This window comes from Streptomyces parvulus (assembly GCF_014648855.1).
Classification (GTDB): Bacteria; Actinomycetota; Actinomycetes; order Streptomycetales; family Streptomycetaceae; genus Streptomyces; species Streptomyces parvulus.
This window is the reverse complement of record NZ_BMRX01000002.1, coordinates 455,872-510,788: the sequence shown is the minus strand read 5'-3', so window position 1 is coordinate 510,788 and position 54,917 is coordinate 455,872. Positions and strand designations below refer to the sequence as shown.

Sequence of the window (54,917 nt, the reverse complement as noted above, 5' to 3'; positions counted from 1 at the left end):
CTGCACACCATGGGCGCCGAGACCGTGCCAGGCCTGCTGCACGCCTTCCGCGCCGACCACCCGCGCGTCCGCTTCAGCCTCGTGCAGAACTACGGCGAGGCCATGCTGGAGCGCCTGCGCGCCGGGGAACTCGACCTCTGCCTGACCTCCCCGGTCCCGGACGCCCCCGACCTGGTCGCCCGCCGGCTCGACGAGCAGAAACTGCGCCTGGTGGTACCGGCCGACCACCCCCTGGCCGCGCGCAAACGCATCCGCCTGGCCGAGGCGGCCGACGAGAACTTCGTGACCCTGGAGCCCGGTTACGGCCTGCGCCACATCACCGACGCCCTGTGCGCGGAGGCCGGTTTCCGCCCCAGGGTCGCCTTCGAGGGCGAGGAGGCGGAGACGCTGCGCGGCCTGGTCGCCGCCGGGCTGGGCGTCGCCCTGCTGCCGCCGCCCGCCGTCGACCGCCCCGGCGTGGTCGAGCTGACGGTCACCGCCCCGCGCGCCGCCCGGGAGATCGGCGTCGCCTGGCTGGCGGGGCGTGCGGACACCCCGCCCGTCGCCGCGTTCAAGAAGTTCCTGCTCTCCAGGAGGGGGAGCCTGCTGCCGTCCTGACCCGGGGCCCGCCCCGCCCGGTCCCTGCCGGCGTCCCGTCCGGCCCCTACCGGCGTAAGGACTTGCCGAACCCCACCGCGAGCGGCATCCGCAGCCCCAGCGGCGGCGGCGCGGCCAGCGCGTCCTCCACGGGGCGAGAGAAGGACTGCCCGAAGAGGGACCCCATCACGAAGTCCTCCGCCAGCGCGGCGACTTCCTCCCGGTACTGCCGCAACCCGTGCCCGTCGGAATGCACTTCGAACCGGCACACCGCGCGGTTGGCCTTCTTCGCCCGCGAGGCCAGCCGGAAGGACAGTTCGGGGTCGCTGCGCTCGTCGTTGGTGCCGTGCACGATCAGCACCCGCCGGCCGACCAGCTGCTTCACCGGTTCGGGCGGCGCGGCCACGTCCTCGTCCGGCAGCCAAGGGGCGATGGCGAGCACCGAGTTGACGGCGTCGTGTCCGGCCGCGCGCAGCGCCGCCCGGCCGCCCATGCCGACGCCGGCCAGGCAGACGGGCACGTCGCCGTAGCGCCGTACCGCCTCGTCGGCGGCCCAGCCGGCGTCCCGGGCGAGGTGCGCCTCGGTGCCGTTCCAGCCGCGGTAGCGGTAGTGCACGACGTGCGCGGCCAGCCCCTCGCCCCGCCCCGCGCGCGCCACCCGGCGCCCCAACGTCCTTACGGAGGCGGCCGCCAGCAGCGGCGACGGCCGGCGGCTGGACACCTCGTCGCCGCCCGGGAGCAGCAGCACCACCCCGCTGACCGCCGTGCCCTCCGGACCGAGCGTCCGCCCCAGCCGGGCCTGGCGGACCGGCGTCGCTTGCTGTGCCATGACAGAACATTCTCAGAAGAGCGGGTGTACGCCACCTGTCCGTGCAATCACCGTTACATATCGGCGGCGCTGTACACCGGGGCGCCTCGTTCCCCTCCCGCATTCACGTCCTCGTACGTTCGCCCGGCGCTCTACGCGCGTAGGAGTTAGAGTGCGGAAATGACGAGCCAGAACACCGCGAAGAGCGCCGCGGGGAACGCGGCGCAGGCAGGGAAGGCGCCGACCGCGGACCGGATCCGCCGGGCGCCGAAGGTTCTGCTGCACGACCACCTCGACGGCGGGCTGCGCCCCGGCACGGTCGTCGACCTCGCCCGGGAGAACGGATACCGGGACCTTCCCGAGACCGATCCCGACCTGCTCGGCGCCTGGTTCCGGCAGGCCGCCGACTCCGGTTCGCTGGAGCGGTACCTGGAGACCTTCTCGCACACCGTCGGCGTCATGCAGACCCGCGACGCCCTCGTCCGCGTCGCCGCCGAGTGCGCCGAGGACGGCGTCGTCTACGCCGAGGTGCGCTACGCCCCCGAGCAGCACCTGGAGGGCGGCCTCACCCTCGAAGAGGTCGTCGAGGCCGTCAACGAGGGCTTCCGCGAGGGCGAACGGCGCGCCCGGGAGAACGGCCACCGCATCCGCGTCGGCGCCCTGCTCACCGCGATGCGGCACGCCGCCCGCTCGCTGGAGATCGCCGAACTCGCCAACCGCTACCGCGACCTGGGCGTTGTCGGCTTCGACATCGCCGGCGCCGAGGCCGGACACCCGCCCACCCGGCACCTGGACGCCTTCGAGTACCTGAAGCGCGAGAACAACCACTTCACCATCCACGCCGGCGAGGCCTTCGGGCTGCCGTCGATCTGGCAGGCGCTCCAGTGGTGCGGCGCCGACCGGCTCGGGCACGGCGTGCGCATCATCGACGACATCCAGGTGCACGAGGACGGCACCGTCAAGCTCGGCCGGCTCGCCTCCTACGTCCGGGACAAGCGGATCCCCCTGGAGCTGTGCCCCAGCTCCAACCTCCAGACCGGCGCCGCCGACTCCTACGCCGAGCACCCCATCGGGCTGCTGCGCCGGCTGCACTTCCGCGTCACCGTGAACACGGACAACCGGCTGATGTCCCACACCGGCATGAGCCGGGAATTCGAGCACCTGGTCGACGCGTTCGGTTACACGCTCGACGACATGCAGTGGTTCTCCGTCAATGCGATGAAATCAGCGTTCATTCCTTTCGATGAACGACTAGCCATGATCAATGACGTCATCAAGCCCGGATATGCCGAGCTGAAATCCGAATGGCTGTTCCAGCAGACCGCTTCGACCAGCGACTATTCGGAGGATGCGGGCTGAGGGAGGCTGCACGGTAATACGCGAACGCGGACCGGCTTTCACAATCCGTCCGCATTTCGATGTTTGCCGCACGGGGCGGGGCGTGTTTACGGTCGGGGACCGCTCACATCCCCGTCACCCCATTACGAGGACGCATTTCATGAAGCAGTCTGCTGCCAAGACCCTCGGTGTCGCCGCGCTCGGTGCCGCCTTCGCCGCCGCCGGTGCCGGCGCGGCCACCGCGGCCCCCGAGCTCCCGGACACCGCGCAGACGGTGGACTCCGTCGCCCGCACGCTCCCCGCGGAGACCGTCTCCCAGGTGGCGCCCGGCGCGGGCAACGTGCTGGAGCAGGGCCGCCGCATCGCCGGCACCGGCCTGACCGCCGCCCAGCCGGTCGCGGAGCAGGTGCTCGCCGAGCAGCTCTCCGAGGGCCCGACCGAGCCGGTCGCCAAGCTCCTCGGCGGTGTGCCGGTGCAGGGGCTGCCCACCCAGGGCCTGCCGGTCAACGGCCTCCCGCTGGGCGGCTGAGTCCCGCCCTCCCCGCACGCGCCGACGGGGCGCGCCCGGTCTCGCCGGGCGCGCCCCGTCGGCGTACCGGAGGGGGAGGCGCGTACGTCACCAGGCCGTGCGCGCCGCCTTCTCCTCGGAGGGGAGCAGCAGCCACAGGGCCAGGTAGAGCAGGAACTGCGGGCCGGGCAGCAGGCAGGAGACCACGAAGATCACCCGCATCGTGGTGGTGGAGGTGCCGAAGCGCCGGGCCAGCGCGGCGCACACTCCGCCGATCATGCGGCCGTGGGTGGGGCGGGCGAGGCGGGACATCGCGGCTCCTTCGTGAGCGTGTGGGTGGGGCTGCCGTCCGGCTTCCCCTTCATCTGCCCTCCACGCTACGGAGACGAACGGAACAAAGCGTCGCTCTACGGGGCGATCCCGACCCTGGGAATCGTCGGGGTCCGACCCTGAGCGGGCTCCTCCCGGGGTACGTCATGGCCTCCCCGCCGCCCATACCTGCGGCGGAGCCGGGCGCGGCACGCCGGGACGACCGCCAGGTGCGCGAGCGCCACGCCCGCCGTGTTCAGCAGCAGCGAGTCCACGTCGACGACCTGGCCCGGCACCCCGGTCTGCAGCAGCTCGATCCCCAGCGACAGCAGGGTGGCCGCCGACACGGTGCGCAGCAGCGAGGCGAGCGGCGAACCCGCCAGCCGTCCCCCGGCCATCGGCAGCAGCACGCCGAGCGGCGCCAGCAGCGCGAGCGACCCGCCGAGCGAGCGGACCGCCGCGGGCCAGCCCAGCGCCACGTCGGCACGGATCCCGTCGAAGGGGCGCAGGTTGGGCGGCAGGACCCAGGGGACGTCCAGGGGGCGCAGCGTGTACCAGGCGACGAACGCGAGATGTGCGACCAGGAGGACACTTCCTGTCACACGGATGCGGAGCGCGGCGCTGCCGCCGAGGAACCCATGACGCTGCACGTCCCCCTAGACGCGGCCGCCGCCGCGCGCGGTTCCGGCCGCCGGCGGGCGGGGGTGAGGCCTGCGCCACACGGTCCCCGCGCGCCGGGCGTCAGCCCTCCTCGACCTCGGTGGACCGCGGCTCGTTGCTGCCCGGCCGGGTCCGGACGTCGTCCGTGCAGGCGTACCGGCGCGCCGGCGCGTCGCCGGGCCCGGCCAGGACGACCGAGCCGTCCCCCTCGCCCGCCGCGGAGTCGGAGAAGGTGCACACCACCTGGGCGAGGGCGTACGACGTGAGGTCGCCGGGCGCGGTGCTCAGGCGCAGGGTGTCGGCGGGGTCCCCGGAGCGCGGGCCGGTGACCGCGATGCCGCGGCGCACGTCGGTCGTGTACCCGGCCTCCTTCTCGGCGGGCGACGGCGGCGCGGTGAGCTGGTCCAGCAGGCCCTGCGCCACCAGCGCCCGGCGCCCCGAGTCCGAAGCGCCCTCCGGCACCGGCACCGTGCGGTCGACCGCCACCAGCGACGAGCCGCACAGCAGGAACACCTGGGCCGGCACACCGGACGCCCCCTCCACCGGCGCGTTCGGCTCGGCGAGCGAGCAGCGCACCCGCGACGGCGCGGGACCGTAGTCGGTGGGCACCTCCGTGGCGCGGATGCCGCACCCGGCGAGCAGTGCGAGCAGTGCGGTCAGCGCGGCCGGCACCGCGAGCCCGGGCAGTCCCGGCAGGCGGCGTACGGTCATCAGGCCCGTCCCTTCGCGTCCTTGCCCCTGTCCCCGTCGTCCGGGGCGCCCCCGGAGCCGCCGTCCCCGGCGTCACCGGCCTCGTCGTCCGCGGCCGGCGACGGGTCCTGCGGCAGCCGCAGCACGAACACCGCACCCCCCTCGGGCGAGTTCTCGGCGGTGATCCCGCCGCCGTGGATGTGCGCGTTCTCCAGGGCGATCGACAGGCCGAGCCCGCTGCCCTCGGAGCGCGGCCGGGAGGCGCTGGCCTTGTAGAAGCGGTCGAAGACGTGCGGCAGGACGTCCTCGGGGATACCGGGGCCGTGGTCGCGCACCCGGATGACGATCTCGTCGTCCGCCCGCGCCACCGACACCCGCACCGGCGAACCGCCGTGCTTGAGCGCGTTGCCGATCAGGTTGGCCAGGATCACGTCGAGCCGGCGCGGGTCGAGGCGGGCGTGGATGCCGCGCTCGGCGTCCAGGTCGACGGCGTCCAGCCAGGCGCGGGCGTCGATACAGGCGGTGATCTGGTCGGCGACGTCGACGTCGTCCAGGACCAGCCGGGCGGTGCCCGCGTCGAAGCGGGTGACCTCCATCAGGTTCTCCACGAGGTCGTTCAGCCGCCGGGTCTCGCTCACCACCAGCCGCACGGCGGGCTCGACCATGGGGTCGAAGCTGCCGCCCTCGCCCTCGAACTCCAGCTCCTCCTCCAGGACCTCCGTCACGGCCGTGAGCGCCGTCAGCGGCGTCCGCAGCTCGTGGCTCATGTCCGCGACGAAGCGCCGGGAGGCCTGCTCGCGGCCCGCCATGTCCGCGACCCGTTTCTCCAGGTTCTCGGCGGCGCTGTTGAACGTCCGCGACAGGTCGGCCAGTTCGTCGGTGCCGGACACCCGCAGCCGGGTGTCGAGCCGGCCCTCGCCCAGCCGCCGCGCCGCCACCCCCAGCCGGTGCACGGGCTTGAGCACGGTCGTCGCCAGCGCCTGCGCGAGCAGCGCGGAGCCGAGCAGGGCGAGGGCGGTGGCGATCCCAAGCGACCAGGCGAGCGAGTTGAGGTCCTTGGCCTCGGGCTCCAGCGATTTCAGCATGTAGCCGGTCGGCCCGCCGCCGATCACCCTGGTGCCGGCCACCAGGTACGGGGTGTCGCCCTCGGTGACCCGCTGCCAGTACAGGTGGTACGGGTGCTTGTTGGCCGAATTGACCTTCTGCTCCTTGTTCACCGCGGTGCGCAGCGACTCGGGCACGTCGGCCAGCGCGAAGCCGCCGAGGCCGCCGGAACTGCCGTACACGGTGTCCCCGTCGGCGTCCTCGGCCACCAGCAGCACGCCGAACCGCTGGCTGCTGTTGGCCATCTGCCCCGCGGTGTGCTGCAACTCGTCCTGCGTGGGGTGCTCGGAGAGCGCACCGGCCCGGTTCTGCATCTCCTGCTCGAAGTCGCGCAGCACGGCGTCCTGGGTGCGGGTGAGCACCGCCTCCCGGTTCAGCCAGTAGGCGATGCCGGAGGCGGAGACGGCGGCGGTCAGCGCGACCAGGCCGAAGACGAGGACCAGCCGCAGCCGCAGGCTGGTGAAGCGCAGCCCGGACCAGACTCCCTTGCGAGCCGCGGTCCAGCCGCGTGAACCCCCCTGGTGCTCCTCCGTCACTGAGGCGGATCCAGCCGGTAGCCGACACCGCGCACGGTACGGATCAGGGTCGGGGACGACGGCACGTCCTCGACCTTGGCGCGCAGCCGCTGCACGCAGGCGTCCACCAGCCGGGAGTCGCCGAGGTAGTCGTGCTCCCAGACCAGCCGCAGCAGCTGCTGGCGGGAGAGCGCCTGCCCCGGCCGCCGGCTCAGTTCGAGCAGCAGCCGCAGCTCGGTCGGGGTGAGCTGGAGGTCCTCGCCGTTCTTCGTCACGGTCATCGCCGAACGGTCGATGACCAGGCCGCCGAAGCTCGCCGAGTCGCTCGACTCCCGTTCGCCGCGGCGCAGCACGGCCCGGATGCGGGCGTCCAGCACCCTGCCCTGGACCGGTTTGACGACGTAGTCGTCGGCGCCCGACTCGAGGCCGACGACGACGTCGATGTCGTCGTTGCGCGCGGTCAGCAGGATGATCGGCAGCTGGTCGGTGCGCCGGATGCGGCGGCACACCTCGAAGCCGTCGATGCCGGGCAGCATCACGTCCAGCACGATCAGGTCCGGCCGCTGTTCGCGCAGCAGCTTCAGACCGTCCTCACCGCTGGCAGCGGTGGCCACCCGGTGACCCTGGCGGCTCAGGGAGAGCTCCAGGGCCGTGCGGATGGCGTCGTCGTCCTCGATCAGCAACAGGGAAGGCACGGGCTCATTCTGGCCCATGGAGGGGCCGCTGTTCGACCTGTGGGTACGGAAGCGGCCCCGGGGCGCCGCCGGACCCTGTGAAGGAACGGTGATCCAGTGGTGACGGGGCCCTGTGACAGGTCTGTGACAGTCGACGGACACGGCCATGAAGTCGCGGCGGCAGGATTTTCGTCAGCACAGTGAGCCGAACACCGGAAGTCCACGACGGGGGGCGCGAGATGAACACGCTGAAGGGCACCACCAGCGCAGTGGTCACGCGCCTGCACGACGTGCACGGACACCGGGGTTCCGAGAAGTCCGGCGCCGCGACCGGGCGGGGGTGCGCTCGCGGCGCCGGGCGTCAGCACACCGCGTACATGACGGTGGTCGACGCCCGCCAGGGGGAGACGCACGGGGGAACCGCGTACGGGGAGGCAGAGGGGGAGCGCCGCTCCCTGTCGGAGGCGGAGTTCACCGCCTATGTCCAGGAGCGCCGCGCCTCCCTGTACGCCACCGCCTACCACCTGACCGGCGACCGCTTCGAGGCCGAGGACCTGCTGCAGAGCGCGCTGTTCTCGACCTACCGGGCGTGGGACCGGATCACCGACAAGGCCGCGGTCGGCGGCTACCTCCGCCGCACCATGACCAACCTGCACATCAGCGCCTGGCGGCGCCGCAAGCTCAACGAGTACCCGACCGAGGAACTGCCGGAGACGCCCGGCGACATGGACGCGATGCGCGGCACCGAGCTGCGCACGGTCCTGTGGCAGGCGCTCGCCCGGCTGCCCGAACTCCAGCGCACCATGCTGGTCCTGCGCTACTACGAGGGCCGCACGGACCCGGAGATCGCGGACATCCTCGACATCAGCGTCGGCACGGTGAAGTCCAGCATCTGGCGCTCGCTGCGCCGGCTGCGCGAGGACGAGGTCCTCAGCTTCGGCCGTGACCGGGAGGACGCCTTCGGCGAACTGGTCGCCTGAGGACGGGCGGGCCGGGGGGCCCGTCGAAAGAAGTGGGAGCCGGGGTGTATCAGGGGGAGGATGCCGGGCTCTTACTCACGGGCAGGGACCACGGGGGACACGGGGGACCTGCCCAGGGGGGACACGGGGGAACGGAAACACGGGGGTCACGGGGGACCCGCGGGGGACCCACGGGGGTGGGTGGGAGCGGGACTGGAGGGCCGGGGGGTCCGTCCAGTCCCGCTCTTCCGTCTGTACGGACCCCGCGTGCGCCGGAGGCGTCAGGCGGCCGTACGGGCCTTCGCGCACCGGCCGGCCGCGGCGTCCGCCAGCCGCCCCATCGCCTCGTCGCGGTCGCACGCGTGGGCGCCCAGCGTCGTCTGCCGGGCGATGACCGACCGCTCCTGCCGCATCAGCCGCCAGCCCCGGCGCAGCAGGAACGGCACGGACTTGCGGCCCTCCCGCAGGTCCCGCACGAAGCGGCGGCGGAAGGTGGTCACCGGCCCGCGGCTCAGGCACAGCGCGTCGGCCAGCACGCCCAGATCCCGGCAGCGCGACACCAGTTCGGCGGCGAAGATGCCCTCCGCGAGGAACAGCGGCGTCCGCCCGATGTCGACCGCCTCCGCGCCGGTGCGGGCGCTCAGCGAGAGGTCGTAGACGGGCACCCGGGTGCGGCCCGTGCGGCACAGCTCCGCGATGGCGGCGACGGCGGCGTCCGCGTCCCACGACCCGGGGTGGTCCCAGTCGATGTCGCAGCTCTCGGGCACCGTCGGCAGCGTCGGGTCGGTCCCCTCCTTGTAGAAGTCGTCGAGGCGCAGCACCGGGAGACCGGAGCGGGCGGCGAGGAGGGACTTGCCGGAGCCGGAGGGGCCGCAGAGCAGCACGACTCGGGCCGGTATGGGCGGATGGGAGCTCACGGGACACCAGTCTGAGGCATCTCCCGGCCGCCGTACGACCCCGCGGGTGGACTTTGCAGTGCGGGTCACATCTCGGTTGCGCTGTGCGGTGACCTGATCACGGTGTGCGCTGTTATCAGGGCAGTCCGTAGCAATCCACACCAAGAGGTGGCAGCAGCGATGGCCCGACACGCGTCCCCCAGCATCCCGCACGCCCAGCGCGCCCTGGTCGCCCTCGCGACCGCCGGAGCAGCCCTGGCGGCAGGAGCGGCGACGGCTTCCGCGGACAGCGGTGAGACGATCGCCGGCCTGGCCCACACCCGCCCCACCTCGCTGGGCAACATCGACCCGCAGGCCGGCGTCCAGGCCCTGACCGGCACCGTCGGCTACGTCACCGGCCCGGTCGCCGACCTCAAGCCCAACCCGCTGGCCGGCACCGGCGTCGACCCGCTGGACAACGGCGTGGGCACGAAGGTCGCCGACTTCCAGCCGCTGACCTCGACCGCGCTGACCGGGCCGGTCGCTCAGGCCCAGTCGCTGGGCGCCGTGCCGGTGCTGGGGCAGGCGACCCAGCTGCTGCGCTGACGCGCGCACGCGAAGAGCCGCGCTCTCCCCGGACGGAGGGAGGGCGCGGCTCGCTCTCGGTGCGCGCGGTGCCGCGGCGGCTCGGGCGCCGGCTCAGTACGACGAGCCGGACGCGCCCAGCGCGCCCGTCGGGTGCCAGACCGTCTTCGTCTCCAGGAACGCCGTCATGCGCTCGGTGCCCGGGGTCGCCGACCAGTCCGCGCCGTCCACAGGCTGTGGACGCAGGACGCGCTTGAGGTTGTCCGCCGCCGCGGTCTCCAGCTCCTTGGCCAGCTCCTCGCCGGCGCCCGCCAGGTCGATCGCGTTGACGTCCTGGTGGGCGGCGAGCGGGGCGGCGATCTCCGCCGTGCGGCCGGAGAGGATGTTGACCACGCCGCCGGGCAGGTCGGAGGTGGCCAGCACCTCGCCGAGGGAGAGGGCGGGGAGCGGGTGCCTCTCGCTCGCGACCACGACCGCGGTGTTGCCCGTCGCGATGACCGGGGCGACGACCGAGACCAGGCCCAGGAAGGACGAGTCCTGCGGGGCGAGGACGGCGACGACGCCGGTCGGCTCCGGGGAGGACAGGTTGAAGTACGGGCCCGCGACCGGGTTGCCGCCGCCCGTCACCTGGGCGATCTTGTCGGTCCAGCCCGCGTACCAGACCCAGCGGTCGATCGCCGCGTCCACCTGCGCCGCCGCCTTCGACTTCGACAGGCCCTCGGCGCCGGCCACCTCCGCGACGTACTGCTCGCGGCGGCCCTCCAGCATCTCGGCGACGCGGTAGAGGATCTGGCCGCGGTTGTACGCCGTCGCGCCGGACCAGCCGCCGAACGCCTTGCGCGCGGCGACCACGGCGTCACGGGCGTCCTTGCGGGAGGAGAGCGGGGCGTTCGCCAGCCACTTGCCCTTTGCGTCGGTCACCTCGTACACCCGGCCGCTCTCGGAACGCGGGAACTTCCCGCCGACGTACAGCTTGTAGGTCTTGAAGACACTGAGTCGCTCAGACATCGAGGTAGGCCTCCAGACCGTGGCGGCCGCCCTCGCGGCCGAAGCCCGACTCCTTGTAGCCGCCGAACGGCGACGTCGGGTCGAACTTGTTGAACGTGTTGGACCAGATCACACCCGCGCGGAGCTTGTTCGCGACGGACAGGATGCGCGAGCCCTTCTCCGTCCAGATGCCGGCCGACAGGCCGTACGGGGTGTTGTTCGCCTTGGCGACCGCCTCGTCGGGCGTGCGGAAGGTGAGGACGGACAGGACCGGACCGAAGATCTCGTCGCGGGCCACCGTGTGCGCCTGGGTGACGTTCGTGAACAGCGTCGGCGCGAACCAGTAGCCGGAGGAGGGCAGTTCGCAGGCCGGGGACCAGCGCTCGGCGCCCTCCGCCTCGCCCTGGTCGGCGAGGGCGGTGATCCGCGCCAGCTGCTCGGCCGAGTTGATCGCGCCGATGTCGGTGTTCTTGTCCAGCGGGTCGCCGAGGCGCAGGGTGCCCAGGCGGCGCTTGAGGGAGTCGAGCAGCTCGTCGTGGACCGACTCCTGGACCAGCAGGCGCGAGCCCGCGCAGCAGACCTGGCCCTGGTTGAAGAAGATGCCGCTGACGATCCCCTCGACGGCCTGGTCGATCGGGGCGTCGTCGAAGACGATGTTGGCGCCCTTGCCGCCCAGTTCCAGGGTGAGCTTCTTGCGGGTGCCCGCGACCGTGCGCGCGATCTCCTTGCCGACGGCCGTGGAGCCGGTGAAGGCGACCTTGTTCACGTCCGGGTGGGCGATCAGCGCGGCGCCGGCGCGGCCGTCGCCGGTGACGATGTTGACGACGCCCTTGGGCAGGCCCGCCTGGCGGCAGATGTCCGCGAAGAACAGGGCGGACAGGGGGGTCGTCTCGGCGGGCTTCAGCACGACCGTGTTGCCGGTGGCGAGCGCCGGGGCGATCTTCCACGCCAGCATCAGGAGCGGGAAGTTCCAGGGGATGACCTGGCCCGCGACGCCCAGCGGGCGCGGGTTCGCGCCGTACCCGGCGTGGTCGAGCTTGTCGGCCCAGCCCGCGTAGTAGAAGAAGTGCGCGGCGACCAGGGGGAGGTCCGCGTCGCGGGTCTCCCGGATCGGCTTGCCGTTGTCCAGGGTCTCCAGGACGGCCAGCTCGCGGCTGCGCTCCTGGATGATCCGGGCGATGCGGAACAGGTACTTCGCGCGCTCCGCGCCGGGCAGCGCCGACCACTTCTCGAAGGCCTTGCGGGCGGCCCCGACGGCCCGGTCGACGTCCGCCTCGCCCGCCTCGGCGACCTCGGAGAGGACCTCCTCGGTGGACGGGGACACGGTCTTGAAGACCTTGCCGTCGGCCGCCTCGGCGAACTCGCCGTCGATGAACAGGCCGTAGGACGGAGCGATGTCGACGACCGCGCGCGACTCCGGCGCCGGTGCGTACTCGAAAACAGGTGCCATGGTGATCAGTCCACCGTCACGTAGTCGGGGCCGGAGTAGCGGCCGGTGGCCAGCTTCTGGCGCTGCATCAGCAGGTCGTTGAGCAGCGAGGAGGCGCCGAAGCGGAACCAGTGGTTGTCCAGCCAGTCCTCGCCCGCGGTCTCGTTGACCAGGACCAGGAACTTGATCGCGTCCTTCGCCGTGCGGATGCCGCCGGCCGGCTTCACGCCGACCTGGACGCCGGTCTGCGCGCGGAAGTCGCGCACCGCCTCCAGCATCAGGAGGGTGTTGGCGGGCGTGGCGTTGACCGCGACCTTGCCGGTGGAGGTCTTGATGAAGTCGGCGCCCGCCAGCATGCCGAGCCAGCTCGCGCGCCGGATGTTGTCGTACGTCGACAGCTCGCCGGTCTCGAAGATGACCTTCAGGCGGGCCGCCGTCCCGCAGGCCTCGCGCACCGCGGTGATCTCGTCGTACACCTTCAGGTAGTGCCCCGCGAGGAACGCCCCGCGGTCGATGACCATGTCGACCTCGTCCGCGCCCGCCTCCACGGCCTCGCGCACGTCGGCCAGCTTCACGGCCAGGGAGGCGCGGCCGGCCGGGAACGCGGTGGCGACCGAGGCGACCTTGACGCCGGAGCCGGCGACGGCCGCCTTCGCGGCGGGCACCATGTCGGGGTAGACGCAGACCGCTGCCGTGGCCGGGGCCGTGCGGTCGGTCGGGTCGGGACGGACCGCCTTCGCGCCGAGCGCCCGGACCTTGCCCGGGGTGTCCGCGCCTTCCAGCGTCGTCAGGTCGACCATCGAAATGGCGAGGTCGAGGGCGTACGCCTTCGCGGTGGTCTTGATGGAACGGGTGCCGAGCGAGGCGGCGCGCGCCTCCAGGCCGACCGTGTCGACGCCGGGCAGTCCGTGGAGGAAGCGGCGCAGCGTGCTGTCGGACGCGGTGACGTCGGCGAGTCCGTGTGCGGCGGGTGCGGTGGTGGGCATGGTCACCAGGCGAGCATATCTACGCGCGTAGCGGCTGTACAGTCCCGCGCGCTCATTCGTCGCCGGGACGCTGCCCGTGAGCGTCCCCGCGGTCGTCGGGCGAAGGGCGTCGGTCGTCGGGCCGAGGGTGTCGGGCACAATCGGCAGCATGACGACCCCGGAGTCCCAGCCCCCCTCGCCGCAGCCGGAGCCGCAGGTGCCCGCGCCCAAGGACCGCGTCTACCGCTCGCCCGCGGGCATCGCCGGTGGCGTCCTGCTGCTCGCCCTCGCCCTGTGGCTCGGCATCGACGCCGTGGTCGCGGGCGAGGGGCGTACACCGTGGACGGCGGCCGCGGCGCTGCTCTTCCTGGTCCCGCTGATCGCCGCGTACACGGTGCGGCCCGCCGTCTTCGCCGGCGACGACCGGATGCGGGTGCGCAATCCCTTCCGCCTGATCGTGCTGCCCTGGGCGCAGGTCGAGTCGTTCCGCTCCGCGTACTCCAACGAGGTCTTCAGCGAGGGCGGCGACAAGTACCAGCTGTGGGCCCTTCCCGTATCGCTGCGCGGGCGCAAGAAGGCGGCGCGGCAGGAGTCCCGGCGGGCCGCCGGGGGTGGCCGGGGGCGGGGCGGTCTGCTCGGGGGCGGTGGCCGGGGGGCGGCCGGTGCCGGAGGCGTGGACGACGGGCCCGTGCGGGCCGAGGCCGACAAGGTCATGGACGAGCTGCGGGAGCTGTGGGAGGCGCGGAAGGACGCGGAGGGCTCGCGCGGTGAGGTGTCGGTGCGGTGGGCCTGGGAGGTCGTCGTGCCGGTGGTGGTGGGGGTGGTGGGGCTTGTGGTGTTGTGGGTGACCGGGTGACCGGGTGACCGGGTGACCGGGTGACCGGGTGACGCTGGGTCGTGGGTCGTGGGTCGTGGGCCGGGGGGCGTAGCGCGTGGGGTCGGGTGACCGGAACCGGGTGACTGCGGGACCGGGTGACCGGGTGACGCTGGGTCGTGGGCCGGGTGTGGGGTCTGGTGACCAGGAGGTTTGACGGGGGGTGCGGGTTCGCGCACCCCCCGGGCTCCGTCAGATGCCCGCCGCTGCCGACAGGTCGCGCTTGAGGTTCGTCAGCAGCTCCGTCGCCCTGGTGCGGGCCGCCGGGAGGTCGGTGTGCGTGCCGACCGGGACGACCACCTCCAGGTAGCACTTCAGCTTCGGTTCCGTGCCGCTCGGGCGGACGATGACGCGCGCGCCGTCGAGCGTGTAACGCAGGCCGTCCGTGGGCGGGAGCGTCGCCGTGCCCCGGGTGAGGTCCTCCGCGTTCGTGACCGGGAGGTCCGCGAGGCGGGTCGGGGGCTGCTCGCGCAGGCGCTTCATCGCGGCGGCGATCAGGGACAGGTCCTCCACGCGGACCGAGAGCTGGTCGGTGGCGTGCAGGCCGTGCTCCACGGCGATGTCGTCGAGGAGGTCCAGGAGCGTGCGGTTCTCCTGCTTGAGGACCGAGGCCAGCTCCGTGATCAGGAGGGCCGCGGTGATGCCGTCCTTGTCCCGGACGCCCTCCGGGTCCACGCAGTAGCCGAGGGCCTCCTCGTAGCCGTAGCGGATGCCGTCGACGCGGGCGATCCACTTGAAGCCGGTGAGGGTCTCGACGTGCGGGCGGCCGGCCTTCTCGGCGATGCGGCCGAGGAGGGACGACGACACGATCGACTCCGCGAACGTGCCCTGCGCTCCGCGGGTGACCAGGTGGGCGGCGAGGAGGGCGCCGACCTCGTCGCCCCGGAGCATGCGCCAGTCGGTGCCGTCCTGCACCGCCACCGCGAGGCGGTCGGCGTCCGGGTCGTTGGCGATGATCAGGTCGGGGGACGTCGCGCGGGCCCGCGCGAAGGCGAGGTCCATCGCGCCGGGTTCCTCCGGGTTGGGGAACGCGACGGTGGGGAAGTCCGGGTCGGGGTCGGCCTGCTCGGTGACCAGGGCGGGCTCCGGGAAGCCCGCGCGGGCGAAGGCGGCGAGGAGGGTGTCCTTGCCGACGCCGTGCATCGCCGTGTAGACGGTGCGGGCGGTGCGCGGGGAGCCGGGGGAGAGGACCGCGTCCGTGCGGGCGAGGTAGGCGTCGAGGACGTCGTCGCCGAGGGTCTGCCAGCCGGTGGTGGGGCGGGGGACGTCGTCGAGGGAGCGTACGGCGTCGATCTCGGCGGCGATGCCGGCGTCGGCGGGGGGCACGATCTGGGAGCCGTCGCCCAGGTACACCTTGTAGCCGTTGTCGCGGGGCGGGTTGTGGCTGGCGGTGACCTCCACGCCCGCGACCGCGCCGAGGTGGCGGATGGCGAAGGCGAGGACGGGGGTGGGAAGCGGGCGGGGGAGTACGGCCGCCCTGAGGCCGGCGCCGGTCATGACGGCGGCGGTGTCGCGGGCGAAGTCCTCGGACTTGTGCCGGGCGTCGTAGCCGATGACCACCAGGCCGGCCGAGTCGTCGCCGTGGGGGGTTCCCTGGTTCTTGAGGTACGCGGCGAGGCCGGCCGCGGCGCGGATGACGACCGAGCGGTTCATGCGCGTGGGGCCGGCGCCGAGTTCGCCGCGCAGGCCGGCGGTGCCGAACTGGAGGGTGCCGGAGAAGCGTGCGGTGAGCTCTGCGTGGTCCTCGGCGTCGATGAGGCCCGCGAGTTCGGCGCGGGTGTCCGCGTCGGGGTCCTCGGTCAGCCATGCCTTGGCCCGTGCGAGGAGGTCGTCTTGCACGTCGGTCAGCCTCTCGTGTGTCGGTTGGGGGTGGTGGCGGTGTGGGTGCCTGCGGCGGCCTGTGGCGGGTTGGGTGGGGGTGCGCGTAGCGCGGTGCGTGGTGTTTCGGGTCGGGGGCGGGCCGGGGGGTGTCCGTCCTCGGAACGGCGCGGAATCGGTCGGCCACGGAAGTGACCTGTGTTGACGCGCCAACCGCTGCGGGCGGACACCCCCCGACCCGCCCCCTTCTCGCCGTACGCGGCCAGCCCGCCCTCGCTACCGCGGGCACATGTGCCGCCTGGGGCGGCACGGGTGGGCGCGGGCGGCGCCCGGCAAGCGCCGGGTCGCGTCACCCACCCCGAGTCCGCGCCCACGCCGGGTGACAGGTGGACGCCGGGTTCTACAGGCGGCCCAGTACCTGGGTCAGGAGGGCGCCCATCCGGGTGGCGGAGTCGCGGCCCGCCTGGAGGACCTCCTCGTGGTTGAGGGGTTCGCCCGTCATGCCCGCGGCGAGGTTGGTGACCAGGGAGATGCCCAGGACCTCCGCGCCGGCCTCGCGGGCCGCGATCGCCTCCAGGACCGTCGACATCCCGACCAGGTCCGCTCCGATGACGCGGGCCATGCGGATCTCGGCCGGGGTCTCGTAGTGCGGGCCGGGGAACTGGGCGTAGACGCCCTCCTCCAGCGTGGGGTCGACCTCCTTGCACAACGCGCGCAGGCGGGGCGAGTAGAGGTCCGTCAGGTCGACGAAGTTCGCGCCGATGATCGGGGAGGTCGCCGTCAGGTTGATGTGGTCGCTGATCAGGACCGGCTGGCCGGGGCGCATGCCCTCGCGCAGGCCGCCGCAGCCGTTGGTCAGGATGATCGTCTTGGCGCCGGCGGCGACCGCGGTGCGGACGCCGTGGGACACGGCGGCGACGCCGTGGCCCTCGTAGTAGTGGGTGCGGCCCAGGAAGACCAGTGCGCGCTTGTCGCCGATCGAGTACGAGCGGACCTTGCCGCCGTGACCCTCCACCGCCGGCTTGGGGAAGCCCGGCAGGTCGGTGACCTGGAGATCGGCCTCGGGGGCGCCCAGGGCGTCCACGGCCGGTGCCCAGCCGGAGCCCATCACGAGGGCGACGTCGTGGGTCTCGGCGCCGGTGAGTTCGCGCAGGCGGGCCGCGGCGGCGTCGGCGGCGGCGTAGGGGTCGCCCTGGATGTCGTCCGGAAGAAGAGATGCGTTCACGCCGATGAGGGTAGCCGGTTTCCGCCTACGCGCGTAGATGACAGAGGTCACGGGATGGGGTTTGTTGGGTTGGAGGATCCGACAGGGCGGCGTCAGCAGGGGCGCTTGCGGAGTTCCATCACGTAGTCGTGGGGCGCGCCGGCCGACTCGGCGGCGTCGGCGACCTCGCCCAGGTAGCGGGCCGAGGGCAGGCCGCCCTCGTAGGCGTTCAGGACGTACGTCCAGGCCTTCTCCTCGCCCTCCAGGGTGTGGACGCGCACCCGGGTGCGGCGGTAGATGTCCATGCCCACGCCCTCCCAGCGGTCGAGCGAGTCCTCGTCCATCGGGGCGACGTCGTACAGCGCCACGAAGACCTGCGAGATCGGGTCCTCGACCAGGGTCGCCAGCGCGCCCTCCCAGCCCATGTGCTCGCCCCCGAAGGTCAGCCGCCACCCGTTCAGCCAGCCGGTCGCGCGCAGCGGCGAGTGGGGGGCGCGGCGGGTCATCAGCCGCGCGTCGAGGTTGCCGGCGTAAGCGGCGTAGAGCGACATGGGGGAAGGGTACGACAGGCGTCACGGGCATCACGTTCGTAACGGTGGTGCCCCCGGGCGGCCCGCCGTTGATGGGTGCGGGACAATGGAGTACGTGACTCGGATCGTGATCATTGGCGGCGGACCCGGCGGATACGAAGCGGCGCTGGTGGCCGCGCAACTCGGTGCGGAGGTGACCGTCGTCGACTGCGACGGTCTGGGCGGCGCGTCGGTGCTGACCGACTGCGTGCCGTCCAAGACCCTGATCGCCACGGCCGAGGTGATGACCACCTTCGACTCCTCCTACGAGGAACTGGGGATCATCGTCGCCGACGACACCCCGCCCATGGAGCAGGCCGCCCGGGTGGTCGGTGTCGACCTGGGGAAGGTCAACCGGCGGGTCAAGCGCCTCGCGCTCGCCCAGTCGCACGACATCACCGCCTCCGTGACGCGGGCCGGCGCGCGGGTCATGCGCGGGCGCGGGCGCCTGGAGGGGATGCAGGGGCTCGACGGGTCGCGGAAGGTCGTCGTGCGCGCCGCCGACGGGAGCGAGGAGACGCTCACCGCCGACGCCGTGCTGATCGCCACCGGCGGGCACCCGCGCGAGCTGCCCGACGCGCGCCCCGACGGGGAGCGCATCCTGAACTGGACCCAGGTGTACGACCTGGACGAGCTGCCCGAAGAGCTGATCGTCGTCGGGTCCGGCGTCACCGGTGCCGAGTTCGCCGGCGCCTACCAGGCGCTCGGGTCGCGGGTCACGCTGGTCTCGTCGCGGGACCGGGTGCTGCCCGGCGAGGACCCGGACGCGGCGGCCGTCCTCGAGGACGTGTTCCGGCGGCGCGGCATGAACGTCATGTCGCGTTCGCGCGCCCAGTCCGCCAAACGGGTGGGCGACCGGGTGGAGGTCACGCTCGCCGACGGCCGGGTCATCACCGGGTCGCACTGTCTGATGGCCGTCGGCGCCATCCCCAACACCGAGGGCATGGGCCTCGAGGAGGCCGGGGTCAAGCTCAAGGACTCCGGGCACATCCGCACCGACCGCGTCTCGCGCACCTCCGCCCCCGGCGTGTACGCCGCCGGCGACGTCACCGGCGTCTTCGCGCTGGCCTCGGTGGCGGCGATGCAGGGGCGCATCGCCATGTACCACTTCCTCGGCGACGCGGTCACCCCGCTGAACCTGAAGACCGTCTCCGCCAACGTCTTCACCGACCCCGAGATCGCCACCGTCGGGTACTCCCAGGCCGACGTCGACGGCGGCAAGATCGACGCCCGCGTGGTGAAGCTGCCGCTGCTGCGCAACCCGCGCGCCAAGATGCAGGGCATCCGGGACGGCTTCGTCAAGATCTTCTGCCGGCCCGGCACCGAGATCGTGGTCGGTGGGGTCGTGGTGGCGCCGCGTGCCTCGGAGCTGATCCACCCGATCTCGATCGCCGTGGACAACAACCTGACGGTCGAGCAGATCGCCAACGCCTTCACCGTGTACCCGTCGCTCTCGGGCTCCATCGCGGAGGTCGCGCGGCAGCTGCACACCCGGAAGGCCGGCGGCGAGGGCTGACCTCCGGGACGCGGCCGGAATCGACTCCCCGCTGGTCACGGGGAGTTGCGGCGCGTGCGGGCGGCATAGGCGGGCAGACTAGGCGCGTATACCACTTCTGGTACTGCCATGCGAACAACTTCTGTTATTCGGCGCATACAGCTGAAAGCAGACGGTCGTTGGGGTTACTGTCAGTTTCGTGTTCGCTGCAGAACGTCGCCAATTGATCCTCGAAATGGTGCGAGCGAACGGGGCCGTGTCGCTCCGTGAACTCGCCCGCGTCGTCCAGACCTCCGAAGTGACCGTACGGCGGGACGTGCGCGCACTGGAGGCAGAAGGACTCCTCGACCGCCGGCACGGCGGTGCGGTACTGCCGGGCGGATTCACGCGAGAGTCCGGCTTCCCGCAGAAGTCCCATCTCGCGACCGCCGAGAAGACGGCCATCGCCGATCTCGCCGCGGGCTTCGTCGAAGAGGGCGAGGCCATCGTGGTGGGTGCGGGTACGACCACGCAGGAGCTGGCGCGCCGGCTCGCGCGGGTGCCCGGCCTGACCGTCGTCACCAACTCGCTGCTGGTGGCCCAGGCACTCGCGCACGCCAACCGGGTCGAGGTCGTCATGACCGGTGGCACCCTCAGAGGGTCGAACTACGCCCTGGTGGGTTCGGGCGCCGAGCAGTCCCTCCAGGGCCTGCGGGTCTCCAAGGCCTTCCTCTCCGGGAGCGGGCTGACGGCCGAACGGGGGCTGTCCACGTCCAACATGCTCTCGGCCTCCGTCGACCGGGCCCTGGTGCAGGCCGCGGCCGAGGTCGTCGTCCTCGCCGACCACTCCAAGCTCGGTACGGACACCATGTTCCAGACCGTGCCCACGGATCTCATCACCCGCCTGATCACCGACGAGGCGCCGGCCCACGACGACCGTGCCGCCACCGAACTGCAGGCCCTCGCCGACCAGGGGGTGCAGATCGCCGTGGCGGGGGCTTCCGGCGGCGCGGTGTCGGGCCAGGGGGGCCCCGGGGCCCCGGGGGGTGATGCCGTCCCGGCGCGTCAGCAGCGCCGGGACGTGCCGGTCCCGGGGCCGCGCCGACAGGTCCCGGGCGCCGCGGCGGGCCTGCGCACCGCCGGTGCCCTGGAGCAGCCGGGCGGGGCGGAACGGGCGCGCGTCGCGGACATGCGCCGACGCTAGCGTCACCGACGTGCGCCGACGCCGGCGTCGTACGGTCCCGGCAGCCGTCGTACGGTCCCGGGTGCGCTCCCCGTAAACGGCGGGGCGCCCGGCGGGACCGTTCGCTTCGGTCCGCCGGGCGCCCCGGTGTTCGCGGTGCCTCAGTCCTTGATCTCGCAGATCGCGGCGCCCGAGGTCACGGACGCGCCGATCTCCGCGCCCAGGCCCTTGACGGTGCCGGACTTGTGGGCGTTGAGGGGCTGCTCCATCTTCATCGCCTCCAGGACGACGATCAGGTCGCCCTCCTGGACCTCCTGGCCCTCCTCGACGGCGATCTTGACGATCGTGCCCTGCATCGGGGAGGCGAGGGTGTCGCCCGAGACCGCGGGGCCCGACTTCTTCGCCGCGCGGCGCTTGGGCCGGGCGCCGGCCGCGAGGCCGGTGCGGGCCAGGGACATGCCCAGGCTGGACGGCAGGGAGACCTCCAGGCGCTTGCCGCCGACCTCGACGACGACCGTCTCCCGGCCCGACTCCTCGTCCGCCTCCGCGTCGGCGGGCGCGTCGAAGGGCTTGATCTCGTTGACGAACTCCGTCTCGATCCACCGGGTGTGGACCGTGAACGGGTCGCTGGAGCCGGTCAGCTCCGGGGCGAACGCCGGGTCGCGCACGACCGCGCGGTGGAACGGGATGGCCGTGGCCATGCCCTCCACCGTGAACTCGTCCAGGGCGCGCGCGGCGCGCTGGAGGGCCTCCTTGCGGGTCCGGCCGGTGACGATCAGCTTCGCCAGCAGGGAGTCCCACGCCGGGCCGATCACGCTGCCGGACTCGACACCCGCGTCCAGGCGGACGCCGGGACCGGTGGGCGCGTCGAAGAGGGTGACGGTGCCGGGGGCGGGCAGGAAGCCGCGGCCCGGGTCCTCGCCGTTGATGCGGAACTCGAAGGAGTGACCACGCAGGACCGGGTCGTCGTAGCCCAGCTTCTCGCCGTCGGCGATGCGGAACATCTCGCGGACCAGGTCGATGCCGGCGACCTCCTCGGTGACCGGGTGCTCGACCTGGAGGCGCGTGTTGACCTCCAGGAAGGAGATCGTGCCGTCCATGCCGACGAGGAACTCCACGGTCCCGGCGCCGACGTAGCCGGCCTCCTTCAGGATCGCCTTGGACGCCGAGTACAGCTCGTCCATCTGCGCCTGCGACAGGAAGGGAGCCGGGGCCTCCTCGACCAGCTTCTGGTGGCGGCGCTGGAGGGAGCAGTCACGGGTGGAGACGACGACCACGTTGCCGTGCTGGTCGGCCAGGCACTGGGTCTCCACGTGACGGGGCTTGTCGAGGTAGCGCTCGACGAAGCACTCGCCGCGGCCGAACGCCGCCACCGCCTCACGGACGGCGGAGTCGTACAGCTCGGGGACCTCGTCCAGGGTGCGGGCGACCTTCAGACCGCGTCCGCCACCGCCGAAGGCCGCCTTGATCGCGATCGGCAGGCCGTGCTCCTCGGCGAAGGCGACGACCTCGTCCGCGCCGGAGACCGGGTCGGGGGTGCCCGCCACCAGCGGGGCGCCCGCGCGCTGCGCGATGTGCCGGGCGGCGACCTTGTCGCCCAGGTCGCGGATGGCGTGCGGCGGCGGACCGATCCAGATCAGGTCCGCGTCCAGGACCGCCTGCGCGAACTCGGCGTTCTCGGAGAGGAACCCGTAGCCGGGGTGTACGGCGTCCGCACCGGACTCCCGCGCGGCCTTCAGGACCTTCTCGATGTCCAGATAGCTGGTCCCGGGGGTGTCACCACCCAGGGCGAACGCCTCATCAGCGGCGCGGACGTGCAGAGCGTCCCGGTCCGGGTCCGCGTAGACGGCCACGCTCGCGATTCCCGCGTCCCGGCAGGCCCGGGCCACACGGACAGCGATTTCGCCACGATTGGCGATGAGCACCTTGCGCACGATTGAGGCTCCCTCCTTGAAACAAGCCGAGTTTAGGGACTGCCGACACGGCACTTCGACCCGTCCCCATTGGTGAGCTTGCCCACACGGAGCGTGATTCGTGGTCCGCTCGACCCGCGAAAGCCCTTGTAGTACCGCGGTACGCAGGACTCCTCGGGGAAACCCTAGCTCTCCCGTGTGGTCAAGGTCTCTGTAAGAGCGTGCTGCGGGCCACTCCGTTTCTTTGTGGAGTCCCTACTAATGGCCCAATGATTCTTTGCCCGCGGCAGACCCCTTGTCGCGAGGTTTACCCGTTAGTAGCGTGCGGGCTGTCTCGAACGTACTTGGGGTAACAGCTGTCGTGTGCGGCAGCGGTCGAAAGTGGGTGGGGCCGGTGTCGGTGCGCAGGCCGGTGGCGTGGACCGTGGCGGTCGTCCTCTTCCTGGAGGCGGTCGGCGTCGCGGCGCTGAACTGGTTCCTGGGGATCGTCGTCGACCGGCAGGACATGTCCCTGGCCGGTCTCGACCCGGACGCCATGTCCGTGTCGTCGAAGATCGGCGGGGTGGTCTTCGGGCTCTACTTCGCCCTGTGCGGGCTGGTCGCCCTGCTGGTGGCGATCCGCGACCGCGCGCCGGCCGGGCTCGGCCGGATCCTGCTGATCAGCGCGGCCGTGGTGCACGGGCTGCTCGGGGCGTTCAGCTGGGGGCTGGTGGGCCCCGGCGCCTTCGTCTTCATGATTGTCGTGCTGGGTCTCATCGTGCTGCTGCTGATGACCTACGACACCCGCGAGCGTCCCGCGCCCGAGCCGCGCCCCGCGGACGGCAGGGGCGACGACGGCTCGCCGGTCAGCCCTCCACCGGCGCCCACAACTCCGTGATGCCCGTGCCCAGCTCGGCGAGCAGACGCCGCAGCAGGGGCAGGCTGAGGCCGATCACGTTGCCGTGGTCGCCCTCGATGCCGTCGATGAAGGGGGCCGAGCGGCCGTCCAGGGTGAAGGCCCCGGCGACGTACAGCGGCTCGCCGGAGGCCACGTAGGCCGCGATCTCCTCGTCCGTCGGTTCACCGAAACGGACGACGGTGGACGCCGTGGCCGAGACGTGGCGGCCGGACGCGGTGTCCCAGACGCAGTGGCCGGTCTGGAGCGTGCCCGCCCTGCCGCGCATCGCCTTCCAGCGCGCGGTGGCCTCCTCGGCGTCGGCCGGCTTGCCGAGCGCCTGGCCGTCCAGGTCCAGCACCGAGTCGCAGCCGATCACCAGGGCGCCGTGCACCTCGGGCTTGGCGGCCACGACGGAGGCCTTCGCCTCGGCCAGGGCGAGGGCCAGGTCGGCGGGGGTGGGGGCGGTGACGGCGTCCTCGTCGACGCCGCTCACGAGGACTTCGGGGGCGAGGCCGGCCTGGCGGAGCAGACCCAGCCGGGCCGGGGACTGGGAGGCGAGGACGAGACGCCTGCGGCGCTGAGCGGTCATGCGGTCAGGTTAGCCACAGGGGGAGGGGGTGCCTCACCCCAGGCCGAGCACGATCATCGCCAGCACCATGGCCATGGCCAGGAGAACGCTCAGCCGTCGCAGCATGTGCTGCATGTCGCGCAGTTCTTCGGGCGGCTCGTTCTCGGGGTCGGACCACAGCATGGCACCAGCGTGCGGCTTCGGGAGGGGGCGGCGCTTGAGTACGGGTACCTAGATCGGGGCGCGGGGCCGTCCTGCTGTGCGCGGTTCCCCGCGCCCCTGGGTGGGTTGTCCCTAGCTTGGCCAGTAGGTGCGACCCCATGAGGCCGGGCCGGGCTGGGGGAGGTGGTGGGCTGCGATCCTGGACGGGTCGGACCACGCGTCCCTGCTGCGTGGCGTGCCCGCGGGCTCGGATTCCGCCGCCGCCGCGCGGGCCCTGACCACCGCCAGGGCCGCGGCCAGTTCCTCCGGGGTCGGGTTGCCCCGTACGACCTTGATCACAACGGCTCCTTACCGGGTCAGAGGGGGATGTTGCCGTGCTTCTTCGGAGGCAGGGACTCGCGCTTGGTGCGCAGCTGGCGCAGGCCTCGCACGATGTGGCGGCGGGTGTCGGACGGCATGATCACCGCGTCGACGTAACCGCGTTCGGCCGCCGTGTAGGGGTTGAGGAGGGCGTCCTCGTACTCCTGGATGAGGCGGGCGCGGACCGCCTCGGCGTCCTCGGGGTTCCCGCCGGTCTCCGCCTCGGCGATCGTGCGGCGGTGCAGGATGTTGACCGCGCCCTGGGCGCCCATCACGGCGATCTGCGCGGTCGGCCAGGCCAGGTTGAGGTCGGCGCCCAGGTGCTTGGAGCCCATGACGTCGTAGGCGCCGCCGAAGGCCTTGCGGGTGATGACCGTGATCAGCGGGACGGTGGCCTCGGCGTAGGCGTAGATCAGCTTGGCGCCGCGGCGGATGATGCCGTCGTGCTCCTGGTCGACGCCGGGCAGGAAGCCGGGGACGTCCACGAAGGTGAGCACCGGGAGGTTGAAGGCGTCGCAGGTGCGGACGAAGCGGGCCGCCTTCTCGGACGCGGTGATGTCGAGGCAGCCGGCGAACTGCATGGGCTGGTTGGCGACGATGCCGACCGGGCGGCCCTCCACCCGGCCGAAGCCGGTCAGGATGTTCGGCGCGAACATCGCCTGGGTCTCGAAGAACTCCGCGTCGTCCAGGACGTGCTCGATGACCGTGTGCATGTCGTACGGCTGGTTCGCCGAGTCCGGGACGATCACGTCCAGCTCGGCGTCCTCGTCCGTGACCGCGAGGTCGGCCTCCTCCGGGAAGGCGGGCGGCTCGGAGAGGTTGTTGGACGGCAGGTACGACAGCAGCTGCTTGACGTACTCGATGGCGTCCTTCTCGTCGCCGGCCATGTGGTGCGCCACGCCCGAGTTGGTGTTGTGCGTGCGGGCGCCGCCCAGCTCCTCGAAGCCGACGTCCTCACCGGTGACGGTCTTGATGACGTCGGGGCCGGTGATGAACATGTGGCTGGTCTGGTCCACCATGACCGTGAAGTCGGTGATCGCGGGGGAGTAGACCGCGCCGCCCGCGCACGGGCCGACGACCAGGCTGATCTGCGGGATCACGCCGGAGGCGTGGGTGTTGCGGCGGAAGATCTCGCCGTAGGCGCCGAGGGAGGCCACGCCCTCCTGGATGCGGGCGCCGCCGGAGTCGTTGATGCCGATGACCGGGCAGCCGGTCTTCAGCGCGAAGTCCATGACCTTGACGATCTTCTGGCCGTAGACCTCGCCCAGCGCGCCGCCGAAGACGGTGAAGTCCTGGGAGAAGACGGCGACCGGGCGGCCGTCGACGGTGCCGTACCCGGTGACGACGCCGTCGCCGTAGGGGCGGTTGGCGTCGAGGCCGAAGTTGGTGGAGCGGTGCCGGGCGAACTCGTCCAGCTCGACGAAGGAGCCCTCGTCGAGCAGGAGCTCGATGCGCTCACGGGCCGTCAGCTTGCCCTTGGCGTGCTGCTTCTCCACGGCGCGTGACGAACCGGCGTGCGTCGCCTCCTCGATACGGCGCGTCAGATCCGCGAGCTTGCCCGCGGTCGTGTGGATGTCGGGCTGCTGCTCTTCCGGCTCGGACATCGGGATGCGGCTCCCTGCCTGCTCAAAAGGGGGGACGGTTACTCGTTCGTAGAGTAGTAGGGGGTCTTCCGTTCGGCAGTGCGGTCTTTCCCACACCTAGGGTGGGTTGCATGACTCCCCCTGATGCCTCTGGTTCCCCGGGCGGCCGGTGGTCCGACCTGGACCGTCCTCCGCTGAACGGCACGGCGCTGCGCCGCGCGCTGGTCCGGGAGGGAGGGCTGTGGCACCGCCTCGACCTGGTGCAGCGCACCGGCTCCACCAACTCGGACCTGGTGGCCCGCGCCGCCGACGAGGACCTGGCGGAGGGGGCCGTGCTGGTCGCCGAGGAGCAGACCGCCGCGCGGGGGCGTCTCGACCGGCGGTGGACGGCGCCGCCGCGCTCCGGGCTCTTCTTCTCCGTACTGCTGCGGCCCACCGAGGTGCCGGTGGCCCGCTGGGGCTGGCTGCCGCTGCTGACCGGCGTGGCCGTGGCGACGGGGCTGTCCAGGGTGGCGGGTGTCGACACGGCGCTGAAGTGGCCCAACGACCTGCTGGTGACCGTCGGCGGCGAGGAGCGCAAGGCCGGCGGCATCCTCGCGGAGCGGGCGGGTGACGGCGTCGTCGTCGGTGTGGGCGTCAACGTCGGCCTCCGGGCCGACGAGCTGCCGGTCCCGCAGGCGGGTTCGCTGGCCCTGGCGGGCGCCGCCAGTACCGACCGCGACCCGCTGCTGCGGGGGGTGCTGCGGTCGCTGGAGGACTGGTACGGCCGGTGGCGTTCGGCCGGGGGCGATCCGGCGGCGAGCGGCCTCCAGGAGACGTACGCGGCGGGCTGCGCGACGCTCGGCCGCGTGGTGCGGGCCGAGCTGCCCGGCGACCGGTCGCTGGTCGGGGAGGCGGTGGCCGTGGACGGCGACGGCCGCCTGGTGCTGGCCACGGCGGCGGGGGTGCAGGAGCCGGTGGGGGCGGGGGACATCGTGCACCTGCGGCCGGCGTGAGCGGGGTGGTGGGGACCGGCGGGGGAGCGGCGGGTGGGGTGTCGCGGTGCGGGTCCCTCGTTCGCGGTTACGGTGCTGGGCCCCCGTCCGGGACAGGGCTTGCTGTGCCTGTGGTGGGCGTGATCCGGCGCGGGGCGGCGAGAGCTGGGAAGCGGGTCGGGGCCGCGGACGCGGGAGAGCGGGCGGTGGTGGCGTCGCGGGTGCGCGGGTGGCGTGACCCCGGTCCGGGGGGCACGCTCGGAGTGGGTGCCGGGCGGGCGCGGGCGGCCGGGGCCGAGGTCGTGCGGGCAGGGGACCGGGGCCTTCCCCGGGCGGGAGCGCGCGGGATCCGCGGTGCGGGCCGCTCGGCAGTGAGCTGGGGCACACCTGACGTAAAGTTGTGGCCGGTCGATACCTGACCGCGGCAGATCGGAAGGGCAGCAGGCTTGAGCGTCGACGACACGGGCTCCGGCGCGGACGGGGACGGCCGGGTGGACCCCGAGCCCGCCCCGGACGCCGCCGACTCCGGCGAGGACCCGCTCGCGCTGCGCCTCGAAGGGCTCATCCTGGGCGCCGAGCGCCGCTACACCCCCTTCCAGGCCGCCCGCAGCGCGGGCGTCTCCATGGAGCTGGCCTCGCGCTTCTGGCGGGCGATGGGCTTCGCCGACATCGGCCAGGCCAGGGCGCTGACCGAGGCCGACGTGCTCGCCCTGCGCCGGCTGGCCGGTCTCGTGGAGGCGGGGCTGCTCAGCGAGGCGATGGCGGTGCAGGTGGCCCGGTCCACCGGGCAGACCACCGCGCGGCTGGCCGAGTGGCAGATCGACTCCTTCCTGGAGGGCCTGACCGAGCCCCCCGAGCCCGGCATGACCCGCACCGAGGTGACGTACCCGATCGTCGAGCTGCTCCTGCCCGAGCTGCAGGAGTTCCTCGTCTACGTCTGGCGCCGCCAGCTCGCCGCCTCGGCGGGCCGGGTCGTGCAGGCCGCCGACGACGAGGAGATGGTGGACCGGCGGCTCGCCGTCGGCTTCGCCGACCTGGTCGGCTTCACCCGGCTGACCCGCCGGATGGAGGAGGAGGAACTCGGCGAGCTGGTCGAGGCCTTCGAGACCACCGCCGCCGACCTGGTCGCCGCGCGCGGCGGGCGGCTGATCAAGACCCTCGGCGACGAGGTGCTCTACGCCGCCGACGACGCCGGCACGGCCGCCGAGATCGCGCTGCTCCTCGTCGAGACGATGGCGAACGACGAGACCATGCCCGAGCTGCGCGTCGGCATCGCCTTCGGCACGGTCACCACCCGGATGGGCGACGTCTTCGGCTCGACCGTCAACCTGGCCTCCCGGCTGACCTCGATAGCGCCCCGGGACGCGGTCCTGGTCGACTCGGCGCTGGCGGAGGAGCTGATCCGCACGCAGGACGCGCCGGCCTCGGAGGCGGTCGCCGCCGAGGAGGCCGCCGCCGCGGAGAAGGCGGGCGAGGAGCCGCCGTCGTACCGCTTCGCGCTCCAGCCGATGTGGCAGCGTCCGGTGCGCGGTCTCGGCGTGGTCGAGCCCTGGCTGCTCACCCGCCGGGGCGACGAGAACGACCGGTCCTAGATAGCGCCGGGCAGCCCCTAGGGCCTGTCTGACAATTCCCTCCCCCAGCCTCCGGCCGGGAGGTGCCCCCAGCCTCGCGACGCCATGCACGCACTCTCGCCGCACCGGGCGCAGAGCCAAGTACATCCAGTACGAGGCTCTGCGCCCGGCACGGCGAGAGCACGCACCTGACGCCGCGAGGCCGCCCTCCGGGCGACGACGGGAATTGTCAGACAGGCCCTAGTCGCCGCCACCCCTCGCCCAGCAGGTCCACGCAGAGGCCGATGACCGGCACGCACAGGCCCGGATCGCGGGGTTCGGGCGCGGGTGCCGTGGGTTCGTCGCGGTGCGGTGGCGGGGTCGGGGTGGGGCGCGGCGCGGGGGCGTCGGAGTGCGGGGGACGCGGGGTGCCGGCGGGGTCGGTCGCCGGGGGGCGCGGAGCCTGCGGCCGGGCCGGGGGAACGGGAACGTCCGGGGCGTCGGAGGACGTCGTCGTCGTGCCGTGGGACGCCGCCGGGGACGGGGACCGGGACGTGGACGGCGCCGGTATCAGGCCTCCCGAGGGGGAACCGCCCAGGCCGCCCATCGCGGAGGTCGCCGAAGGGCTCACGCCCGTCGGGCCGGCGGAGCGGGAGGCGGTGCCCGGGGTCCCCGTCCGGTCGGCCGCGGACGCGCCGCCCCCGTCCACCCGCGGCGCGGCCTGCGCGCCGTACCCGCCCGCGTCGCCGCCGGGCCCGGGCAGCAGGCGTACGAGGCTCAGGGCGCCGGCCGCGACCGCGAGGCCGCCCGCGGCCAGCAGCACCTTGCGGGGGCGCGGCCGGCGGTGGCGGCCGCGGCGTCCCCACGGGTGCGCCCGTCCGGTCGGTGTGCCGGTCGTCGTCATGATCCCTCCCCGGTGCCCGCCGGCCCCCGCCGCGCCGTGGCGGAGCGACGCTACGGGCTGCCGTGTGCCCGGGTACGGCGGTCGGCGTGATGTCACTCGAACGGGTGGGCGGCGCACGGCGGCACGGAACCGGTCCGGCCTTCCGCCGCGCGGGCGCGCCTGCGATGATCGGACGGTCGATTGTTAACACGCGTTAACCGGAGGGTGCCATGAGCGAGGAGCGGTTCGGAGATTTCGTCCTGGTGCGGCGGCACGGGGACGGGCATGTCGCGGAACTCGCGCTGGACCGGCCCAAGGCCATGAACGCCGTCTCGACCGCGATGGCCCGCTCCGTCACCGAGGCGTGCGCGGCGCTCGCCGGGGACCCGGCCGTGCGGGTGGTGGTGCTGACCTCGACCCATGAGCGTGCCTTCTGCGTGGGCGCCGACCTGAAGGAGCGCAACTCCTTCTCCGACGCCGACCTGCTGCGCCAGCGGCCGGTGACGCGCGGGGCCTACACCGCGGTGCTGGAGCTGCCGGTGCCGACGATCGCCGCCGTGCACGGCTTCGCGCTGGGCGGCGGTTTCGAGCTGGCGCTGTCCTGCGACGTGATCGTGGCCGACCCGACGGCGGTGGTGGGGCTGCCCGAGGTGTCCGTCGGGGTGATCCCCGGCGGTGGCGGTACGCAGCTGCTGCCGCGCCGGGTGGGAGCGGCGCGCGCCGCCGAGCTGGTGTTCACCGCGCGCCGGGTGGAGGCCGCCGAGGCGCGCGAGCTGGGGCTGGTGGACGAGCTGGTGGACGAGGGCGAGGACCGGGCGCGGGCGCTGGAGCTGGCCTCGCGGATGGCCGCGAACTCGCCGGTGGGGCTGCGGGCGGCCAAGCGCGCGCTGCGGCTCGGGCACGGCCTGGACCTGCGGGCGGGCCTGGAGGTCGAGGACGCGGCGTGGCGGTCGGTGGCCTTCTCGGGCGACCGGGCGGAGGGCGTGGCGGCGTTCAACGAGAAGCGGGCGCCGCGCTGGCCGGGAGAGTAGTCCCTCTCCTGCCCCTCTCCGCCGTTTACGCCCCGTTCGCCCTGCTTGAGTCACGTTTCCGGCTGGATCTCCCTAGCCTGGAGTGATGGGTGAGGACAGACGGCTCGCGGCGGTGGTGGCACTGGCGCAGGGCATGGCCGCCGCGCACAGCTCCCGCGAGGCGTGGCGGGCGGCGGCGGCCGGCGCCTGTCTGGCACTGGGCGGCAGCTTCGCCGCGCTGTCGGTGTGGGAGCGCGAGCTGGGCCGGCTCCGGGTCCTCGTGAACGTGGGCAGGCGCGCCGAGGACGAGGAGGAGTTCCCGGAGGACGAGTCCTACCCGGTGCACCAGTTCGCGGAGATCACCGAGTTCCTGCACGAGCGCTGGGCCGGCGGCGGTGAGCCCGACGCCTGGGTGGAGACGGCTGAGGGGCCCGCCGCCGGGCGGCCGGGATACGTCCACCAGCGGGTCGCCGCCCTGCGCCGCCGGGGGCGCGGCTGCTGCGTCGTCGCGCCGATCGTGCTGCACGGCCGCGCCTGGGGCGAGCTGTACGTGGCCCGCCCGGTGGGCGACCGGGTCTTCGCGCGGCCCGACGCCGACTTCGCCACCGTGCTGGCCTCCGTCGTGGCCGCCGGGATCGCGCAGGCCGAGCGCCTGGAGGAGGTCCGGCGGCTCGCGTACACCGACGCGCTCACCGGGCTCGCCAACCGCCGGGCCGTGGACGCGGCGCTGGACGAGGCCGTCGAGCGGCACCGCGGGGAGGGCGTGGTCGTCAGCCTCGTCGTCTGCGACCTGAACGGCCTCAAGAGGGTCAACGACACCCACGGGCACGCCGTCGGGGACCGGCTCCTGGAGCGGTTCGGGTCGGTGCTGTCGCTGTGCGGGGCGATGCTGCCGGGGGCGCTGGCCGCGCGGCTCGGCGGGGACGAGTTCTGCCTGCTCGCGGTCGGGCCCTCCGCCGACGAGGTGGTCAAGGCCGCCGAGGAGCTGTGCCGGCGGGCCGCCGAGCTGGAGCTGGGCGACGGGGTGGCCTGCGGCGTCGCGTCCACCCAGGACGAGGTCGGTCCGGTGCGCTCCGCCCGCCGGCTGTTCCGGCTGGCCGACGCCGCCCAGTACCGCGCGAAGGCCGAGCGGTCGGCCGGGCCGGTCGTCGCGGGCCGGGAGGGACCCGACGACCCCGTCGTCCGGCTCGCCGACGAGCCGACCCGCGAGGAGGACGGGGAGCGTCGGCGGTTCCGGGGGCGGCACTCGCCGTAGACCTCGGCCGGTAAGGGGTGAACGCGGTGCCCGATGGTGACGCATCCCCTCGTGACATCAAGGAATTCACTGCGTACGCTCCTGAATATGGATATGCACACTGTGGTGGTGGGGACGACCGGGGTGACCGCGTCCGACGTTCTCGCCGTGGCGCGCGCCGGTGCCCGGGTCGAGCTCTCCGAGGAGGCGCTGGCCGCCCTGGCCGCGGCCCGTGAGGTCGTGGACGCGCTGGCCGCCAAGCCGGAACCCGTCTACGGGGTGAGCACCGGCTTCGGTGCCCTGGCGACCCGGCACATCAGCCCGGAACTGCGGGCCGCGCTCCAGCGCAACATCGTCCGCTCGCACGCCGCCGGGATGGGGCCGCGGGTCGAGCGCGAGGTGGTCCGCGCGCTGATGTTCCTGCGGCTCAAGACCGTCTGCTCCGGTCACACCGGCGTCCGCCCCGAGGTCGCCCGGACCATGGCCGACGTACTGAACGCCGGGATCACCCCGGTGGTGCACGAGTACGGCTCCCTGGGCTGCTCCGGCGACCTCGCGCCGCTGTCGCACTGCGCGCTGACCCTGATGGGCGAGGGGGACGCCGAGGGGCCCGACGGCACCGTGCGCCCGGCCGGGGAGCTGCTCGCCGAGCACGGGATCGCGCCGGTCGAGCTGCGCGAGAAGGAGGGCCTCGCCCTGCTCAACGGCACCGACGGCATGCTGGGCATGCTGGTCATGGCCCTCGCCGACCTCGACACCCTCTACAAGTCCGCCGACATCACCGCGGCGCTGACCATGGAGGCCCTGCTCGGCACAGACAGGGTGCTCGCCCCCGAGCTGCACGCCATCCGCCCCCATCCCGGGCAGGCGGCCAGCGCCGCCAACATGCTCGCCGTGCTCCGGGGCTCGGGTCTGACCGGCCACCACCAGGACGACGCCCCGCGCGTCCAGGACGCCTACTCGGTGCGCTGCGCCCCCCAGGTCGCCGGCGCCGGCCGCGACACCATGGCGCACGCCGCGCTGGTCGCCGAGCGCGAGCTGGCGGCCGCCGTGGACAACCCCGTGGTGCTGCCCGACGGACGGGTGGAATCCAACGGCAACTTCCACGGCGCCCCGGTCGCCTACGTCCTCGACTTCCTCGCCGTGGCCGCCGCCGACCTCGGGTCCATCGCCGAGCGGCGCACCGACCGGCTGCTCGACAAGAACCGCAGCCACGGCCTGCCGCCGTTCCTCGCCGACGACGCCGGCGTGGACTCCGGGCTGATGATCGCCCAGTACACGCAGGCGGCCCTGGTCGGCGAGCTGAAGCGGCTCGCCGTACCGGCCTCCGCGGACTCCATCCCGTCGTCCGCCATGCAGGAGGACCACGTGTCGATGGGCTGGTCGGCGGCGCGCAAGCTGCGCACGGCCGTCGACAACCTGGCCCGGGTGATCGCCGTCGAGCTGTACGCGGCCACGCGCGCGATCCAGCTCCGCGAGGGACTGACCCCGGCCCCGGCCTCGCGGGCCGTCATCGACGCCGTACGGGCGGCCGGCGTGCAGGGCCCGGGGCCCGACCGGTACCTGTCGCCCGACCTGGCCGCGGCGGACGCCTTCGTGCGCGCCGGGCACCTGGTCACGGCGGCGGAGACGGTCACCGGCCCGCTGCGCTGACGCCGACGCGTGAGGGGCCCCGTCGTCGGACGGGGCCCCTCACGCATGACCGGCGACGCCGGAACCCTCAGAACTCGAGGCGTTCCCGGCGCACCGAGTACCCCACGAAACCGGCGCCGAGCCCGAGGCACAGGGCGCCGCCGATGACGTACGGGGTGCTGTCGAAGCTGCCGGTGTCGGCCAGCCGGGTCGTGCCCCCGTCGGTGGTCGTGGTGGCCGCCGTGTCCGCGGACGCGGCTCTGGCCTGTGCGGTGACCTGCGGAGACGGGGTCGCGGCCGCGGACTCGAACACCGGAGTGTCGGGTGTCGCGTTCGCCGACGGGACGAACCACAGGGCGCACAGGAGGCCCCCCGCGGCGGCGGCGGTCAGCAACGGACGGCGAGCGGATGACACGGAATATCGATCCCCTTGTGGCGCTGGCGAATTGGCCGTGTGGGCAGATGTTAGTGAAAGGCGCGGGTCACAGGAAAGTCACGGGAGCCGTCGGCCTTACGCTCCGGGCATGACCACTCCAGAGACATCCCGGTTCGTCCGCATTCGCGTCGAGCTCGTCGTCGAGATCGACGACGACGAGGCACTCACCGGCGCCGCACTTCAGCGCCTCGCCGAGGACGCGGACCTGCCCGAAGCGGAACGCGCCCGGTCCGAACGCGCTGTGACGGAGGACACCGCCGAGGCCCTGGCCCACCTCGTCGACCCCTTCGATCTGGTCGGGACGGTGCCCGGGGTCGAACTCCAGCAGGCCTCCTGGAGCAGCGAGCAGATCGACTGCGACCCCGACTCGCCCGAGTGGGACCTGCGCGAGGATGATGACGACGAGAACGACCCGGAGGACGACGAGGTGAGGGTCGGCTGACGCCACGTGGGGAAATTCGTGACCCCGGGTGGCAACCACCACCCGGGGTTTCGTCGTCTCACGGTGCGCACTGACCGATCCCCGTGCCCCCGCCCCAAGGGGTAAAACGTGGCGTGACCCACACCCATGAGCGATGTGGAACGGGACGAACCGGTCGTAGCGTTGAAAGTTATTGACGGGGTATCTCGGGGTTTCGGGAAATCGGCAACGATGGAGAAGCGTGTGATGACGGACGGTAAGCGGCGCAAGGGCCTGGCGGCCGCGTCCGCACTGCTCGGCGGTGTGCTGGTGCTCTCTGCATGTTCCAGCGGCGACGCCGACACCTCCGGGGGTGGGGACAAGACCTCGCAGGCCGAGGTCGACGAGGCGGCGGCCAACAAGACCTCCGAGGCCCAGATCAAGATCACGCCGAAGGGCGGCTCGGACAACGCCTCCATCAACAACGGCACCGGCGTCACCGTGAGCAAGGGCACGCTCACGGAGGTGAAGATGACCGCCTCGGACGGCACCGCCGTCGACGGCGAGATATCCGCCGACAAGACCAGCTGGAAGCCCAGCGGCCAGCTGGAGCGCGCCACCAAGTACCAGATCACCGCGACCGCCCAGGACTCCGACGGCCGCGCCGCCCACGAGAACGCGTCCTTCACCACGGTCTCCCCGGAGAACAGCTTCATCGGCAACTTCACGCCGGACGACGGCAAGACCGTCGGCGTCGGCATGCCCGTGTCGATCAACTTCGACAAGGAGATCACCGACAAGGCCGCCGTCCAGAAGGGCATCACGGTCAACACCAGCAGCGGCCAGGAGGTCGCCTGCCACTGGTTCAGCACCCAGCGCATGGACTGCCGCCCGGAGAAGTACTGGACGGAGAACTCCACCGTCACCCTCAAGCTGGCGCTCGACGGGGTCGAGGGCGCCGACGGCGTCTACGGCGTGCAGCAGAAGACGGTCACCTTCAAGATCGGCCGCAACCAGGTCTCCTACGTCGACGCCAAGACCAAGCAGATGAAGGTCACGCAGGACGGCAAGACGGTCAAGACCATCCCGATCTCCGCCGGTTCGCCCGACAACAAGACCTACGAGGGCGAGATGGTGATCTCCGAGAAGTTCAAGGAGACCCGGATGGACGGCTCGACCGTCGGCTTCACCGACGACGACGGCAAGGGCGAGTACGACATCAAGGACGTGCCCCACGCCATGCGGCTGAGCACCTCCGGCACCTTCATCCACGGGAACTACTGGGGCAAGGGCATCTTCGGCCAGGCCAACACCAGCCACGGCTGCGTGGGCCTGGAGGACGCCAAGGGCGCCAACGACCCGAACACGCCCGGTTCGTGGTTCTTCGACAACTCGATCATCGGTGACGTGGTCGTCGTGCAGAACACCGGCGACAAGACCATCGCCCCGGACAACGGCCTCAACGGCTGGAACATGGACTGGGCCCAGTGGAAGGCCGGTTCGGCGGTCTGACGCCGAACTCCCCACGGGCAGGCAGTACTTCGCACCCGGCGCCCGCCATTCCCCGCACGGGGGGTGGCGGGCGCCGGGCGTTCGGCGCGGCTTCTCATCGTCCTCTTACGCGGGCCTTATCCCTTCATCACGGGCCGTCCCTACCTTGCGGCCATGTTCTTCACCTACCTGAGGCGCGAACTGCGCCGCCGCAGAAAGGCGGCCCTCGTCGTCGCCTCCGGCCTGGCGCTGGGCATCGCCCTGGTCATCGTCGTCGACTCCGTCTCCGCAGGCATGAGCCGGGCCCAGGACAGGGTCCTGCAGTCCCTGTACGGCCTGGGCACGGACATGACGGTCACCAAGGCCGCCGAGCCCTCCTCCGGCGCCACCGCCGAGCGCCCCCGCTTCCGCTTCGACGCCCAGGAGGACGGCTCCGAGGAGGAGCAGAGCACCGACCGCGTCATGGTGCAGGGCTTCCAGACGCTGGCGGACTCGACCGTCGGCAAGGTCGCCGGCCAGAGCGGTGTCGCCGACGCCGTGGGCGGACTGAGCCTCCAAGTCGTCAAGGTCAGCGGCGAGTTCTCCCGCGGCCGGTTCCAGCAGGAGGGCGGCTCCGGCGGCCAGGGCGAGGGCGAGGGCCAAGGGCAGGGCGGCGGTCCGGACGGCGGGCAGTCCCCTCAGGGCCGCGTCCAGGGCGGCGGCGCCGACTTCGACGTCAACAGCTACTCCGTCTACGGCACCGACGTCACCGAGCCCGCCCTCGGCCCGCTGACCTCCTCCACCATCACCAGCGGCCGCACCTTCGAGAAGTCGGAGACCGACGCCGCGGTCGCCGTCGCCGACTCCGCCTACGCCAAGGAGAAGAAGCTCAAGGCCGGCAGCAAGGTCACCGTGAAGGGCACGGAGTTCGAGGTCGTCGGCATCGCCACCGCCGACAGCGGCGACGCCGCCGCCAACCTCTACGTGCCGCTGAAGCGGGCGCAGACCCTCGGCGACGCGAAGGACAAGGTGACCACGGTCTACGTCCGGGCGACGGACTCGCAGAAGATCGACGGCGTCAAGTCCGCCATCCGGAAGAGCATCCCGGACACCACGGTCACCACCTCCGCCGACCTCGCCGACACCGTCTCCGGCTCCCTGTCCACGGCCTCCTCCCTCGCCGCCGGCGTCGGCAAGTGGCTGTCGATCGTGGTGCTGGCCGCCGCCTTCCTGGTCGCCGGGCTGCTCACCTCCTCGGCGGTCTCCCGCCGGGTCCGCGAGTTCGGCACGCTCAAGGCGCTGGGCTGGCGCTCGGGCCGGGTCACCCGGCAGGTGGTCGGCGAGGCCGTCGTCAACGGCCTGGTCGGCGGCGTCCTCGGCATCGCCCTCGGTCTGGCGGGCGCGTACGCCGTGACGGCCGCCGGGCCCACGCTCCAGGCCCAGCTCGGCGGCGGCACGGGCGGGGGCGGGGGCGCGGGCGGTCCCGGCGGCTTCGGCGGGGGCGGCATGGGCGGTCCCGGCCGGCAGACCGCCGCGAAGACCCTCGACATCGCGCTCACCGCGCCCGTCAGCGTCACCACCATCGCCCTCGCGGTCGCCCTCGCCGTGGCCGGCGGGCTGGTCGCGGGCGGCTTCGGCGGCTGGCGCGCCGCACGGCTGCGCCCGGCCGACGCACTGCGCCGCGTCGCGTAGCTCCACCTTCCCCGTACTCCAGGAGTCCCACCGTGTACGAACTCACCGGCGTCACCAAGCGCTACACCCGCGGCAAGGACGCCGTGACCGCCCTCGACGGCGTCGACCTGACCATCGCCGACGGCGACCGCCTGGTCATCCAGGGGCCCACCGGCGGCGGCAAGTCCACCCTGCTCCAGATGCTGGGCGCCCTGGACCGGCCCGGCTCCGGCTCGGTCGTCCTGGACGGCACCGACCTGGCCACGCTGCCCGAGGCCCGGCTGACCCGGGTGCGCAGCGAGAGCATCGGCTTCGTCTTCCAGTCCTTCAACCTGATCCCGACCCTCACCGCGCAGGAGAACGTCGAGACCGCGCTGGTCCCGCTCGGCGTCCGGGCGGGCGCCCGGCGCGAGCAGGCGGCCGAGGCCCTGGCCTCCGTCGGCCTCGGCGAACGCCTCGCCCACCTCCCCGGCGAGATGTCCGGCGGCCAGCAGCAGCGCGTCGCCACCGCCCGCGCACTGGTCAAGCGCCCCAAGGTGCTGCTCGCCGACGAGCCCACCGGCAACCTCGACGAGTCGACCCGCGACGAGATCATGGACGTACTCGACCGCATGTGGAAGGAGCTGGGCCTGACCTTCGTGATGGTCACCCACGACTCGGCGATCGCACGGAAGGCCCCACGGGTGGCGACGATCCGGAAGGGCCGGATCACCGTGCGGGAGAACGCCTCGGCCTGACGGGGGCCCGGCGGGGCGCCGACGGGCGCGGCAGGCCGCGGGCGGCGGTCACGTCCGCAGCGACGCCGCCGCGTCCGTCCCCCAGCTCGCCAGCAGCCGCAGCGCCTCCGCCGACGGCGAGCCCGGCTCGGCGTGGTACGTGACGAAGGCCTGCTCGTCCTCGTCGACCAGCCGGAAGGTCTCGAAGGACAGGGTGAGGTCGCCGACCAGGGGGTGCCGCATCCGCTTGACGCCGTAGCTCTTCTCCTTGACGTCGTGCGTGGCCCACAGCCGCCGGAACTCCTCGCTCTTCACGGACAGCTCGCCGACCAGCGCGGACAGCCGCGGGTCGTCCGGGTGCCGGCCCGCGTCCATGCGCAGGAAGCTGACCATGTCGTACGCCTTCTGGTCCCAGTCCACGAACAGCTCGCGGTACTCCGGGTTCAGGAAGACCAGCCGCGCCCAGTTCCGCTCGTGCGCCGGGAGCCGGCCCCAGTCGCCGAAGAGGGCGGCCGCCATCCGGTTCCAGGCGAGGATCTCGGAGCGGCGGCCCGAGACGTACGCCGGCACCGCCTCGATCGACTCCAGCAGCTGGAGCAGCGCCACCCGCACGGGAGGCTGCTGGCTCCTCCCCGCCGACGTCCGCCTGCGCTGCTGCTTCGGCTTCGCCAGGTGCGTCAGGTGGGCCTGCTCCGCGTCGGTCAGCCGGAGCGCCCGGGCGATCGCGTCCAGGACCTCCGCCGACACGTTCTGCCCGTTGCCCTGTTCGAGCCGGGTGTAGTACGCCACCGACACCCCGGCCAGCTGCGCCAGCTCCTCCCGCCGCAGGCCGGGCACCCGGCGGTGGCGTCCGAACGACTCCAGCCCCACGTCCTCCGGCTTCAGCCGGGCCCGCCGGGTGCGCAGGAACTCGCTCAGTTCGGCCCGCCGGTCAAGCTGTCCATCCATGGTGTCCAGTATTGCCCGACGTATTCCCGGTCGTACGTCCAGGAGCCTGTCCCCGTCGGTGGTACGCACGCGGGACGTACGCAAAGCCGTGGTCTGGGTGACTCCGCGCGCCGCAGGCAGGGTGGAGGCATCACCCCACGAAGACGAGAGAATCCCGGAGAACCCGGCATGACCACTGTCGCCGCGTACGCAGCACCCGCCGCCAAGGCTCCGCTGGAGCGCACCACCATCGAGCGGCGCGAGGTGCGGGAACACGACGTCCTGATCGACATCAAGTTCGCCGGCATCTGTCACTCCGACATCCACCAGGTCCAGGAGGGCTGGGGCGAGGCCATCTTCCCGATGGTCCCCGGCCACGAGATCGCGGGCGTCGTCTCCGAGGTCGGCCCCGGCGTCACCAAGTTCGCCGTCGGCGACCGGGTGGGCGTCGGCTGCATGGTCGACTCCTGCCGCGAGTGCGAGAACTGCAAGGCCGGCCGCGAGCAGTACTGCACGGGCGGCAACGTGATGACGTACAACGGCATCGGCAAGGACGGCGAGCCGACCTACGGGGGCTACTCGGAGAAGGTCGTCGTCGACGAGAACTTCGTCCTCGGCATCCCCGAGGGCATCTCCCTGGACGAGGCCGCGCCCCTGCTGTGCGCCGGCATCACCACGTACTCGCCGCTCAGGCGCTGGAACGCGGGCCCCGGCAAGAAGGTCGCCGTCGTCGGTCTGGGCGGCCTCGGCCACATGGCCGTCAAGCTCGCGCACGCCCTGGGCGCCGAGGTGACCGTGCTGTCCCAGTCGCTGCGCAAGAAGGACGACGGCCTGAAGCTGGGCGCCGACCACTACTACGCCACCAGCGACCCGGCCACCTTCGAGGAGCTGGCGGGCAGCTTCGACCTGATCGTCTCCACGGTCTCCGCCCCGCTCGACCTCGGCGCCTACCTGGGGCTGCTGAAGACCGAGGGCACGCTGGCCAACGTCGGCGCGCCCGAGGAGCCGGTCTCCCTCAACCTGTTCGCGCTGCTCGGCGGCGGCAAGTCCCTCTCCGGGTCCATGATCGGCGGCATCGCCGAGACCCAGGAGATGCTCGACTTCTGCGCGGAGCACGGCATCGGCGCGGAGATCGAGCTGATCGCCGCGTCCGAGGTCAACGAGGCGTACGAGCGGGTGCAGGCGAGCGACGTGCGCTACCGGTTCGTGATCGACACGGCGACGATCTGAGCCGTCCCACGACAGACGTGACAGGGCCGGGGAAGTTTTCTTCCCCGGCCCTGTCACATCCCCGTCCCGCCCCGGGTCATACCGCCACGACACCCAAGGCAGAACCCAAGGCGGACCCGGGAGCAGAAATGACGAACCCCTCCACCCCCTCGAACCCCTCCACCCCCATCCTCGTCACCGGCGGCACCGGCACCCTCGGCGGGCACGTCGTCCCCCTGCTGACGGCGGCCGGCCACCGGGTGCGGATCCTCAGCCGGTGGCCCCGCGCCGCCGCGGACGACGGCACCGAGTACGTCACCGGGGACCTCCTCACCGGTGCGGGCGTGGCCGACGCGGTGGCCGGCGTGCACACCGTCCTGCACCTGGCGGGCGGCCCGAAGCGGGACGACGAGGCGACCCGCACCCTGGTGCGCGCCGCCGCGCGGGCCGGCGTACGGCACCTCGTGTACGTCTCGGTCGTGGGCGCGGACACCGTGCCGCTGGCCTGGCTGCGGACCAAGCTGGAATCGGAGCGGGCGATCACCGAATCGGGCATCGGCTGGACGGTGCTGCGGGCGGCCCAGTTCCACGAGCTGACCCTCACGATGGTCGAGAAGATGGCCCGGCTGCCGGTTCTCCCCGTGCCGGGCGGGCTGCGCCTGCAGCCGGTCGCCGCCCGCGAGGTCGCCGCCCGCCTGGCGGACCTGGCGCTCGCCGCGCCGTCCGGCCGGGTGCCGGACATCACCGGACCCGAGGTCCACGGCCTGGCCGCGCTGGTGGAGGCCCACCGCGACGTCCACGGCCGCCGGCGGCGCCCGAAGCTGCCGGTGCGCATGCCCGGCAGGGCGGGCCGCGCCTACCGCTCCGGCGCCAACCTCACGGTGTCGGGGGCGCTGGTCGCCAAGACGACCTGGGCGGAGTTCCTCGCGGAGTCCGTCGCGCGGGGCGCGGGTCGCTGACCGTCCGGCGTACCCCGCCGCGGCGCCGGTCGGTGGCGCCGGTCAGCGGCGCCGCAGGGACGGGTCGAGGAGCGCGGGCGTGGCGTCCGACTTCTCGTGCGGCGCCAGGTCGGTGCCGGGGGCGACCACCGCGTCGACCGCGTCGAGGACGTCGCCGGAGAGCACGGTGTCGGCGGCGGCGAGCTGGGCGTGCAGGTGGTCCAGGGTGCGGGGGCCGACGAGCGCGGCGGAGACGGCCGGGTGGGCGGTCACGAAGCCGAGCGCGAGCTGGATCAGGGTGAGGCCCGCCTCGTCGGCGATCGCGGCCAGCTTCTCGACGGCGTCGAGCCTGGCCCGGCCCGCGGGCAGCGCGGTGTCGAACCGCTCCGGCAGGATCGCCGAGCGGTGGGTGGCGATCTCGCGTCCCGCGCGGACCGCGCCGGACAGCCACCCCGAGGCCAGCGGGCTCCACACCAGTACGCCGAGCCCGTACCGCTCGGTCACGGGCAGCACGTGGCTCTCGGCCCCGCGCTGGAGGAGGGAGTAGCTGGGCTGTTCGGTGGTGTAGCGGCCCAGGTGGTGTTCGCGGGCGGCCCACTGGGCCTCCACGATGCGGTACGCGGGGAAGGTCGAGGAGCCGAAGTAGCGGATCTTCCCGGCGCGCTGGAGGTCGGTGAGGGCGGACAGCGTCTCCTCGTCGCCGGTGGCCGGGTCCCAGCGGTGGATCTGGTAGAGGTCGACGTGGTCTACGCCGAGCCGGCGCAGGCTGTTGTCCAGCTCGGTGACCAGCCAGCGGCGCGAGGCGCCCTTGTGGTTGGGGTCGTCGCTCATCGGCATGGACGCCTTCGTGGCCAGCACGATGTCGTCGCGGCGGCCGGCGATGGCCTTGCCGACCATCTCCTCCGACTCGCCGCCGCTGTACCGGTCGGCGGTGTCGATGACGTTGATCCCGCCCTCCAGGGCGGCGTCGACGATGGCGGTGGCCTCCTCCTGGGTGGTGCGTCCGAGGCTGCCGAAGTTCATGGCGCCGAGCGCGAGGGAACTGACCTGTACGCCGGTGCGGCCCAGGGTGCGGTACTGCATGACGAATTCCTCCGGACGGGGGGATCGGGGCATGGCTTGGTGGCGGGTCCGCCGCTCTGGCATCATGGAGAGCCAAGTGGAACCCTGTCCCGTTTAAGATACGGAACGGTGTCCCGTTTAGCAACGCCGCTCGGCGTCGGTGGAGGGAACGGCACGGTGAAGGACGGCCAGGAGGCCACGAGGGACGGCTCGGGCGCCGCGGGGAACGCGGCCCGCCCCAAGCGTGCGGACGCGCGGCGCAACGAGCGGACGCTGCTCGACGCGGCCGCCGCGGTGTTCGTCCGGGCGGGCGTGGAGGCCCCCGTCCGCGACATCGCGGCCGAGGCCGGCGTCGGAACGGCCACGATCTACCGCCACTTCCCGACCCGCGCCGACCTGATCATCGGCGTCTACCGCCACCAGGTGGAGGCCTGCGCCGAGGCGGGCCCCGAACTGCTGGCGAGCGCCCCGACCCCGTACGAGGCGCTCGCGCGCTGGATCGACCTCTTCGTCGACTTCCTGGTCACCAAGCACGGCCTGGCGGGCGTCCTCCAGCCCGACAACACCGGCTTCGAGACCCTGCACGCCTACTTCCTCGACCGCCTGGTCCCGGTCTGCACCGACCTCCTCACCGCCGCGACCACCGCCGGCGAGATCCACACCGACGTCCCCGCCATCGCCCTCATGCGCGGCGTCGGCAACCTCTGCATCGGCGCGGAGAAAGACCCGGGGTACGACGCGCGACGGATGGTGGGGCTGTTGGTGGGGGGGTTGCGGGGGCGGGGATGAGGCGGGGGCTCAGCCTGCGTGCCGCTCCGGCTCGCTTGACCGAGCCGCGTTGCTCGAACGCGCGCTCAGCGGTTATCGCGCCGTCCCTCCTGCGCCGCCCGGTTCGGTCAGCAGCAGGTCACGGTGGAGCAGCGCGAGATCGAGCAGCCCCGCGGCCGGGGAGGAGAGACGGCCCTGGGGTAGGGCACCGACGCTCGCGGCATAGAGCGTCAGGCCCGTGATCGTGCCGTTCGTGCGCGCCCCGCACACCACGATCCCCTCCTCGTTCCGCTCGACGGCCTCGGCGAAGATCGTGTCGAACCATCCTCGCGGGAAGCGGCCCGTAGGTGCCCTCTCCCTTGGCGGCCTGCCCGGCCTCCCGGCAGGGAAGAGAGAACGTGGCCCGGGCCGTACTGCCCTCCGTCAGCGTGCCGACGGAGGGCAGTACGACGCGTGCGGCCAGCGACAGCGGATCCTCCGCCAGAAGCCGGCGCATGACGACGTTGACCCAGTACAAGGCCCATGCGCATAATCCGCCGGCCGGCAGAGACGGCTGGGAATCAATGAGAGGCAGCATGTGCGGACATTGCGGTCGCGACGAGACCACTACTGCGATCGCGCGCAATGCCGCGGCACCGGCCGATGTATTGATAAGGCTGCTGTGTGAGGAAGCCAAAGGGGCCTGGGAGACGTTCGCTTGGCGTGCTCTGCCGGACGAGGTGGTCGATGCCATCGTTGTGCACCCCGACCGCAGGCTGCGGGGCACGTTCGCTGAGAACTTCTCCGTGCCGGCGGAGCAGCGTGCCCGACTCGTGGACGATCCCGATCCGAGTGTCCGCCATGCTCTGGCCATCGGACCCGCACCGTTCCGCATCCCCGTGCCACCACTGCCTCTCGCGACTCAGCAACGCCTGCTTGCCGACCCGAAGCCGTCGATCCGCCAGAGCGCGGCCGATAGCCACCACACGGCTCCAAGCCTGGTCGCCGGTCTTGCCGACAACCCCGACGCGGGCCTTCGCCGGGCAGCCTGCCAACAGTGGGGATTGCTGTCCGAGGACACCCGAAACCGATTGCTCTGTGACGATGACGGCGACGTACGTCGAGCAGCCATGATGAAGGCCTGTCTGGACGACTCCAGGTACACGGACCTTCTTCTCGAAGCGGAAGTCGGCGGCCTTGCCCGGTATGACGTGATCAGGCACGGCGCCATGAGCCTGGCAACCGCCCGACGTCTCGCGGCGAGCACCGAGGAGAGAGACCGGCAGGAGCTGGCGGCCAACCTCAACGTCCCCATTGACATCGTCAGGACGTTGTCGGAGGACGACGCGCACAGCGTACGACTGGAGGTCTCGGTACGGCCCGAACTGACCGAGCGTGAACGTTCCGCTATTGACGTCACCATCGGACCGTCCGACCGGCTCGCCCCCGTCGCGTGGGTTCGACTCTGCACCGATCCCGACGTCTTGCGCGAGTGCGCCACCTCGGCCAACACCCTGCTGCGGCGCAGCGCCGCCTACAGCCGGAACCTGCCCGCCGACGCCATCGCCCTGCTCTCGAATGACGACGACCACGCCGTGCGCCTCCTGCTGTGTGAGAACCAACCGTCCGTCGACGGCGAGGTTGTGCTGCGGACATATCTCGAGTGCCAGGTCATCACCAAGGGGGGACTGCGGGGCCACCCGAATTTCCCGGGCAAGGGCAACGCACAACGCTTCGCCGACGACCCGGATCCGGAGAAGCGACGGCTGGCGGGACTCGACTCCGCAGCAACCGTCGACGTTCTGGTCCGCCTGCTTGCCGACCCCGATGGCCTTGTACGGGCGATGGCAGCCGGGCACCCGGCGCTGCCGGTCGACCTCATCCTCCAAACCTGCGCGGATCCGGAACTCACTGCCCATGCCCTCGGCAACCCGAGCCTTCCGGCGCAAGTCATGCACCAATATCTGGACGCCGCGGGCATCCCTCGTTGACGCGGCCGGCCGGGTTGGCCCGGCAGCGCGAGTGTTGGCGCGGGCCGGTTGGTCAGTGCTGAGCGACGCTGTCGTTGCTCAGCGCAGGGCGGCGGGTCCAAAGGGACAGGTCACTGCTCGTCGCGACGGCGATTGTCTCCCCCGAGGGGGAGAAGCCGAAGGCTCGCAGTTCGGAGTAGTCGGAGTGGAAAATGTGCCACCACCGCTCTCCGTGCGGGCCGGAGTGGGGAAGTCCGCCGTCGGCGGAGAGCAGTACGCGGTCGTTGGGCCATGCCGGGGCGACGGCCTCCAGGGTCCAGCCGTCTTCGGTCGTCGTGTGGAGCCCACCGCCGAAGAGTCCTGCGATGTGTACGCGGCTGTCGGCTATCGGTCCCAGCCCTGGGCAGGTCAGCTCGGCTGCCTCGTCGGGGGTGTCATGCTCGGGGTCGCGGTCCCTGGCGATCTTCTCGCCGGTGACAGCGTAGAAGAGACCGTGCCCGTCCCGTGAGACGACCATGACCAGGTCATGGCCACTCTCGGGATGCGACGCGAAGCCGATGCCGAGCAGCCCGCCGACGGGGACTCCGTACGGGTACTCGAAGACGGGCCGCCACGGCGCGGGCGCGGGAACGACAGGGGCGGCGAGCAGGCGGTCCCGCAGCGCCAGCTGGTAGGCGGAGAGCCCCGGTGCACTGGCTGACTGCTCCACTGGACTCGCCTCCTTGATCTGCTTCCGGGTTCATGATCTCGCTCCCGCAGGTTGCGGAATCGCCGGGTGCCCTCAGGCGTTGCACCGTAAGGGCAAGGTTGGCCGGCCCGTGTGCCGGGTGGCCCGTGTGATCGACTTGAACTGGTATTGGAGGGCCACCATGGCTGCGCAGACACAGAGGGCCGTGCTCGCGGGCGGATGCTTCTGGGGGATGGAGGAGCTGATCCGGCGGCTGCCCGGCGTCACCGCGACCCGGGTCGGCTACACCGGGGGAGACGTGGAGAACGCGACGTACCGCAACCACGGCACCCACGCCGAGGCCATCGAGATCCTCTACGACCCGGAGCAGACCGACTACCGCGCGCTGCTGGAGTTCTTCTTCCAGATCCACGACCCGAGCACCAAGAACCGCCAGGGCAACGACATCGGGCTCAGCTACCGCTCGGCGATCTACTACGTCGACGACGAGCAGAAGCGGATCGCCGAGGACACCATCGCGGACGTGGACGCCTCCGGTCTGTGGCCCGGCAAGGTCGTCACCGAGGTGGAGCCGGTCGGGCCCTTCTGGGAGGCCGAGCCGGAGCACCAGGACTACCTCCAGCGGTACCCGGAGGGGTACACCTGCCACTTCCCGCGGCCGGGCTGGAAGCTGCCCGTCCGGGCGGACGGCTGACCCGGGGCGCGGCAGAGTGTGCGTCCGGCCCCTGACCACGTCAGGGGCCGGACGCGTGCGTCACCGGCGTCACTGGGGCAGGGTCGCCGGGCTGCCGCCGTTCGCCTCGTAGCCCGCCACCGCGAGCGCCCGGTACACCGCGAACTCCGCCGCCGGGTCGGCGGACAGGGTCCAGGGCAGTGCGCCGACGTGGCCGTCGATCACTATCAGCTGGTTCATGGCCTCGGCCCAGCGCTCGCCGCGGACCAGGAAGAAGACCAGCAGGTGACGGACGTGCGCCTGCATCGGGTCGTCCGGGCGGGCCGAGTGCACCGCGTGCAGGGCGCCGTGGACGGCCTTGGTGACGACCTCGCTCTGGTGGAAGCCGCTGACCAGATTGACCTCGGGCAGGTGCTCGAAGACGGCGAAGAGCGGCATCGCCGCGAGGAGGGAACCGCGCGGGGCGCGGGCCGCGGCCGCCTCCGCGAAGGAGTACGCCAGGTCGCGCGAGCCGTGCCACTTCTCGCACCAGTAGTGCAGGGCGGCCAGGTGCGCCCCCATGTGGTTCGGCGCGCGGTCGAGGATCTTCAGCCAGAGCTGCTCGAACTCCTCGCGCGGGTAGCCGAGGCCGCGCGCCACCGACAGCTCGACGATGTACGGGATGGGGTCGCCCGGGGCCAGCAGCGCCGCCTGCGAGCAGGCCGCCTTCGCCTCCTCCATGATGATCCGGAAGTCGTCCGTGCCGGGCGTCGCCGTCCGCCAGGCCTGCTGCACCAGGAACTCCGCGTGCACCGCCGCCCCGCCCGCGTCCTTGGGCGCCTCGGCCCGCCACACCCGCAGCCACTGGCCGCCCGGCGTCTCCCCGACACCGCCGGGCCGCTGCCGCAGCTCCAGGGACGCGGCACCGGCGAAGGCCTGCACCCGCTGCCAGCGCCGCTCGCTCTGCGTCTCCGTGCCCGCGAGGAGCTGCTGCGCCCCCCGGTAATCCTGCGTCCGCTGCACCAGGTCCAGGACGTCCAGCAGGTCCTGGTCGGGTCCTGGCATGCGGATGTCCAGCTCCTCCTCCAGGGCGAAGCCGTAGTTCGCGGGGTCCGCCGCGTCCGGGTGGCCGGGCGGGACCAGGCCGACCGCGCCCCGTCGGCGCCGCAGAACGGGGAGCAGCACCACGCACAACATGGCCAGTGCCATCAGGACCCAGAGAATCTCCATGTCTCAAGCGAACCAGACGCCGCCGACAATTGGCCAACCTGTCCCCCGCCCTGTGGAAAACACGCGGAGCCCGTCGCGCCGCTACCCTCGGTGCCCATGAGCGACAGGCACATCAGTCAGCACTTCGAGACGCTCGCGATTCACGCGGGCAACACCGCCGATCCCCTGACCGGCGCGGTCGTCCCGCCGATCTATCAGGTGTCGACCTACAAGCAGGACGGCGTCGGCGGGCTGCGCGGCGGCTACGAGTACAGCCGCAGCGCCAACCCCACCCGCACCGCCCTGGAGGAGAACCTCGCGGCGCTGGAGGGCGGCCGCCGCGGGCTCGCGTTCGCGTCCGGACTGGCGGCCGAGGACTGCCTGTTGCGTACGCTGCTGCGCCCCGGCGACCACGTGGTCATCCCCAACGACGCGTACGGCGGCACGTTCCGGCTCTTCGCCAAGGTCGCCACCCGGTGGGGCGTCGAGTGGTCGGTGGCCGACACCGGCGACGCCGCCGCGGTGCGGGCCGCGATCACCCCGAAGACCAAGGCCGTCTGGGTGGAGACCCCCTCCAACCCGCTGCTCGGCATCACCGACATCGCCGCCGTCGCCCAGGTCGCCCGCGACGCCGGCGCCCGGCTCGTCGTCGACAACACCTTCGCCACGCCGTACCTCCAGCAGCCGCTGGCGCTCGGCGCGGACGTCGTCGTCCACTCGCTGACCAAGTACATGGGCGGCCACTCGGACGTCGTCGGCGGCGCGCTGGTCGTCGACGACCAGGAACTCGGCGAGGAACTGGCGTTCCACCAGAACGCGATGGGCGCGGTCGCCGGGCCCTTCGACTCCTGGCTGGTGCTGCGCGGCACCAAGACCCTCGCCGTGCGCATGGACCGGCACAGCGAGAACGCCGTCAAGATCGCCGACATGCTCTCCCGGCACGCGCGCGTGACGAGCGTCCTGTACCCGGGCCTGCCCGAACACCCGGGGCACGAGGTCGCCGCCAAGCAGATGAAGGCGTTCGGCGGCATGGTGTCGTTCCGCGTCGAGGGCGGCGAGGAGGCGGCCGTCGCGGTCTGCGACCGGGCGAAGGTCTTCACGCTCGGCGAGTCCCTGGGCGGCGTCGAGTCGCTGATCGAGCACCCCGGCCGCATGACGCACGCCTCCGCGGCCGGCTCGGCCCTGGAGGTGCCCGCCGACCTCGTACGGCTGTCGGTCGGCATCGAGAACGTCGACGACCTGCTGGCCGACCTCCAGCAGGCCCTCGGCTAGCTCCGGGCGCTCACCAGCCCTCCCAGCCGGTCACGGGTGGGGTCGTCTCCGACGGCGGCTCCACCCACGGCTCGACCGTCAGCGCCCACACCGTGAACGCCACGACCGCGGCGCACAGCAGCAGCCACACCGCACGACGGGCGGCGGCCCTGCGCCGCAGCAGGCGCCCGCCCCGGCGCACGGCGTCCGCGTACACCTCCGGCGGTACGCGCGGCGGCGACTGCTCCACGATCCGGCGGACGGCCGCCTCGCGCCCCGCGCGGTTCACCGCCGCCTCCCGGCGCGCCACGCGCGCGTGGCTCCGGCCGCCCCGCGCGTCACGGCGTCGCCGCCCCGGCCCTCGGCGCCACCGGACGGGCCTGCGCGGCGGGCGGACGCAGCAGGGTGGCCGTCGCCCGGTCGCAGATCGTGCGCACCCGCTCCACGGGCAGGCCGAGCAGCGCGGCCGCCTGCTCCTCGGCGACGCCCTCGTAGAGCCGCAGGACCAGGATCAGGCGTTCGCGCGGGGTGAGCGCGGCCAGCGGGCCCGCGGCGGGCCGCCGGTGCCGCAGCGGACCGCCGTACCGGTGCCAGGCACCACGTGCGAACCGGGCCGCCAGGAGCTGCCGGGCCCGGTCGTACGGATCCTCGCCGTGCAGCCGGTCCCAGCACGCGTACGTGTGCGCGAGGGACAGGGACAGCAGCCGCCGCGCGCGCGGGTTGGCGTCCGGCGACTCGGCGGTGAGCAGGGTGGCGGCATGCAGCAGCCGGCCCGCCGCACCCGCGACGAACGCCTCGAACTCCCGGGCCCGACGGGCACCGAGGGACGCATGCCGTGCTCGCACCGCGCCTCCCGACCGGACGGCGACGACCTCTGAGGTCTCATATCAGGCCAGGCGTGCCCCGTCGGTCAAGAGTTCGGTCCGAACCGCACGGTAAAGCCGCGGAAACCGCCTCAGGAGGCCGGCGGCGCCTCGCCGCCGGCCCCGCCCGAAGGGGCCATTCGGGCGGACAGGGCGCCGTTGAAGCGCGTGAGGAGCGTGCAGAACGCCTCGCGCTCCTCCGGCGCCCAGTCGTGCGTCAGCTCGGCCATGAGCTGACGCCGGGAGGAGCGGACCTCCTCCAGCCGCGACTCGCCGCGCGGGGACAGCTGGAGCACCACCGCGCGTCCGTCCTCCGGGTGCGACGTCCGCTTGACGAGGCCGGTGTCGACCAGCGGGGCCACCTGCCGGGTGACCGTGGAGGAGTCGATCCCCATGCTCGCGGCCAGCGCCTTCACGCCCATCGGGCCTTCTTTGTCGAGGCGGTTGAGCAGCAGGTACGCGGCGCGGTCCATGGAGTTGCGGACCTGCCCGACCCCGCCGAGCCGGGTCTGTTCGGCACGCCGGGCGAAGAGCGCGACCTCGTGCTGGAGCGTCTCGAGAAGACCGGGGTCACCGGCGGTCGTCATGTCCATCGACATTTCAGGTGTTGTGGGCATGGCCGGGGGCTCACTTCTTGGAGGGCTGGCTGATTGGGGGACAGGGTACGCGGCCGGGCGGCGGGGCGTACCGGCGCTGCGCAAAGCGGGTCTCGGAGGTTGGTCACAACCGCCCCGGACCCCCGTGAACTGCGATGCTGGAGGCATGAGCTACAGCACGGCCGCCCTCGTCGGACCCGTCACCCTCGACGACGTGCGCGGAGCGCAGAAGATGCTCTCGGGCGTCGCCCGGGTGACGGCGATGGAGGGCAGCAGGCACCTGTCCCAGCTGGTCGGCTCGCCGGTCCACCTCAAGTGCGAGAACCTCCAGCGGACGGGATCCTTCAAGCTGCGCGGCGCCTACGTCCGGATCGCCGGGCTGCTGCCCGAGCAGCGCGCCGCCGGAGTGGTCGCGGCCAGCGCCGGCAACCACGCGCAGGGCGTGGCCCTGGCGTCGTCGCTGCTCGGGGTGCGTTCGACGGTGTTCATGCCGAAGGGCGCCCCGCTCCCCAAGATCAGCGCGACCCGGGACTACGGCGCCGAGGTGCGCCTGCACGGCCAGGTCGTCGACGAGACGCTGGCCGCGGCGCAGGAGTACGCGGAGCGGACCGGCGCCGTGTTCATCCACCCCTTCGACCACCCGGACGTCATCGCGGGGCAGGGGACGGTGGGGCTGGAGGTGCTGGAGCAGTGCCCCGAGGTGCGGACCGTCGTGGTCGGCATCGGCGGGGGAGGGCTGGTGGCCGGGATCGCGGTCGCCGTCAAGGCGGTGCGGCCGGACGTGCGGATCGTGGGCGTGCAGGCGGAGGGGGCGGCCGCGTACCCGCCCTCGCTGGCCGCGGGTCGCCCGGTGGCGGTCGAACATCCGGTGACGATGGCCGACGGCATCAAGGTGGGGCGGCCCGGCGACGTGCCGTTCGGCATCGTGGGCGAGCTGGTGGACGAGGTCCGCACCGTCTCCGAGGACGAGCTGTCCACCGCCCTGCTGCTCTGCCTGGAGCGGGCCAAGCTGGTCGTGGAGCCGGCCGGGGCGAGTCCGGTGGCGGCGCTGCTGAGCGACCCCGGGGCGTTCGAGGGCCCGGTCGTCGCCGTGCTGTCCGGGGGGAACGTGGACCCGGTGCTGATGCAGGGCGTGCTGCGGCACGGCATGGCCGCACAGGGCCGCTACCTGGCGGTCCGGCTGCGGCTGACGGACCGTCCCGGCGCCCTGGCCACGCTTCTCGGGGTGTTGTCAGTGGTCGACGCTAACGTCCTCGATGTGAGTCACGTACGGACCGATCCACGGCTCGGGCTCACGGAGGCGGAGGTCGAGCTGCACCTGGAGACCAAGGGCCCGGAGCACTGCGCCGAGGTCGGCCGGGCGCTGCGGGAGGCCGGCTACCCCGTCATCGGCTGAGGCCGTACCGGGTCCGGAATCCGGGCGACGGTCGCCCCGGAGCCGGGAATCCGGAGGGGCCGGCCATCGCTTGTCACTCGTTCGAGTAAGTTCATTGTAAGACGCGATACATCGCGTTACGGTGTGTCGTAATTCGCTCGCCGACCGCGGTGAAATCCAAGAACCCAGCTTCCGAAGCACCCCCGACGACGTGGAGACTCATATGCCGGGCGCCATCTATGCCGAAGGTCTGGTCAAGACCTTCGGCGACGTAAGGGCTCTGGACGGCGTCGACCTGGACGTTCCCGAGGGCACGGTCCTCGGCCTGCTCGGGCCGAACGGCGCGGGCAAGACCACCGCCGTCCGCTGCCTCACCACGCTGCTGCGTCCCGACAGCGGCAAGGCCGTCGTCGCGGGCATCGACGTGCTCAAGCAGCCCAACGACGTCCGGCGATCCATCGGCCTCTCCGGCCAGTTCGCCGCCGTCGACGAGTACCTGACCGGCCGGGAGAACCTCCAGATGGTCGGCCAGCTCTATCAGATGCGGTCGAAGGCCGCGAAGGCCCGGGCCGTCGAGCTGCTGGAGCAGTTCCACCTCACGGACGCCGCGGACCGGCCCACGAAGACCTACTCCGGAGGCATGCGCCGCCGGCTCGACCTGGCGGCCGCCCTCGTGGTCTCCCCGCCCGTCATGTTCATGGACGAGCCGACGACCGGCCTCGACCCGCGCAACCGCCAGGAGCTGTGGGAGGTCATCAAGCAGCTGGTCTCCGGCGGTACGACCCTGCTGCTGACCACGCAGTACCTGGAGGAGGCCGACCACCTCGCGCACGACATCGCGGTCGTCGACCACGGCCGCGTCATCGCCCGCGGCACCTCCGACCAGCTCAAGGCCCGCACCGGCGGCGAGCGCGTCGAGGTCGTCGTGCACGAGCGGGACCACATGGGGACCGCCGCCGAGGTCCTCGCCGGCTTCGGCAAGGGCTCGACCACCGTCGAGGAGCACACCCGCAAGCTCACCGTCCCCGTCACCGGTGGCGCCAAGCTGCTCGCCGAGGTGATCCGCGAGCTGGACGTCCGCGGCATCGAGATCGACGACATCGGTCTGCGGCGCCCCACCCTGGACGACGTCTTCCTCTCCCTGACCGGCCACGTGGCCGAGACCGCCACCGAGGGCGACGAGCAGGACCAGACGGCCGACGCCGGCCGCACGGACAAGAAGGAGGCCGCCAAGTGAGCGCCGCCACCGAAGCCACGCCGGCCGGGACAAGCACCAACCCCGTGGGGGCGTCCATCAGGGACTCCCTGGTCATCGCCCGCAGAAACCTGATCCGGATGACCCGGATCCCGGAGATGGTCCTGTTCGGGGTCATCCAGCCGGTGATGTTCGTGGTCCTGTTCACGTACGTCTTCGGCGGCTCGCTCCAGATCGGGAACACCACCGACGCCGGCGTCTACAAGGACTTCCTGATGGCCGGCATCTTCGCGCAGACCGTCACCTTCGCCACGGCCGGCTCCGCCGCGGGCATCGCCGACGACATGCAGAAGGGCCTCGTCGACCGCTTCCGCTCCCTGCCGATGGCCCGGGGCGCGGTGCTCACCGGCCGGACCGTCGCCGACCTCGTGCAGACGGCGATCACCCTGCTCGTCCTCGCGATCGTCGCCCTGATCGTGGGCTGGCGGACCGGCTCCGCCGAGCCGACCAACGCCGGGCAGATCCTCGGCGGCTTCGGCCTGCTGCTCCTGCTGGGATACGCCTTCACCTGGATCGGGGCACTCATCGGGCTCTCCGTGCGCACCCCGGAGGCGGCGACCTCGGGAGGGATCATCTGGCTGTTCCCGGTGACCTTCGTGTCGAACGCCTTCGTGGACTCCAGCCAGATGACCCCCTGGCTCCGGCACATCGCCGAGTGGAACCCGTTCAGCGCGACCGTGCAGGCCTGCCGCGAGCTGTTCGGCAACCCGGGCGTCGTGCAGTCGGACGCCTGGCCCATGCAGCACCCGGTGTGGGCGTCGGTGATGTGGTCCGTCCTGATCATCGTGGTCTTCCGGACCCTGGCGGTGCGCAAGTTCCGCTCGGCCGCCAGCTGACGAAGAGCCCCCGGCGTCACCGCGACGCCGGGGGCTCCTGCCGCAAGGCTCGTACGACTCCTACGACGGACGAGGGGATCAGCCCTCGTAGGGCTCCGCCTTGAGGATCTTCACGGAGGCAGGCTTGCCGTTGGGCAGCTCGTACTGCGCGTCGTCGCCGACCTTGTGGCCGATGACGCCCGAGCCCAGCGGGGACTGCGGCGAGTAGGTCTCGATGTCCGAGCTCGCGTACTCGCGGGAGGCCAGCAGGAAGGTCAGCGTGTCGTCCTCGTCGCCGTCGAAGGCGATCGTGACGACCATGCCGGGGGCCACCGCGCCGTTCGCGGCCGGGGCCTCGCCCACCTTGGCGCTTTCGAGCAGCTGGGTCAGCTGGCGCACGCGGAGCTCCTGCTTGCCCTGCTCCTCCTTGGCCGCGTGGTACCCGCCGTTCTCCCGCAGGTCGCCCTCCTCACGGGCCGCGGCGATCTTGGAAGAGATCTCGGTGCGCGCAGGACCAGTAAGGTATTCAAGCTCCTCCTTGAGCTTGTTGTACGCCTCCTGGGTCAGCCAGGTGACGTTCTCGCTGGTCTGGGTCACGGGTGCTCCTCGTTGGTACTGGGAATACAAATGAACGCCCTACCCAGAAGGATGTTCCTTCACGGAAGGGCGAAACCACGAGCCTAACAATTCAGGGGCCAAAGGGGGAGGACATAAGCCGCCAGTTTCCTGTCACCGCAGGTGGGAGCCCATGTATTCGCGCCCACGGACCTCGCCCGGACGTTACTCGGGGTGGCAGCCCAGCAGCTCCGCCGTCGTGCCCGCGGCCTTCGTACGCAGCGTGACGACCTTGTCGATGCGGGTGGCGTCCCCGGTGAAGCGGAAGTCGGCGCGGCCGACCTCGTCGCCGTCCTCCGCCTGGGAGCGGACCGTGCAGTAGCCGGTGACACCGGCGTCCTTGCGGACCTCCAGGTGCACCTGCACCGAGTCCTCGGCGAGCTGGAAGCCGATCAGCTCGCCACTGATCTTGTTCTGACCGACGTAGTGGTAGCCGAACCAGCCGATCACGGCGAGCAGGACGGCACCGAGCACGGCGCCGACGACCTTGAGCGTACGGTCGGCGCTTTCGTCCGAGGAGCGGCCGTAGCGGCCCTCGGGCCGGCGCGTGGTGGCCGTGCTCATGATCGTCCTCTCGGCAGGAGCCGGTCTTGCCGGGCCCCGGAATTATTCGGCTCCCGATTCGGTCACTATAGAAGCCGCCGACAGCGCCGAAACACACGGGGCGCCGACTAACCGAGGATCGAGTCTTGACTGACCAGCTGCGACTGATGGCCGTGCACGCCCACCCCGACGACGAGTCGAGCAAGGGCGCGGCCACCATGGCGAAGTACGTGTCCGAGGGGGTGGACGTGCTGGTGGTGACCTGCACGGGCGGGGAACGCGGCTCCATCCTCAACCCCAAGCTCCAGGGCGACCCGTACATCGAGGAGAACATCCACGAGGTGCGCCGCAAGGAGATGGACGAGGCCAGGGAGATCCTGGGCGTCAAGCAGGAATGGCTCGGCTTCGTCGACTCCGGCCTGCCCGAGGGCGACCCGCTGCCGCCGCTGCCGGAGGGCTGCTTCGCCCTGGAGGACGTCGACAAGGCGGCCGGCGAGCTGGTGCGGAAGATCCGTTCCTTCCGCCCGCAGGTGATCACCACCTACGACGAGAACGGCGGCTACCCCCACCCCGACCACATCATGACCCACAAGATCACGATGGTGGCCTTCGAGGGCGCGGCGGACACCGAGAAGTACCCGGAGGCCGAGTACGGCCCC

The 54,917-nt window shown here is 72.5% G+C and carries 57 protein-coding genes (2 of these 57 only partly in view); 28 read left to right on the top strand and 29 right to left on the bottom strand.

The window, feature by feature from the left end; translation table 11 throughout:
* Positions 1–597, top strand: the 3' portion of a protein-coding gene (locus IE108_RS05295) for a LysR family transcriptional regulator (RefSeq protein ID WP_064729504.1). The gene continues 357 nt to the left of window position 1, outside the view; only the last 597 of its 954 coding nucleotides appear in the window; its start codon lies off the left edge, out of view; the stop codon is at positions 595–597.
* A gap of 46 nt (positions 598–643) precedes the next feature.
* On the opposite strand, the gene IE108_RS05290 is transcribed toward IE108_RS05295, so the two are convergent.
* A complete protein-coding gene (locus IE108_RS05290) occupies positions 644–1,405 on the bottom strand; it encodes an alpha/beta hydrolase (protein WP_064729505.1) in 762 nt (253 codons plus the stop codon).
* A gap of 159 nt (positions 1,406–1,564) precedes the next feature.
* Between IE108_RS05290 and IE108_RS05285 the strand changes: the two genes are divergently transcribed.
* Together IE108_RS05285 and IE108_RS05280 are read left to right on the top strand one after the other, a co-directional pair.
* On the top strand, positions 1,565–2,743 hold the full coding sequence (locus tag IE108_RS05285; RefSeq protein ID WP_064729506.1) for an adenosine deaminase: 1,179 nt from the start codon (positions 1,565–1,567) through the stop codon (positions 2,741–2,743).
* A 139-nt stretch (positions 2,744–2,882) separates the two neighbouring features.
* Positions 2,883–3,251: a hypothetical protein gene (locus IE108_RS05280; RefSeq protein ID WP_064729507.1), complete on the top strand. Its 369-nt coding sequence runs from the start codon at positions 2,883–2,885 to the stop codon at positions 3,249–3,251.
* A gap of 87 nt (positions 3,252–3,338) precedes the next feature.
* Here IE108_RS05280 and IE108_RS05275 read toward each other — a convergent pair whose 3' ends face one another.
* The 5 genes from IE108_RS05275 to afsQ1 form a co-directional block, all read right to left on the bottom strand.
* Positions 3,339–3,542, bottom strand: a complete 204-nt coding sequence (locus IE108_RS05275; protein WP_064729508.1) for a PspC domain-containing protein — start codon at positions 3,540–3,542, stop codon at positions 3,339–3,341.
* A gap of 95 nt (positions 3,543–3,637) precedes the next feature.
* Entirely contained in the window at positions 3,638–4,189 is a 552-nt protein-coding gene (locus IE108_RS05270; protein ID WP_064729509.1) for a VanZ family protein, read from the bottom strand.
* 91 nt (positions 4,190–4,280) lie between these two features.
* A complete protein-coding gene (locus IE108_RS05265) occupies positions 4,281–4,910 on the bottom strand; it encodes a hypothetical protein (RefSeq protein WP_064729510.1) in 630 nt (209 codons plus the stop codon).
* Positions 4,910–6,529 (bottom strand): ATP-binding protein, encoded by a 1,620-nt coding sequence (locus tag IE108_RS05260; RefSeq protein ID WP_064729511.1) that lies wholly within the window; start codon positions 6,527–6,529, stop codon positions 4,910–4,912. Before IE108_RS05260 ends, IE108_RS05265 begins: the two co-directional genes overlap by 1 nt.
* Positions 6,526–7,203: a two-component system response regulator AfsQ1 gene (gene afsQ1 / locus IE108_RS05255; protein WP_159394623.1), complete on the bottom strand. Its 678-nt coding sequence runs from the start codon at positions 7,201–7,203 to the stop codon at positions 6,526–6,528. The genes IE108_RS05260 and afsQ1 overlap by 4 nt, the downstream gene beginning before the upstream one ends.
* A gap of 218 nt (positions 7,204–7,421) precedes the next feature.
* On the opposite strand from afsQ1, the gene IE108_RS05250 reads away from it, so the two are divergent.
* Positions 7,422–8,162 carry a SigE family RNA polymerase sigma factor gene (locus IE108_RS05250; RefSeq protein ID WP_064729513.1) on the top strand — a complete coding sequence of 247 codons (741 nt, stop codon included), beginning with the start codon at positions 7,422–7,424 and terminating at the stop codon, positions 8,160–8,162.
* A 260-nt stretch (positions 8,163–8,422) separates the two neighbouring features.
* Here IE108_RS05250 and IE108_RS05245 read toward each other — a convergent pair whose 3' ends face one another.
* On the bottom strand, positions 8,423–9,058 hold the full coding sequence (locus IE108_RS05245) for a uridine kinase family protein (protein WP_372462837.1): 636 nt from the start codon (positions 9,056–9,058) through the stop codon (positions 8,423–8,425).
* Between the two features lie 159 nt (positions 9,059–9,217).
* On the opposite strand from IE108_RS05245, the gene IE108_RS05240 reads away from it, so the two are divergent.
* On the top strand, positions 9,218–9,622 hold the full coding sequence (locus tag IE108_RS05240) for a hypothetical protein (RefSeq protein ID WP_064729515.1): 405 nt from the start codon (positions 9,218–9,220) through the stop codon (positions 9,620–9,622).
* A gap of 93 nt (positions 9,623–9,715) precedes the next feature.
* Here IE108_RS05240 and IE108_RS05235 read toward each other — a convergent pair whose 3' ends face one another.
* The 3 genes from IE108_RS05235 to deoC are packed head-to-tail and all read right to left on the bottom strand — an operon-like array spanning position 9,716 to position 13,003.
* Positions 9,716–10,609 carry an aldehyde dehydrogenase family protein gene (locus tag IE108_RS05235; RefSeq protein WP_064729516.1) on the bottom strand — a complete coding sequence of 298 codons (894 nt, stop codon included), beginning with the start codon at positions 10,607–10,609 and terminating at the stop codon, positions 9,716–9,718.
* Entirely contained in the window at positions 10,602–12,038 is a 1,437-nt protein-coding gene (locus IE108_RS05230) for an aldehyde dehydrogenase family protein (protein WP_064729517.1), read from the bottom strand. The genes IE108_RS05235 and IE108_RS05230 overlap by 8 nt, the downstream gene beginning before the upstream one ends.
* A 5-nt stretch (positions 12,039–12,043) precedes the next feature.
* Positions 12,044–13,003 (bottom strand): deoxyribose-phosphate aldolase, encoded by a 960-nt coding sequence (deoC, locus tag IE108_RS05225; RefSeq protein WP_064731941.1) that lies wholly within the window; start codon positions 13,001–13,003, stop codon positions 12,044–12,046.
* 148 nt (positions 13,004–13,151) lie between these two features.
* Here deoC and IE108_RS05220 point away from each other — a divergent pair, with 148 nt between their 5' ends.
* On the top strand, positions 13,152–13,838 hold the full coding sequence (locus IE108_RS05220) for a PH domain-containing protein (RefSeq protein ID WP_064729518.1): 687 nt from the start codon (positions 13,152–13,154) through the stop codon (positions 13,836–13,838).
* A 210-nt stretch (positions 13,839–14,048) separates the two neighbouring features.
* Here IE108_RS05220 and IE108_RS05215 read toward each other — a convergent pair whose 3' ends face one another.
* The 3 genes from IE108_RS05215 to IE108_RS05205 all read right to left on the bottom strand — a co-directional run bounded on the left by IE108_RS05215 (position 14,049) and on the right by IE108_RS05205 (position 17,429).
* Positions 14,049–15,695, bottom strand: coding sequence for a phospho-sugar mutase (locus IE108_RS05215; protein ID WP_064729519.1), 1,647 nt, complete (start codon positions 15,693–15,695; stop codon positions 14,049–14,051).
* A gap of 379 nt (positions 15,696–16,074) precedes the next feature.
* Positions 16,075–16,899 (bottom strand): purine-nucleoside phosphorylase, encoded by an 825-nt coding sequence (locus IE108_RS05210; protein WP_064729520.1) that lies wholly within the window; start codon positions 16,897–16,899, stop codon positions 16,075–16,077.
* A gap of 92 nt (positions 16,900–16,991) precedes the next feature.
* Positions 16,992–17,429 carry a gamma-glutamylcyclotransferase family protein gene (locus IE108_RS05205; protein ID WP_064729521.1) on the bottom strand — a complete coding sequence of 146 codons (438 nt, stop codon included), beginning with the start codon at positions 17,427–17,429 and terminating at the stop codon, positions 16,992–16,994.
* Positions 17,430–17,514: 85 nt separating this feature from the next.
* On the opposite strand from IE108_RS05205, the gene IE108_RS05200 reads away from it, so the two are divergent.
* Together IE108_RS05200 and IE108_RS05195 are read left to right on the top strand one after the other, a co-directional pair.
* Positions 17,515–18,963: an NAD(P)H-quinone dehydrogenase gene (locus tag IE108_RS05200; RefSeq protein WP_064729522.1), complete on the top strand. Its 1,449-nt coding sequence runs from the start codon at positions 17,515–17,517 to the stop codon at positions 18,961–18,963.
* Between the two features lie 178 nt (positions 18,964–19,141).
* Positions 19,142–20,125, top strand: coding sequence for a DeoR/GlpR family DNA-binding transcription regulator (locus IE108_RS05195; protein WP_079163645.1), 984 nt, complete (start codon positions 19,142–19,144; stop codon positions 20,123–20,125).
* A 140-nt stretch (positions 20,126–20,265) separates the two neighbouring features.
* Here the strand turns inward: IE108_RS05195 and IE108_RS05190 are convergent, their stop codons facing one another.
* Positions 20,266–22,038: an acetyl/propionyl/methylcrotonyl-CoA carboxylase subunit alpha gene (locus IE108_RS05190; RefSeq protein WP_064729524.1), complete on the bottom strand. Its 1,773-nt coding sequence runs from the start codon at positions 22,036–22,038 to the stop codon at positions 20,266–20,268.
* 373 nt (positions 22,039–22,411) lie between these two features.
* Here IE108_RS05190 and IE108_RS05185 point away from each other — a divergent pair, with 373 nt between their 5' ends.
* Complete coding sequence (locus IE108_RS05185) at positions 22,412–22,894, top strand: hypothetical protein (protein ID WP_064729525.1); 483 nt, start codon at positions 22,412–22,414, stop codon at positions 22,892–22,894.
* Here IE108_RS05185 and IE108_RS05180 read toward each other — a convergent pair.
* The 4 genes from IE108_RS05180 to IE108_RS05170 all read right to left on the bottom strand — a co-directional run bounded on the left by IE108_RS05180 (position 22,863) and on the right by IE108_RS05170 (position 25,588).
* Positions 22,863–23,483 (bottom strand): nucleoside triphosphate pyrophosphatase, encoded by a 621-nt coding sequence (locus IE108_RS05180; RefSeq protein ID WP_064729526.1) that lies wholly within the window; start codon positions 23,481–23,483, stop codon positions 22,863–22,865. The genes IE108_RS05185 and IE108_RS05180 overlap by 32 nt on opposite strands.
* Before the next feature lie 33 nt (positions 23,484–23,516).
* Positions 23,517–23,645, bottom strand: a complete 129-nt coding sequence (gene mmpB / locus IE108_RS35080; RefSeq protein WP_107420257.1) for a morphogenic membrane protein MmpB — start codon at positions 23,643–23,645, stop codon at positions 23,517–23,519.
* 111 nt (positions 23,646–23,756) lie between these two features.
* The gene (locus tag IE108_RS05175) at positions 23,757–23,963 is read right to left on the bottom strand and encodes an acyl-CoA carboxylase epsilon subunit (RefSeq protein ID WP_079163646.1); all 207 of its coding nucleotides are present in this window, start codon (positions 23,961–23,963) and stop codon (positions 23,757–23,759) included.
* 17 nt (positions 23,964–23,980) lie between these two features.
* Positions 23,981–25,588 carry an acyl-CoA carboxylase subunit beta gene (locus IE108_RS05170; RefSeq protein ID WP_064729527.1) on the bottom strand — a complete coding sequence of 536 codons (1,608 nt, stop codon included), beginning with the start codon at positions 25,586–25,588 and terminating at the stop codon, positions 23,981–23,983.
* A 110-nt stretch (positions 25,589–25,698) separates the two neighbouring features.
* Here IE108_RS05170 and IE108_RS05165 point away from each other — a divergent pair, with 110 nt between their 5' ends.
* Together IE108_RS05165 and IE108_RS05155 are read left to right on the top strand one after the other, a co-directional pair.
* Positions 25,699–26,562, top strand: coding sequence for a biotin--[acetyl-CoA-carboxylase] ligase (locus IE108_RS05165; RefSeq protein ID WP_064729528.1), 864 nt, complete (start codon positions 25,699–25,701; stop codon positions 26,560–26,562).
* A gap of 425 nt (positions 26,563–26,987) precedes the next feature.
* Positions 26,988–28,133 carry an adenylate/guanylate cyclase domain-containing protein gene (locus IE108_RS05155; protein ID WP_064729529.1) on the top strand — a complete coding sequence of 382 codons (1,146 nt, stop codon included), beginning with the start codon at positions 26,988–26,990 and terminating at the stop codon, positions 28,131–28,133.
* A 208-nt stretch (positions 28,134–28,341) separates the two neighbouring features.
* On the opposite strand, the gene IE108_RS05150 is transcribed toward IE108_RS05155, so the two are convergent.
* A complete protein-coding gene (locus tag IE108_RS05150) occupies positions 28,342–28,995 on the bottom strand; it encodes a hypothetical protein (protein WP_229851612.1) in 654 nt (217 codons plus the stop codon).
* 209 nt (positions 28,996–29,204) lie between these two features.
* Between IE108_RS05150 and IE108_RS05145 the strand changes: the two genes are divergently transcribed.
* From IE108_RS05145 to hutH, 3 genes are all read left to right on the top strand, one after another.
* Entirely contained in the window at positions 29,205–30,005 is an 801-nt protein-coding gene (locus IE108_RS05145; protein ID WP_064729530.1) for an enoyl-CoA hydratase/isomerase family protein, read from the top strand.
* A gap of 85 nt (positions 30,006–30,090) precedes the next feature.
* On the top strand, positions 30,091–31,239 hold the full coding sequence (locus IE108_RS05140; RefSeq protein ID WP_064729531.1) for a GGDEF domain-containing protein: 1,149 nt from the start codon (positions 30,091–30,093) through the stop codon (positions 31,237–31,239).
* Between the two features lie 93 nt (positions 31,240–31,332).
* Positions 31,333–32,871 carry a histidine ammonia-lyase gene (gene hutH / locus IE108_RS05135; RefSeq protein WP_064729532.1) on the top strand — a complete coding sequence of 513 codons (1,539 nt, stop codon included), beginning with the start codon at positions 31,333–31,335 and terminating at the stop codon, positions 32,869–32,871.
* A 67-nt stretch (positions 32,872–32,938) separates the two neighbouring features.
* On the opposite strand, the gene IE108_RS05130 is transcribed toward hutH, so the two are convergent.
* Positions 32,939–33,265: an LPXTG cell wall anchor domain-containing protein gene (locus IE108_RS05130; protein WP_189397578.1), complete on the bottom strand. Its 327-nt coding sequence runs from the start codon at positions 33,263–33,265 to the stop codon at positions 32,939–32,941.
* A gap of 109 nt (positions 33,266–33,374) precedes the next feature.
* Between IE108_RS05130 and IE108_RS05125 the strand changes: the two genes are divergently transcribed.
* From IE108_RS05125 to IE108_RS05110, 4 genes are all read left to right on the top strand, one after another.
* Positions 33,375–33,728 carry a hypothetical protein gene (locus tag IE108_RS05125; protein WP_064729534.1) on the top strand — a complete coding sequence of 118 codons (354 nt, stop codon included), beginning with the start codon at positions 33,375–33,377 and terminating at the stop codon, positions 33,726–33,728.
* 225 nt (positions 33,729–33,953) lie between these two features.
* Positions 33,954–35,198 carry a L,D-transpeptidase gene (locus IE108_RS05120; protein ID WP_064729535.1) on the top strand — a complete coding sequence of 415 codons (1,245 nt, stop codon included), beginning with the start codon at positions 33,954–33,956 and terminating at the stop codon, positions 35,196–35,198.
* A 153-nt stretch (positions 35,199–35,351) separates the two neighbouring features.
* Positions 35,352–36,848 carry an ABC transporter permease gene (locus IE108_RS05115; RefSeq protein WP_064729536.1) on the top strand — a complete coding sequence of 499 codons (1,497 nt, stop codon included), beginning with the start codon at positions 35,352–35,354 and terminating at the stop codon, positions 36,846–36,848.
* Between the two features lie 32 nt (positions 36,849–36,880).
* The gene (locus IE108_RS05110; protein WP_064729537.1) at positions 36,881–37,564 is read left to right on the top strand and encodes an ABC transporter ATP-binding protein; all 684 of its coding nucleotides are present in this window, start codon (positions 36,881–36,883) and stop codon (positions 37,562–37,564) included.
* 48 nt (positions 37,565–37,612) lie between these two features.
* Here IE108_RS05110 and IE108_RS05105 read toward each other — a convergent pair whose 3' ends face one another.
* On the bottom strand, positions 37,613–38,491 hold the full coding sequence (locus IE108_RS05105; protein ID WP_064729538.1) for a helix-turn-helix domain-containing protein: 879 nt from the start codon (positions 38,489–38,491) through the stop codon (positions 37,613–37,615).
* A 168-nt stretch (positions 38,492–38,659) separates the two neighbouring features.
* Here IE108_RS05105 and IE108_RS05100 point away from each other — a divergent pair, with 168 nt between their 5' ends.
* The gene (locus IE108_RS05100; RefSeq protein ID WP_064729539.1) at positions 38,660–39,700 is read left to right on the top strand and encodes an NAD(P)-dependent alcohol dehydrogenase; all 1,041 of its coding nucleotides are present in this window, start codon (positions 38,660–38,662) and stop codon (positions 39,698–39,700) included.
* A gap of 128 nt (positions 39,701–39,828) precedes the next feature.
* On the top strand, positions 39,829–40,638 hold the full coding sequence (locus IE108_RS05095; protein ID WP_064729540.1) for an SDR family oxidoreductase: 810 nt from the start codon (positions 39,829–39,831) through the stop codon (positions 40,636–40,638).
* A 42-nt stretch (positions 40,639–40,680) separates the two neighbouring features.
* On the opposite strand, the gene IE108_RS05090 is transcribed toward IE108_RS05095, so the two are convergent.
* A complete protein-coding gene (locus IE108_RS05090; protein WP_064729541.1) occupies positions 40,681–41,700 on the bottom strand; it encodes an aldo/keto reductase in 1,020 nt (339 codons plus the stop codon).
* Between the two features lie 156 nt (positions 41,701–41,856).
* Here IE108_RS05090 and IE108_RS05085 point away from each other — a divergent pair, with 156 nt between their 5' ends.
* Positions 41,857–42,468 carry a TetR/AcrR family transcriptional regulator gene (locus IE108_RS05085; RefSeq protein ID WP_064729542.1) on the top strand — a complete coding sequence of 204 codons (612 nt, stop codon included), beginning with the start codon at positions 41,857–41,859 and terminating at the stop codon, positions 42,466–42,468.
* Between the two features lie 473 nt (positions 42,469–42,941).
* Entirely contained in the window at positions 42,942–44,417 is a 1,476-nt protein-coding gene (locus IE108_RS05080) for a HEAT repeat domain-containing protein (RefSeq protein ID WP_229851609.1), read from the top strand.
* Between the two features lie 52 nt (positions 44,418–44,469).
* On the opposite strand, the gene IE108_RS05075 is transcribed toward IE108_RS05080, so the two are convergent.
* Positions 44,470–45,105 carry a hypothetical protein gene (locus tag IE108_RS05075; protein ID WP_064729545.1) on the bottom strand — a complete coding sequence of 212 codons (636 nt, stop codon included), beginning with the start codon at positions 45,103–45,105 and terminating at the stop codon, positions 44,470–44,472.
* Between the two features lie 160 nt (positions 45,106–45,265).
* On the opposite strand from IE108_RS05075, the gene msrA reads away from it, so the two are divergent.
* Positions 45,266–45,778 carry a peptide-methionine (S)-S-oxide reductase MsrA gene (gene msrA, locus IE108_RS05070; RefSeq protein ID WP_064729546.1) on the top strand — a complete coding sequence of 171 codons (513 nt, stop codon included), beginning with the start codon at positions 45,266–45,268 and terminating at the stop codon, positions 45,776–45,778.
* 69 nt (positions 45,779–45,847) lie between these two features.
* Here msrA and IE108_RS05065 read toward each other — a convergent pair whose 3' ends face one another.
* Positions 45,848–46,966 (bottom strand): hypothetical protein, encoded by a 1,119-nt coding sequence (locus tag IE108_RS05065; RefSeq protein WP_064729547.1) that lies wholly within the window; start codon positions 46,964–46,966, stop codon positions 45,848–45,850.
* Between the two features lie 96 nt (positions 46,967–47,062).
* Here IE108_RS05065 and IE108_RS05060 point away from each other — a divergent pair, with 96 nt between their 5' ends.
* Positions 47,063–48,217 carry a cystathionine gamma-synthase gene (locus tag IE108_RS05060; protein ID WP_064729548.1) on the top strand — a complete coding sequence of 385 codons (1,155 nt, stop codon included), beginning with the start codon at positions 47,063–47,065 and terminating at the stop codon, positions 48,215–48,217.
* Positions 48,218–48,227: 10 nt separating this feature from the next.
* Here IE108_RS05060 and IE108_RS34745 read toward each other — a convergent pair whose 3' ends face one another.
* The 3 genes from IE108_RS34745 to IE108_RS05050 all read right to left on the bottom strand — a co-directional run bounded on the left by IE108_RS34745 (position 48,228) and on the right by IE108_RS05050 (position 49,658).
* Complete coding sequence (locus tag IE108_RS34745) at positions 48,228–48,485, bottom strand: hypothetical protein (protein WP_064731943.1); 258 nt, start codon at positions 48,483–48,485, stop codon at positions 48,228–48,230.
* Positions 48,486–48,534: 49 nt separating this feature from the next.
* On the bottom strand, positions 48,535–49,041 hold the full coding sequence (locus tag IE108_RS34740) for a sigma factor-like helix-turn-helix DNA-binding protein (protein ID WP_064729549.1): 507 nt from the start codon (positions 49,039–49,041) through the stop codon (positions 48,535–48,537).
* A gap of 110 nt (positions 49,042–49,151) precedes the next feature.
* Positions 49,152–49,658 (bottom strand): MarR family winged helix-turn-helix transcriptional regulator, encoded by a 507-nt coding sequence (locus IE108_RS05050; RefSeq protein WP_079163647.1) that lies wholly within the window; start codon positions 49,656–49,658, stop codon positions 49,152–49,154.
* A 163-nt stretch (positions 49,659–49,821) separates the two neighbouring features.
* Here IE108_RS05050 and ilvA point away from each other — a divergent pair, with 163 nt between their 5' ends.
* The 3 genes from ilvA to IE108_RS05035 all read left to right on the top strand — a co-directional run bounded on the left by ilvA (position 49,822) and on the right by IE108_RS05035 (position 53,121).
* Positions 49,822–51,051 carry a threonine ammonia-lyase gene (gene ilvA, locus IE108_RS05045; protein WP_064729551.1) on the top strand — a complete coding sequence of 410 codons (1,230 nt, stop codon included), beginning with the start codon at positions 49,822–49,824 and terminating at the stop codon, positions 51,049–51,051.
* A gap of 202 nt (positions 51,052–51,253) precedes the next feature.
* Positions 51,254–52,267 (top strand): ATP-binding cassette domain-containing protein, encoded by a 1,014-nt coding sequence (locus tag IE108_RS05040; protein WP_064729552.1) that lies wholly within the window; start codon positions 51,254–51,256, stop codon positions 52,265–52,267.
* Positions 52,264–53,121, top strand: coding sequence for an ABC transporter permease (locus IE108_RS05035; protein WP_064729553.1), 858 nt, complete (start codon positions 52,264–52,266; stop codon positions 53,119–53,121). The genes IE108_RS05040 and IE108_RS05035 overlap by 4 nt, the downstream gene beginning before the upstream one ends.
* Positions 53,122–53,199: 78 nt before the next feature.
* On the opposite strand, the gene greA is transcribed toward IE108_RS05035, so the two are convergent.
* Both greA and IE108_RS05025 read right to left on the bottom strand, forming a co-directional pair.
* A complete protein-coding gene (gene greA / locus IE108_RS05030) occupies positions 53,200–53,697 on the bottom strand; it encodes a transcription elongation factor GreA (RefSeq protein ID WP_064729554.1) in 498 nt (165 codons plus the stop codon).
* 183 nt (positions 53,698–53,880) lie between these two features.
* Positions 53,881–54,279: a DUF4307 domain-containing protein gene (locus IE108_RS05025; protein ID WP_064729555.1), complete on the bottom strand. Its 399-nt coding sequence runs from the start codon at positions 54,277–54,279 to the stop codon at positions 53,881–53,883.
* 125 nt (positions 54,280–54,404) lie between these two features.
* Here IE108_RS05025 and mca point away from each other — a divergent pair, with 125 nt between their 5' ends.
* Positions 54,405–54,917, top strand: partial view of a mycothiol conjugate amidase Mca gene (gene mca / locus IE108_RS05020; protein WP_064729556.1) — the 5' portion only. 369 nt of this gene lie beyond the right edge of the window; the window shows 513 of its 882 coding nt (coding positions 1–513); its start codon is at positions 54,405–54,407; the stop codon falls past the right edge of the window.

Bases quoted from the DNA above. Each gene is read 5' to 3' on its own strand.
- IE108_RS05100 (WP_064729539.1), top strand. From the start codon at position 38,660: ATGACCACTGTCGCCGCGTACGCAGCACCCGCCGCCAAGGCTCCGCTG.
- IE108_RS05205 (WP_064729521.1), bottom strand. From the start codon at position 17,429: ATGTCGCTCTACGCCGCTTACGCCGGCAACCTCGACGCGCGGCTGATG.
- IE108_RS05165 (WP_064729528.1), top strand. From the start codon at position 25,699: ATGACTCCCCCTGATGCCTCTGGTTCCCCGGGCGGCCGGTGGTCCGAC.
- IE108_RS05170 (WP_064729527.1), bottom strand. From the start codon at position 25,588: ATGTCCGAGCCGGAAGAGCAGCAGCCCGACATCCACACGACCGCGGGC.
- IE108_RS05285 (WP_064729506.1), top strand. From the start codon at position 1,565: ATGACGAGCCAGAACACCGCGAAGAGCGCCGCGGGGAACGCGGCGCAG.
- IE108_RS05140 (WP_064729531.1), top strand. From the start codon at position 30,091: ATGGGTGAGGACAGACGGCTCGCGGCGGTGGTGGCACTGGCGCAGGGC.
- IE108_RS05230 (WP_064729517.1), bottom strand. From the start codon at position 12,038: ATGGCACCTGTTTTCGAGTACGCACCGGCGCCGGAGTCGCGCGCGGTC.
- IE108_RS05090 (WP_064729541.1), bottom strand. From the start codon at position 41,700: ATGCAGTACCGCACCCTGGGCCGCACCGGCGTACAGGTCAGTTCCCTC.
- IE108_RS05200 (WP_064729522.1), top strand. From the start codon at position 17,515: ATGGAGTACGTGACTCGGATCGTGATCATTGGCGGCGGACCCGGCGGA.
- IE108_RS05105 (WP_064729538.1), bottom strand. From the start codon at position 38,491: ATGGATGGACAGCTTGACCGGCGGGCCGAACTGAGCGAGTTCCTGCGC.
- IE108_RS05150 (WP_229851612.1), bottom strand. From the start codon at position 28,995: ATGACGACGACCGGCACACCGACCGGACGGGCGCACCCGTGGGGACGC.
- IE108_RS05115 (WP_064729536.1), top strand. From the start codon at position 35,352: ATGTTCTTCACCTACCTGAGGCGCGAACTGCGCCGCCGCAGAAAGGCG.
- IE108_RS05095 (WP_064729540.1), top strand. From the start codon at position 39,829: ATGACGAACCCCTCCACCCCCTCGAACCCCTCCACCCCCATCCTCGTC.
- IE108_RS05025 (WP_064729555.1), bottom strand. From the start codon at position 54,279: ATGAGCACGGCCACCACGCGCCGGCCCGAGGGCCGCTACGGCCGCTCC.
- IE108_RS05145 (WP_064729530.1), top strand. From the start codon at position 29,205: ATGAGCGAGGAGCGGTTCGGAGATTTCGTCCTGGTGCGGCGGCACGGG.
- IE108_RS05080 (WP_229851609.1), top strand. From the start codon at position 42,942: ATGACGACGTTGACCCAGTACAAGGCCCATGCGCATAATCCGCCGGCC.
- IE108_RS05280 (WP_064729507.1), top strand. From the start codon at position 2,883: ATGAAGCAGTCTGCTGCCAAGACCCTCGGTGTCGCCGCGCTCGGTGCC.
- mmpB (WP_107420257.1), bottom strand. From the start codon at position 23,645: ATGCTGTGGTCCGACCCCGAGAACGAGCCGCCCGAAGAACTGCGCGAC.
- IE108_RS05125 (WP_064729534.1), top strand. From the start codon at position 33,375: ATGACCACTCCAGAGACATCCCGGTTCGTCCGCATTCGCGTCGAGCTC.
- IE108_RS05040 (WP_064729552.1), top strand. From the start codon at position 51,254: ATGCCGGGCGCCATCTATGCCGAAGGTCTGGTCAAGACCTTCGGCGAC.
- IE108_RS05065 (WP_064729547.1), bottom strand. From the start codon at position 46,966: ATGGAGATTCTCTGGGTCCTGATGGCACTGGCCATGTTGTGCGTGGTG.
- IE108_RS05265 (WP_064729510.1), bottom strand. From the start codon at position 4,910: ATGACCGTACGCCGCCTGCCGGGACTGCCCGGGCTCGCGGTGCCGGCC.
- IE108_RS05275 (WP_064729508.1), bottom strand. From the start codon at position 3,542: ATGTCCCGCCTCGCCCGCCCCACCCACGGCCGCATGATCGGCGGAGTG.
- IE108_RS05120 (WP_064729535.1), top strand. From the start codon at position 33,954: ATGACGGACGGTAAGCGGCGCAAGGGCCTGGCGGCCGCGTCCGCACTG.
- IE108_RS05290 (WP_064729505.1), bottom strand. From the start codon at position 1,405: ATGGCACAGCAAGCGACGCCGGTCCGCCAGGCCCGGCTGGGGCGGACG.
- ilvA (WP_064729551.1), top strand. From the start codon at position 49,822: ATGAGCTACAGCACGGCCGCCCTCGTCGGACCCGTCACCCTCGACGAC.
- msrA (WP_064729546.1), top strand. From the start codon at position 45,266: ATGGCTGCGCAGACACAGAGGGCCGTGCTCGCGGGCGGATGCTTCTGG.
- IE108_RS05050 (WP_079163647.1), bottom strand. From the start codon at position 49,658: ATGTCGATGGACATGACGACCGCCGGTGACCCCGGTCTTCTCGAGACG.
- IE108_RS05060 (WP_064729548.1), top strand. From the start codon at position 47,063: ATGAGCGACAGGCACATCAGTCAGCACTTCGAGACGCTCGCGATTCAC.
- IE108_RS05235 (WP_064729516.1), bottom strand. From the start codon at position 10,609: ATGTCTGAGCGACTCAGTGTCTTCAAGACCTACAAGCTGTACGTCGGC.
- hutH (WP_064729532.1), top strand. From the start codon at position 31,333: ATGCACACTGTGGTGGTGGGGACGACCGGGGTGACCGCGTCCGACGTT.
- IE108_RS05180 (WP_064729526.1), bottom strand. From the start codon at position 23,483: ATGACCGCTCAGCGCCGCAGGCGTCTCGTCCTCGCCTCCCAGTCCCCG.
- IE108_RS05220 (WP_064729518.1), top strand. From the start codon at position 13,152: ATGACGACCCCGGAGTCCCAGCCCCCCTCGCCGCAGCCGGAGCCGCAG.
- deoC (WP_064731941.1), bottom strand. From the start codon at position 13,003: ATGCCCACCACCGCACCCGCCGCACACGGACTCGCCGACGTCACCGCG.
- IE108_RS05250 (WP_064729513.1), top strand. From the start codon at position 7,422: ATGAACACGCTGAAGGGCACCACCAGCGCAGTGGTCACGCGCCTGCAC.
- IE108_RS05240 (WP_064729515.1), top strand. From the start codon at position 9,218: ATGGCCCGACACGCGTCCCCCAGCATCCCGCACGCCCAGCGCGCCCTG.